Here is a 42,430-nt window from a genome sequence, read left to right as displayed (position 1 = left end):
TGCGTCGGCCTCGACCAGCATCTCAAACCCTTCGCTGGATCTGCTGGTCAACAAGACCGATACGCCCGATCCGACCGCAGTCGGCGAGAACACGGTCTATACACTGACCGTGACGAACACCGGGCCCTCGGCCGCGGAGAACGTCAGGATCGTCGACAAACTGCCGGGTGTTCCGAATACGCCAACCAATCTTCTTGCCTTCTCGTCGGTTGAGTGGCCGGCCGGTGGCAGCTGCGGCACGGTTCCGACTGTTGATTCCACGGGTGGTACGCTTGAGTGTTCCGTGCCTTACCTGCCGGCTGGGCAGAGCCGGACGGTCACGGTCACGATGCAGGGGATCGCCCGTGGTGTCACCGTCAACACGGTGATTGTCTCTTCCGACGAGACCGATGCCGGTTTCGACACCAACATGACCAACAACAGCCGCAACGAGAACACCACGGTGCGGACACGAGTTGATGTCGAGCTCGTCTCCAAGATTCCATCCAAGACGCCGGTGACGCTGCGCGAGGAGTTCAGTTTCGCCGTCAAGGTCAGGAACAACACAGGTGGCAATTTCGCTGAGGCGGACAACGTCAAGGTCACCGACAATTTGCCCGCGAACATGGTGCTTACCGGAACCCCGGTAGCGAGCGTGACGGTCGGGACGACAACGGAGAACAGCTGCGCGGGAGGGGCGGGAGCGACCTCGTTCATTTGCGACTTCGGCACCATGAGCAACGGCGGGGAACTGATCATCACCATGCCGGTGAAGATCATCGCGGTGAGCGCCCTGCCACAGTCCTTCACAAATACCGCCACGGTCAGCACGACCTCTCTTGAGAACAACACGTCCAACAATTCGAACTCTGGCCAGGTGACGGTCGAGCAGGCGGCATCGCTTGCCGGCACGGTGTTCCGCGACTTCAACGACAATGGCCTGCAGGACGCGCCGGGCGATACGCCGATCAGTGGTGTCGTGATGACGCTGCAGGGCAACACAATCGACGGCGCCAGCGTAACACGGCAGGTCACGACGCTGACGGACGGCTCCTATCTGTTCACCTTGCTGCCCGCAGGAGTCTACTCCGTCAACCGTGGCGATGTCAGTGAGCCCGGCCTTCGAAATGGCAAGGTCACCCCGGGAACAGCCGGCGGGATCCCTGCAGCTGTCAGCGTCAGTGATATTCTGCTGACCGCCGTCACGGCGGCAACGGGCTATGATTTCGCCCTGGTCCCGATACCGGGGATCGCCGTCGGCAAGGCTTTGACGGCCGGGCCCACCGTCAACAGCGACGGGACCTTTGATGTCACCTTTCGGGTGACGGTCAGTGTCAGCAGCCTCGAGAACATCGTCAATATCACGGTCAACGATCAGCTGGCCGGGCCAGCGCCATTGTTCGGCAGCTTTGCGCCGGTTCTGTCTGCGCCGGGCACCTACAACATCTCTGCGGCGCCGTCTGGCACCTGCGGGGGGCTCAACGCCGGGTTCGACGGCAGCGGCGTGCCCGCTTTGGCCAGTGGTTTCAGCCTTCCGCCGTCGGGCTCATGCTACATCGACTTTTCCCTCAGGGTGCTTGCGGCCGTTCCTTTGCCGCCATTGCAGAATGGCGGACGCTATTTCAACAAGGCGACTGCCTCCGGCACTGGCGAGCTCTCCGGCCAGACGCCCTCCGGAACATCCCCTCTGGTGCCGGTTGATGTTCTGATCCCTCAGCTTGTCCTCGCAAAGTCTCTGACCGGCAACAGCGATCCCGACGCGACCGGAACGGTGACGCTGGGCGACGTCCTGACCTACACCCTGACCGCAACCAATTCTGGATCCGTCACGCTCAGCAACGTGGTGGTGAGCGACGACAAGATCAGCCCTGGAACGGTCACCTGCCCGTCGGTCGCGCCAGGCGAGACGTGCGTGCTGACCGGTGCGCTGACCATCACCCTTGCGGATGTCCAGGCGGGGAAGGTCGTCAATACCGGCACGGCGGACAGCGATCAGACGACCACTGTCACCGCTACGGTCACCACGCCGGTCATACCGCTCATCGACAAGAACACCATCACCAAGGTGACGCCCGTCACCGTCGCCAAACGTGGCGAACGAATTCCCTATGTGATCACGGTCCGGGACTCTCCGCTCAATCCGGCTCGTATCGTCGACATCATGCCGCCAGGTTTTTCCTACGTGCCGAACAGCGCGGTCGCTAACGGCGTGAAGATGGAGCCCGTGATCGATGGACGGCGTCTCACTTTCGATGGCTTGGTGCCGGATGCCGAGGGCACCATCGTCCTCAAGCTCACGCTGGTGGCCAATGCCTCGGTCAAGCCGGGCGATGCCATCAATCAGGCGCAGCTCGTCAATCCGAATACCGGCGAGGTTGTCGCCACGGCGCGCGCCCGCGTGCGGATCCTCGAAGAAGCCGTTTTTGATTGCAGCGACATCATCGGCAAGGTGTTCGATGACCGCAACCGCGATGGCTACCAGGATGAGGGCGAGCCGGGTCTTCCGGGCGTTCGCATGGCGACGGTCAATGGCCTGCTGGTGACCAGCGACGAATACGGGCGCTTCAATATTGCCTGCGCCGATATTCCAGACCAGGACCGGGGGTCGAACTTTATCCTGAAGCTCGACACCCGCACGCTTCCGTCGGGCTATCACGTCACCTCCGAGAATCCGCGCCGGGTTCGTCTCACGGCGGGCAAGATCGTCAAGCTCAACTTCGCTGCGGCGGGCCTCAGGCTGGTCCGTCTTGATCTCAATGGCAAGGTCTTCGAGGAAGGCTCCGCGGCGCTCAAGCCGAAATGGCGCCAGGGTCTCGAGCGGCTGATCGCGGCTCTCGAGGCGGAGCCATCGGCACTCATGGTCATCTATCAGGGAGAGTCCGGCAAGCTCGCCAAGGCGCGGCTCATGTCAGTGCGGGCTGCAGTCGAGAAGCTCTGGACGGCCGATCCAGGCCGCTACCGCCTCGAGATTGAAACGCGCATCGTGTCATCCGGGGGTGTGCCATGAATGGCCGCTTGCTCCGGGCGGGCTTGTTCGGATGGCTCACCTATCTGGCTCTCGAGGCCGCGCTTCCGGCCCGTGCGCAGGACAAGACCGGCGAGGAGATGTTCTCAATCAGTGTCGACGGAGAGCATGTGGCCGGAACGGCCCCGCAGGGCGCGGAGCCCGGCAATGCGCCTGCGGAGCTCGGCACCGCTGACATCCAGGTGAAATATGACGGTCTCGGTGGCAAGCCGATCCTGAATGCCGCGACCAGCGCCTCGCGACGCACTTTCGCGGTTGGTGAAGAGATCGAGTTCCTGGCCAGCAGCAACTATCCCGCCTATATCGCCAGAAGCGAGATCCGCATCTTCGCCAAGGGCCGGCATGCACCTGACGCGCCGATCGCGGTGGTCCCTGTTGGCAGGGCGGGCCGGGCGTCATGGACCATGCCGGACGTTGCCGCCACACAGGGTTATGGCGATTTCTTCTATGTGCTGCGCGTCTACGACCGTGACGGGCGGTTTGACGAAACCAGGCCACTGACGCTTGCCCGGCGCGCCGCAACCAATGTTAAGCCGGAAGAGCCCAGCAGTGCTCCCGGCTACAGTGATGACAACACAGCGTTTCGCAACATACAGGTTGATGGCGGCGCGATCACGGTGTCGGGTCGCGATATTCCGGCCGGCGCCCGCGTCAAGGTGCTGGGCGAGGATATTCCGGTCGATGCCGAAGGCCGCTTTGTTGTGCAGCGCATTCTGCCGGTTGGCGAGAGCAGCGTCGACGTGGCGCTGGTTGGCGAGGAAGGCGGCAGCATCAATTTCGAACGTTCGGTCAACATACCGTCAAGCGAATGGTTCTATGTTGGCATGGCGGACGTGACCTTCGGCAAGGCCGGCGGCTCGAAGAACATCGAGGAGGTCAAGCCGGGCGAATATGACGACGTGTACAACAATGGCCGGATCTCGTTCTACCTGAAGGGCAAGATCAAGGGCTCCTATCTGCTCACCGCTGCAGCCGATACCGGAAACGAGGAGCTGAAGAACCTGTTCAGCAATCTCGATGCCAAGGACCCGCGCAGCTTCCTGCAGCGCATAGATCCTGAGGACTATTACCCGGTCTATGGCGATGACTCGGTGGCGATCGAGGATGCTCCGACCCAGGGCAAGTTCTATGTGAGGCTGGAGCGTGGCGACAATCGGGTGGTGTGGGGCAACTTCAAGACCGACGTGCGCGGCACTGAGTTCCTGCGCAACGACCGGGCGCTCTATGGCGCCAATCTGGTTCTGAAGTCCGACAAGATGGTGGCTTCGGGCGAACGCGCCGGAGAGCTGAATGCCTATGCGGCCCAGCCTGGAACTCTTCCATTCCGTGACGTTCTGCGCGGCACGGGCGGTTCGGCCTATTTTCTGAGCCATCAGGATCTCACCGTCGGCTCCGAGACCGCCTTCATCACGGTGAGAAACCCGGTTACCGGGCAGGTCACCGCGCGCACCCAGCTGGTCTATGGCCGGGACTACTCGATCGACTATTTCCAGGGCATCGTGCTGCTCAACCGGCCTCTTGCCTCGACAGTCGACATTGGCAACATCGTGCGCGACGGTGCAATCGGGGGCTATGATCAATATCTCGAAGTAGCCTACGAGTATACGCCATCGGCCGGCGATGTGGATGGCTATGTCTATGGCGGAAGGGCACAGCAATGGATCGGCAACAACGTAAGGCTGGGCGTCACCGGTGCCATGGAAAACACCGGGCCCGCGGACCAGAAGCTGATCGGCGGCGACATACAGTTCTACAAGAGCGAGCGCACCTTCCTTGAAGGCGAGGTTGCGATGTCCGAGGGGCCGGGATTTGGCTTTTCGGAATCCCTTAATGGTGGGCTGACGGGTGTCGAGTCCGGCCTGCTGGGCAGCGACGAGCGGGCCATGGCCTACCGTGTTTTGGGCCGCCTGGACGTGTCTGAGATCGTGCCAGGCGCCAAGGGTGACCTGCAGGCAAGCTATGCCTATAAGGAAAAGGGCTTCTCTTCGCTCGAGGAAATCGTCTCGGGTGACCGGCATGAGGTTGGCTTCAAGGGCGACATCGCGCTCAACGACCGCCTCAGCCTCAATCTTTATGGTGATTACCTCTCCATGGGTGGAGATGTCTCCCAGTATCAGGCGGGCGGCGATCTCACCTACATGATCACCGAAGATATCTCGATTGCAGCAGGCGCCCAGCAACTCGACGCCGACAATCCCGAGGAAGACACAGACGGCCAGCGCACTGACGCGGCACTGCGCATCACACGGGTGCTTAGCGAGACCTCCTCGATCTACGCCTTTGGCCAGGCCACGCTCGACCGCAGTGGGGACATCGACCTCAGCAACCGCGGCGGAATCGGCGGCACTTATACCTTCACCGACACGCTCGACGGCACGGCGGAGGTCTCCTACGGTAGCAATGGCGCTGGAGGGCGCGCCCTGTTGAACTACCGGCCGGTCGCGGCTGACCGATATTACATCGGCTACGCCCTCGATTCGGATAACCGGGCGTTGAATGATCTTCTTGCGCCGGTTGCGGATGACGGGACGGGCGGCATTGTTGCAGGCGTCAGCCGTGGCTTCAGCGAGCGTCTGTCGGCCTATTCCGAGAACGTGTTCGATTTCCTGGCCGATCAGCCGAGCCTAACCCAGGTCTATGGCGTTCGCTATACGCCGGTGCCCGAGTGGAAGCTGGGCGGGGCCATCGAATCCGGCATGATCTGGGGCGATACCGCCGTTCTCGGTTATGACACCAGCGAGCTTCGCCGCACCGCACTCTCGGCCACGGCGGTCTACTCGCCTAATGAGGATTTTGTCGCTTCACTCAAGGGTGAGATCCGGTTCGACGAGGACCAGACTGATGGAGGCGAGGATATTACAGCTTACTATATTGCTGGCCGCTATTCCGATGCCCTGAATGCCAATTGGCGGTTCCTCGCATCCGCCGACGTGGTTCTGTCCGACGCGAACGAGACGCTGCGTGAGGGCGACTACGTTGACGCTGCAGTGGGATACGCCTACAGGCCGATCGACAATGACCGGCTTAATGCGCTCGCCCGTTACAACTTCGTCTACAATACACCCACCGAAGGTGATGAGGGCTATGGCGACATCATCGACGGCCCAGCCCAGCGCAGCCATATCTTCAGTGTCGATGCCACCTACGATCTCACCAAGATGCTGTCCGTCGGTGGCAAATATGGCCTGAGGATCGGCGAGTGGAACCCGGATGAGGAAGATGGTGGCGATGGCGGCTGGCAGAGTTCGAATGCCCAGCTCGCCGTGCTGCGGGCGGACTTCCACGTCGTCAAGGAATGGGACCTGATGCTGGAAGGCCGCGCACTGTGGGAAAGCGAAAGCCAGAGCGCCGACCTTGGCGCCGTCGCCACCATCTATCGCCAGATCGGCGAGAATCTCGACCTCGGCATCGGCTATAATTTTGGTCGATTTTCAGACGATCTCCGCGACCTGACGGCCGACGATTATGGCTTCTTCGTCAATGTGGTAGGGAAGATCTGAGGATCTTGAAACCCGCGCCCTGACCTTCCAGGACGGATATGGGTCCAAGCCGGTTGCACCCCGGCGCGGGCTGTTCTATAGGAATTGTATGTCCAATGCGCGGAACATCCTGTTCGTCCCGGCGGCGTCCTTGCCGCTGGCTGCGCTTGGCCGCCTGCTTCTTAGCTGCCCCTGAGGGCCGGCCGGGCTTCTGCCCTGGCGCTCGGGGGTTCGAACTGATCCAAGCAGCTAAGCCAGGCAATTCCGGAAGTTCACAACCATGATGATGTCTCCCCGCGAAAAATACCGCCCGTTTCCGCCCGTCAACCTCCCCGATCGGCAGTGGCCCAACCGCACCATCACCCGGCCACCGGTGTGGTGCTCGGTCGATCTGCGCGACGGCAACCAGTCTCTCATCGAACCCATGGGTCTTGACCGCAAGCTGCGCATGTTCGACGCGCTGGTCAGAATGGGTTTCAAGGAAATCGAGGTTGGATTTCCTTCGGCCTCGCAGACGGACTTTGATTTCGTCCGCTACCTGATCGACAATCGCAAGATTCCGGACGGGGTTGCCATCCAGGTCCTCACCCAGTCCCGCGAGGAGCTGATCCGCCGCACCTTCGAAAGCCTCAAGGGCGTCAAGAGCGCCATCGTGCATCTTTACAACTCCACGTCGGAGTTGCAGCGCCGCGTGGTGTTCAAGCTCGACAAGCCGGGCATCGTCGACATTGCCGTGAAAGGCGCAACCCTCATCAAGAGGCTGGAGCGCGAACTCGGGATGGAGGCGGTCGTCCGGCATGAATATTCTCCGGAGAGTTTCACCGGCACCGAGCTCGACTTTGCCAAGCAGATCTGCGAGGCGGTGATGGACTGCTATGGCCCAACTCCGCACAACAAGCTGATCCTGAATCTTCCTGCCACTGTCGAGATGTCGACGCCAAACGTCCATGCCGATCAGATCGAATGGTTCTGCCGCAACATCAAGGACCGCGACTGTGTCTCGATTTCGCTTCATCCCCACAATGACCGCGGCTGTGCTGTGGCGGCGACGGAGCTTGGGCTGCTCGCGGGGGCGGACCGGGTCGAGGGTACGCTGTTCGGCAATGGTGAGCGCACCGGAAATGTCGATCTCGTGACGCTGGCCCTCAACCTCTACAGCCAGGGTGTTGATCCCGGCCTCGACTGCTCCAACATCAACGATCTCGTGCGCATGGCGGAATACTGCAACCAGCTGCCGGTTCATCCGCGTCATCCCTATGCGGGCGAGTTGGTGTTCACCGCGTTCTCGGGCTCTCATCAGGACGCGATCAACAAGGGGTTCAAGGCCATGTCGGCTTCGAACTCGCCGCTCTGGGAGGTGCCGTACCTTCCCATCGACCCCATCGATGTGGGGCGCAGCTACGAGGCGGTGATCCGGATCAATTCGCAATCGGGCAAGGGTGGCATCGCCTATATTCTCGAGAAGGAGCACGGCATCGAACTGCCGCGGCGGCTGCAGATCGAGTTCTCGAAGGTGGTTCAGGCCATCGCCGATGGCGAGGGTGTCGAGGTTCCGGCTGACCGGCTGTGGACCGCCTTCGAGAGTGAGTATCTCGAGGGCAATGGCCGTTATGGTTTTGTGTCGCACAGCGCGAGCAGCGACCAGGGCCACCAGGACGTTGTTGCCAAGATCACCGTGGATGGCAAGGCAAAGACGATCCTGGGCCATGGCACTGGCCCCGTTGATGGTTTCGTGGACGCGATCCGTAAGGAGTCCGGCCTCGCCTTTGATGTGGCTGACTACCGCGAGCACGCCATGGGCATGGGAGCAAATGCAACGGCGGTGGCCTATGTCGAACTGAAAATGCCAGACGGCAGCAGCCTGTTTGGCGTCGGCATCGACAAGAACATCGTTGTTGCCTCGCTCAAGGCTGTGCTTTCGGGTGTCAACAGGGCGCTGAAAAAACAGTAGACGGGGGCGGGCGGGCGATGTAGGAACCCCGCTATCGGCCCCGGTTCTGCGGGGCCGATCGTCCTTCGGGGGCGGGCGATTAGCTCAGGTGGTAGAGCAGCTGACTCTTAATCAGCGGGTCGAAGGTTCGAGTCCTTCATCGCCCACCATACCCGGAACGGCAGGGTGTGTTGATTGCCCTCAGTCGTATTTCTTCACGCAGTCCTTGTATTTTTTCCAGTAATAGTCCTTCCAGCGCTGCGAACTGCGCACTGCGCCGCCAACGCCACCCACGCCTGCGCCGATGGCTGCCCCGGTCCCGATGTCGCTGCCGCTGCCGCCACCGATCACACCGCCCAGAATGCCGCCGATCACCGCGCCTCCAATGGCGCCACCCACCGTATTGCCCACCGATCGCTCATCGGCATAGCGCTCGGCCTTGCGCTGGCAGTGGCGCTGCTCGTCCTTGGTAAGCACGGCGTACCCCGGAACCGCCATGAATGCCGGCGCTGCCAGCAGCATGAGGCAGAACAGTATCGATTTCTTCATGTGTTTCACTCCCAGCCTCGGTGCAGGACCCTCCTGGAGACGGCCCGGCGCTCCGAAGCTTCGAACTATCCTCTGGCCGGTACACCCGTGTAAAGGCCTTTCCTCAGCCCTTGGGCGACAGGAACTTGAACGGCTCGGCTGGCTTGAAGCTTGCCGAGACTTCGCCGGACAGCAGCGGCCGGCCCTGCAGGTCCAGCTTGAGAGCGGGCGCGCCCGGCTTGAGGTTCAGCTTCGGCAGGTCCACCCAGAAGACCGTCGGAAAATGTACGCTATCGAAGAAATAGCGCCCGGCATTGATGTCCACCGCGGTGCGCCAGCGTGTGGCGGCAATGTTGGGCAAGGTCGGATCCTGAACGCCCAGGGGCACCGAGATCGACCTCATCAGCGACATCACCGTGGCCGATGCAAGTGCAGCATCCTTGACCTGAGGGACGGCATTCAGCATCCAGTCCATGCGTGCGAAACGGTCCGAGGCGCGGCTCGTCCCTGGCAGGAAGTTGATGCCGCCAACCGTATTCCAGTAGGTGCTGATGGCAAGCTGCTGGTCGAAGGTCGGAGAATTGGTCATCACCGTATAGGACTTGTTGTGGTGGATGACGAGCCGGCCACCGATGTATTCGAAAATCGCCGAGTCGCCGGCCTTGTCCGCGATCGATAGATGGCCCGCGCCCGCCTTGCCATTCGGCAGCACCGGCGCGACGATAGCGAAGGGCTCCTGGGAAAGGGCATCGACCGCCTCGGCCACTGTTGCGTAGTTGTCGAGCACATATTGCAGCCAACCGCCCACCGAGAGCAGCGGCCTGCCGCTTGCCTTCGCATCGCCGTAGTCGCTTTCGACCAGATAGAGCACATTGCCGACAAGACCGGCCTCGTTCACGCCGTCAACGGTTCCGACGTTGTAGAAGCCGGCGATCACCGATCCGTATTTCGAGGTCCATGTGATCGAGCCCTCGCCGACACCGCCATCGCGCCTCAAGCCAGATGGAAACGCCCACAGGTCGGTACCGGTTTCCTCCGCCCAGTCCATTGAGCGGCCGACGAAGAAGCTGTCACCGCTGTTGTAGACGATGCGGGTGCAGGCATCTGCCAGTGGAGCGGCGATGGCGAAGCTGCCCAGCGCAGCAAGAGCGAAGAGTGTGGTTCGCATGTGAAACTCCGTGTTGGACAGTTCAGTTCAGCATGCTGGTGCCTTTGCGTAAAGCGCCAGAACATCCTTCTTTCGGCACAGCGTCACGCCTGGGTTTGAGGTTGCTGCCGCCCCGGCCGCCAGGCCAAGCCTGAAGGCCTCCCGGAGTGGCCAGGACTGGCTCAGGGCCCACACCATCGCGCCGAGAAAACTGTCGCCTGCTCCAACTGCCGAGCGCACCTCCACCGGAATGGCCGGAAGCCTGATCACCCCCTCCGGCGAGGCAAGAAGGGCACCCTCCTCGCCAAGCGTGACGGCAACGAGGCGTGACTTGCCGGCGGATACCAGGTCAGCTGCCATGCGGCTCACTCCGGTGTCATCGAGTTTGCGGCCCGCATAGGCCTCAAGTTCGCTCCGGCTGGGCTTGACGAGGAACAGCCCGCCATGATCAAGCGCTGCCTTCAGCCCCGGACCGGAGGAGTCGAGCACGAAGCAGAGGCCATTGCGCTGGGCGGCCCGTGCCAGATCCAGATAACTCTCCGGTGGTGCGCCGACAGGCAAGCTGCCGCTGGCTACAACGTAACCTTCAAGCCGCATATCGATGGCGGCGATGCAGCGCTCGATGTCGGCGGCAGTCACCTGGGGTCCTTCTGGCACGAAGCGGTATTCGAGCCCGCTGGAGCGGTCCCGCACCATGAAGGCCACACGGGTCTGCCCCTGTATCGGCACAGGTTGGAAGGCAATGCCTTCCTCCGCCAGCAACCGGGCGAGGAACGCACCCATTTCGCCGCCGCTCAAGGCGAGCGCCGTCGTTGTGCCGCCCAGTTCCCGGATCATGCGTGATACGTTGATGCCGCCGCCGCCTGGCTCATAGGTGGTCCCATCCAGCCTGACCTTGTGGGTGGGGCGAACCGTGGCAGCCTGGCCGAAGACATCGATCGTGGGGTTGAGCGTGACCGTGAGAACACTTGCCATGTGGGCCGGGTCTCCCTGCGCTGCCTCTGGATTTGCGCACCAGTTTGTCCGATCATAATACTTGGAGCAAAGGGTGAAACCAATGGCCGACCTCAGCATTCGAATCGACTTTGGACCAGGCCGTCGTGTCGGCCCCGGCAAGATCGAACTTCTAGAGCAAATTGCCGAACTCGGTTCGATTTCGGCAGGCGGCCGGGCCATGAAGATGTCTTACCGGCGGGCCTGGGAACTGATCGAGGAACTCAACAAGATGTTTGGCAAGCCGGTGGTTCAGTCGCGCAGCGGTGGCAGGCAAGGCGGTGGCGCCACGCTGACGCCTTTCGGCCGCAGCCTGATCCAGCGCTACCGTGCCATGCAACGAGCGGCTCTGCGCGCCAGCGCGCCGCATCTGGCCGCTCTCGTCAGGGACATGCCGGCGCGTTCTGCGAAAGCCGGTGCCTGATCAACCTTCAGTGGGGTGGCTGGCTGGCCCGCTCACCGACACCGCCTTGATGATCCCGTAGGCCAACCTTCCGGGCACAAGGCCAAGCTGGGTTGCGGAATGGCGGGTGATGCGGGCGATGATCGCGTTGCCGGCACAATCGAGGGTCACGATCACTGCGTGGGCCCCCGCCGGTCTGATGTCACGCACGCGGCCGGACACGATGTTCAGTGCACTGATGTTGCGCGGTTCTTCCGTGGCCAGCATCACATCGCGGGCACGGATGCGGATCCGTGCATTGCCGCCAGCAGGTGAGACCGGCCCTGGTACAAACAACCGGCCGGCGCTGCAGGTCAGTTCCGTCAGTCCAGTCGAGGGATCAAAGCCAGTGACCTGCATCTCGAGGATGACGCCGGCTTCATCACGCTCTTCCGGCGGCGCGAGGTCGAGCCGCTGTGCGATGACGCCCGCCGGTCCGAAGGCGGTGAGCCGCCCGCGGTCCAGAACCGCAATGGTGCTGGCCAGCCGCATCACCTCATCTACTGAGTGACTGACATAGACGATGGGAATGCGGATTTCGTCACGCAACCGTTCGAGATATGGCATGATCTCGGCCTTGCGCGGCGCGTCAAGAGAGGCCAGCGGCTCATCCATCAGCAGAAGCCGCGGCGAGGCGAGCAATGCACGGCCGATGGCGACGCGTTGTTTCTCGCCGCCTGACAGATCATGCGGGCGGCGGTCGAGCAGATGATGGAGGCCCAGCAGTTCCAGGATCTGGCCGCGTGAGGCATAGCGCTCCTTGTGAGGCGTGAACCACGCACCATAGGACAGGTTGGCATTCACCGAGAGGTGCGGAAACAGGCGTGCGTCCTGGAATACATAGCCGATCCGCCGCCTGTGCGGGGGAACGTTGATCCGGCGCGATGTGTCCAGCAGTGGCACTGCGTTCAGTGTGACCTTGCCATCGCGTGGCGACAGCAGCCCCGCAATCACATTGACAAGGCTGCTCTTGCCGGAACCAGAAGCTCCGAAAACTGCGGTGACCGGCCCGGCACTGTCAAAGGCTGCCGTGAGGAGGAAGTCTCCAAGTTCCAGCCGGACGTCAACAGCGAGACTCATGCTGAAATCCGCTGACCCGCGCGGCGGGCGAGAAACTCGGAGATCATCAGTGCTCCCAGCGAAATGGCCACCGAGATGGCTGTGAGCCTCAGGGCGCCGGCATCACCGCCTGGAACCTGGGTCAGGGCGTAGATGGCCGAGGGCAGCGTCTGGGTCTCTCCCGGAATGTTTGCGACGAAGGTGATCGTGGCGCCGAATTCGCCCATGGCCTTCGCGAAGCACAGGATCATGCCCGCGATGATGCCGGGCAGGGTGAGCGGAAGCGTCACGGTCACGAATACCCAGGCCCTGTTGGCGCCCAGCGTAGCCGAGGCCTGCTCAAGACGTGGATCAACCGCCTCTATCGACAGGCGAATGGCCCGCACCATGAGCGGAAAGCCCATCACCGCGCAGGCCAGCGCCGCTCCCGTCCAGCGGAACGCGAAGACGATGCCGATATCGGCCAGCAAGGCGCCAACGGGGCCGCGGGTTCCAAAGCTCAGGAGCAGGAGATAGCCCGTCACCACTGGCGGCAGAACCAGCGGCAGGTGCACGAGGCCGTTGACCAGCGACTTGCCCCAGAACTCCCGGCGCGCCAGCAGCCAGGCAACCGCGATCGCCAAAGGCAGACTTGCCAGCATGGCGACTGAGGCGACCTTGAGGCTGAGGCGGACAGCCTCCCACTCATCGGGCGATAGGCTGAGCCATGTCATGTCCTGTTCACGGGTATCCTGTCATCGTTATAGCCAGATGACTATTACACTTGCCCGGCGGCGGCAAGCAGCCTGCAAGCCTCGTCATGGGCGGCGGCGATCCGCGAGGCGTAGGCGGCTGCATTGCCGGGCCCATTGTAGATGGTTGCGAATGAGGCCCAGTCACAGCGCTGCAGCGGGTCGAGCAGGGCCTTTGAGGCGCAGAAATCGAAAAAGGCAAGCACCTGCCAGCGCTCGGTGCGCGAGAACGCCCTGAACATGGCGGTGGCGGTTTCATATCCGCAGGACTGGTGATTGAAGCCCATGATCTGCGGACCCCCGAGGCTGGCGCACTGGCGGGCTGTCTCGGCGTCCGAGAGGCGGGTGGCGAGGGCCAGCGCCCTGTATTCGGCCTCCTGATTTCCATGGAAGCGTTGCCAGTCCTCGCTAGGGCGCGCGCGCATCATGTGGCCCTGCCATCTGGCGCCCTCGACGCCGAAGCGGCCGCCAAACTGGAAATGGGCATCGAACCTGCCTGCATGGCGCTCGCCCCAGCGCGCAAAGAACACGTGTGGCTCGAAGCGCAGCACGGGGCGGCCGCGGCGAAAGGGCAGGTCGCCACACTCAACGCACCAGACGGCCAGCATTGCAGCAGGCGGCAATTGACTCACGCGGCCGGCTGCCGACAGCAATCCGCCCATGCGGTTCCAGAGTCCGGCAACGGGCGTCGCGGCTGACAGCTGCTTCTGTGCTTCAAGTGGGTGGCGCGCGAGGCGTCTGTCATCCCGGAACAGGCTCAAGGCATGTCCTGGATCGATGCGATGTAGCGGACCAGCCCCGCGATGCGGCCTGAGGCTTCATCGGAGGCCCGCGTGGCATCGGCCACCGTGGTGCCCTTGCCAACGCCCTCGGTCACGAACACGTCTCCCCAGATTGGCATGGCGCGGGTGCCGTGGCCCTCCGGCATATCCAGCCCGGCAATGGCGCCGAAGATCTTTTCTTCTGGAAACAGGCCGTATCTTGCCGTGATCCGGGTTAGGTCGGAAGGGTGGCTGGAGAGGCCCGCGGCCTTGGGCCCGTCGCCCTTGCCGTTGGCGCCGTGGCAGGGCGCACACAGCGCAATGAAATCGACCCGGCCCTGTTCGAGCGCCAAATCGGCCTCTGCCTGCGGGCTTGCGGCAAGCATCAGGGCCACGACGATTGGTACGGCGCGAATGGTCATGGGCTCTGGCCAATGTCGTTAAGCATGTCAGTGAACCACGGCGTGCGGGGGTCGAAGTGCTTGCCGCCCCTAATGCGTGGGAATTCGATCGCGCGGAGCGCCTCGCCGCGTTCCTCATCATGTCCGACAACACCCGAAATCCCGGACAGGGCCGAGTCGACCGCGACATGCACCATGGCACGGATCAGGTCGAGGTCGGCCCTGTTGGCGGCCGCAGAGCGGCCGAAATACCCAGACTTCTGAACCAGTGTCTTGTCGGCGCCGATCTTCTTGGCAAACTGCTTGCCGAACCAGTCGCCAACCTTGATCTGATCTAACCTGACGTGGCCGAAGGCATCGCGATCGACCTTGCCGCCCTCCGCTTCGATCTCCGCCACGATCTCGGTGACGCATGCACCCTCGCTGACGAAGATCGAGACCGAGTCCTTTGCATCCATCACCCTGCGCAGCCGGTCCGCCTCGCGGTCAATGTCGATGGGGGCCTCCGGAATATAAACGGCGTCAATGTCCTTGTGGCGCCTCGAGAGGTTGAACTCGGGGAGGAACTCATGGGAATCTAGTCGCTCGCGCCAGGCGCGTGCGGTAGCAGCGGTGAGCCAGCCGCAGTTCCTGCCCATCACTTCATGGATGACGAGCTGCCGAGACGAGGTGGACTGTTCGTTGACGACATTCTCGAAAAACACGGCACCCTGTTCTGCAGCTGTCCAGGCTCCCATGGTCTGACGGATGGGAAAGACGTCATTGTCGATGGTCTTGGGCAGGCCGACCACTGTCAGTTGATAGCCGTTGGAGCTCAGGTACTGCGCCAGGTCTGCTGCCGTGGTATTGGTGTCGTCCCCGCCGATGGTGTGAAGAATGCTCACACCATCCCTGACGAGCTGGCTTGCTGCCACCTTCAGGGGGTCTTCTCCCGCGCGCACCAGCCCGCGTTTTGCGCAATCAGCCACATTGGTGAGTTTCACGCGGCTGTTTCCGAGCGGTGTGCCGCCATGAGAATGCAGGACATGAGCGCGCCGCCGCACCTCTGGAGTGACTGAAATCGATTTTCCCTGCAGCAGCCCCTTGTAACCGGCGAGATAACCGATGATCGGCGACTCCGGTACCAGCTCGGAGTATCGCTCGATCAGGCCGCCCACCGCCGAGGACAGGCATGGCGCCAGACCACCTGCAGTCAGCATTGCAATCTTTCGGCGCGAGGTCATGGGCGGCACACTCCGGTGAAGTTCGGTGTGACCTGATTAACGTAAAACGGCTGGCGATGGAACCGACCGGTCGATGGTGCGGCCGACGATTTTGGTTGAAGTGGTGGGCAGCACTTCCCATGTCTGCGTCACCGTTGGAAACGGAAAACATGGAGGATGACCAAAATGGCTTCTGCCGAGTTCGGAGACACAGCGCAGGGTTCTGTACATGGTTGCAAGTCGGGTGGTCTTGGCCGCTGGTCCGGATGGGAGATCGGAGCCATGGTCGCCGGCTTCGTGGTCTTCTGGCCTCTGGGTCTGCTGGCCATTTTTGCCAAATGGAAATTTGGCCAGCTGTGGAAGGGCTCGGCGCAAGGCGCTGCCCCGTGGGGTGGTTTGACGCTGCCCGATATCTCGTCATGGGGCTGGCAGGGCGTGGGCTCTGCCGCGATGGGATCCGGAAATGCGGCTTTTGACGCCTACAAGCGCGAGCAGCTGCGGCGGCTCGAGGAAGAGAAGCGCCGGCTCGATGTCGAACAGCGTGAGTTCCGTGCCTTTGTCGAGCGTCTGCGTCGCGCCAAGGACCAGGACGAGTTCGATCGCTTCATGGCCGAACGCGCGGCAAGGCCGGCAGGCAAGAGCGATCTTTAGAACCTCGACCTCGGCCCGCGATACGCAAGTTCATGCCAGCCCGGCCGGGAGGCCGGGCCTTTTCAGATGTGGGGTTCCTCGCGCACGGATGGCAGCGGCGCCGGTTTGCGCTCCAGGGGTGCTGGCTGGCGGGGCGCAAGTGGGCTCGCGCCGGCCGGGGAGAAGGAGTGCTGGGCATGAGTGGGCTGAAAGGACGGAGTGGGCTGGCCCGCAGCACCTGCGTAACTACCCGCGATGGCGGCCGGGGTGATCGCCGTTTCAACAACCAGGTCCTGCTGCGCGCCGATCAGCAGCAGGTGCTCGACATTGTCGCGCCGGACCAGCACCAGCCGGCGGGTCCTGTCGATCTCGCAATATTCACTGACTCCCAGCCGCTGGCCCCGCCGGGACAGCAGCCGCGGGCTGAAGATGCGCCAGAGGCCAAGCGTCAACAGGAGGCCGGCCAACACGATGGTTGATGCGATGATGACTTGCAGGTTCTGGGTGAAGAAATCCATGTGATCCGTCCTTGCTTGGCAAAACTGTGACGGCCCGAGACGTCTTTGTAAAGCCAAGATCGGGTTTGTGCGGATGATTCCGCCCAGTGGCATTTGCCCTATACTGCCAATGATTCGAGGTGAGCAGGCATGGACGACAGCAACCCGCCGGCAGGGGGCGAGGCCGCGGAGACGGGGGTGTCCGGTTGGGGCGCTGTGCGGGCTGCGTTCGCGCTGGTGCTCGCCGGCCTGGTGGCCGCCACCGTTGTCTTCGGCCTGCGCGATATCGCCCAGGTTTACCCGCGCTGGATCATGTGGTCCGGCGGGGCTCTTGCCGGATTTGGGCTGCTGGCCCTTTACGGGTTGCTTGCGGGCGTGCTGCGGCTTGGCAATGGCAGGTCCGAGAGGCTGTTCGTCGATGCGCTCTGCCGGGCGATCGGACATCCGCTGGTCGTCACCGACGACCGGGGGCGGGCCATCTATGCCAATGCAGCCTATCACGACCTGTTGCAGAACGCGGGAAGCGGGCGGCTGGTGCCGCTTGATGTACTGCTCACCCCTTACCTGGATTTCGCAACGCCGCTCTACCAGCTCTCGCAGGCCGTGGTTGCGGGAAGGGCCGATCTTCGCGAGTTGCGTGTCTCCAGCCTGCCGGGCATGCCCTTCGGGCCGCCGGGTGAGCCGGTCTGGATCAGACTTTCGGTTTCGCCGATGCTGGCCGGACGGCGATTGCTCAGGCTGTGGCAGTTCGAGGACATCAGCAGCGAGAGGGCGCGCCAGGAGCAGGCCTTTGCCCGGCTTCAGTTCATCATCACCTATCTCGACAATGCTCCGGTTGGTTTCTTCTCGACCAGGGCAGATGGCCAGGTCGACTATGTCAACGTGACGCTCGCCCAGTGGCTGGGCATGGATCTGGCCCAGATCCAGGGTTCCGGCGTCAGCCTGACCGATCTCCTGGGAGACAATGCCGCGCGGCTCATGTCCGGCATAGCCGCGCGCCCGGGTGGGGCCGTTACCGAAAGCTTCAGCCTCGATCTCCGGCATGGCGGCAGTGGGCGGCTGTTTCCGGTCCAGGTCATCCACCAGGCCGGTTTCGATGCAGAGGGCGAGCCAGCACCGGCCCGGACGGTGGTGGTGCCGCGGCAGTTTGCCGGGGGCGCTGCAGCCGGCGCCATCTCGGCGCCGCGCCTGTCACGTTTCATCAACAACGCCCCCATCGGCATTGCCGAGATCGGGCACGACGGGCTGATCCGGATGGCCAATGCGGCCTTCATCGATCTCTCACCCAGGGTTCGGCGCGGCGCCGAGCTGGCCCTTGCAACCTCAGCCGCGGATCGCAACCGGCTGCAGCAGGCACTGGCCGCCGCCCTTCAGCACGAGGGCAGCCAGCACCAGATCGAGGCCACCGTCGAGGGCGAGAGTCCGCGCAATGTGCTGTTCACCTTCACGCGACTTTCGGCCGATGATGACACGGCGGTGGTGTTCGCCGTCGACAAGACCGAGAGCAAGTCGCTTGAAGTGCAGCTGGCACAGAGCCAGAAGCTCATGGCGGTAGGGCAGCTCGCCTCAGGCATTGCGCATGACTTCAACAACGTGCTGACCCCGATCATCGGTTTCGCCGACCTGCTGCTGGCCAAGATGCGCCCCACCGATCCCGCCTTTGCCGATGTGATGAATATCAAGCAGAACGCCAACCGGGCGGCGAATCTCGTGCGTCAGCTGCTGGCCTTCTCGCGCAAGCAGACCCTGCAGCCCAAGGTGCATGCGCTCACCGAGGCGCTTTCGGATCTCGGCAATCTGCTGGGCCGCGTGCTGGGCGAGAAGGTCGAGTTGCGCATTGCCCACGAGCGTGACCTGGGCCTGGTGCTGGTCGACATTCACCAGTTCGAGCAGGTGATCATCAATCTCGCCGTCAATGCGCGCGATGCCATGCCCAATGGCGGGACGCTCACCGTCCGGACCTACAACGTTCCGCTCGAGGCATCGCGCAGCATCATGCCCACCCTGATGCCGCCAGGCGATTACGTTGCCTGCGAGGTGGCCGATACCGGAACGGGCATTGCCAAGGAAATCCGCGACAAGATCTGGGAGCCGTTCTTCTCCACCAAGGACGTGGGCAAGGGTACCGGCCTCGGCCTGTCCACGGTTTACGGAATCGTCAAACAGACTGGCGGTTTCATTTTCTGTGACAGCGAAGTCGGAAAGGGCACGACCTTCCGCATCTATCTGCCGCGCTACTATCCCCAGCGGGCAGGCGAAACCGTCGTGGAGGAGAAGCCAGCCGAATCTGCGAAGCGCGACTACACCGGCAAGGAACGTATTCTGCTGGTCGAGGACGAGGATGCTGTGCGCGCCTTCGCGCTGCGCGCGCTCGCATCGCGTGGCTATACGGTGGTCGAAGCCAATTCCGGAGAGGTGGCCATCGAAAAGATCGAAGCTGACGAGAAAGGCTTCGATCTGATCATTTCCGACGTGGTGATGCCGGAGATGGATGGGCCAACCTTGCTCCGTGAACTGAGAAAGCGGGGCATCAAGACCAAATTCGTCTTCGTGTCCGGCTATCCTGGCGAGCAGTTTGAGCATGATCTCGAAGGTCACTCGGGCTTCAGCTTCATGCCCAAGCCGTTTTCACTGAAGCAGCTGGTCGAGAAGGTGAAGGAAGCGATCGAGGGCTAGGGTCGGCGCAAACCACAATCCGCCTCGCAACAAAGCTGTGCCCGTCCCTGTTTGTTCCTGTTTCATTTCGAACATATCGAATAATAACTGATGCTTAGCGAGTAAAAATTTTGTGCTTGCAAAACGAACAGAAATAGAACATAGTTCGAACACAGGCGGCGGTTCCACAGTGACCAAGCCTCTGATGGACCCATTGATAATGAAGGAGTAAACCGATGGCGCAGGCGAATCTTCGGGTCGTTGATACATCCATGGACAAGAGCAAGGCACTGGACGCGGCCCTCAGTCAGATCGAGCGGGCTTTCGGCAAGGGCTCCATCATGAAGCTCGGGGCTTCGACCGCCCTCGAGATCGAAGCAATCTCAACGGGCTCTCTGGGCCTCGACATTGCCCTCGGCATCGGCGGGCTTCCAAAGGGACGCGTCGTGGAAATCTACGGCCCCGAATCCTCCGGCAAGACCACGCTGGCCTTGCAGACCATCGCCGAGGCCCAGAAGCGCGGAGGGATCTGTGCCTTCGTCGACGCCGAACATGCGCTTGATCCTGTCTATGCGCGCAAGCTGGGCGTCAAGGTCGACGATCTCTTGATATCGCAGCCCGACACCGGCGAGCAGGCACTGGAGATTGCCGACACGCTCGTGCGCTCCGGCGCTGTTGAGGTGCTGGTGATCGATTCCGTTGCTGCCCTGACGCCACGTGCCGAGCTGGAAGGTGAGATGGGCGACCAGCTGCCCGGCCTGCAAGCCCGGCTGATGAGCCAGGCCCTGCGCAAGCTCACGGCGTCGATTTCCAAGACCAACTGCATGGTGATCTTCATAAACCAGATCCGCATGAAGATCGGTGTCATGTTCGGATCGCCGGAAACGACGACGGGCGGTAACGCACTCAAGTTTTACGCCTCGGTGCGCCTCGATATCCGCCGCATCGGCGCCATCAAGGAGCGGGATGAGGTGGTCGGCAACCAGACCCGTGTCAAGGTTGTGAAGAACAAGGTGGCCCCTCCCTTCAAGCAGGTGGAGTTCGACATCATGTATGGCGAGGGCATCTCCAAGGTCGGTGAACTGGTTGATCTCGGAGCAGCGGCGGGTGTTGTCGAGAAGTCAGGCTCGTGGTTTTCCTATGATGGCGAACGCATCGGTCAGGGACGTGAGAACGCCAAGACGTTCCTGCGCCAGAACCCCGAGGTTGCCAATGCCATCGAGGCGAAGATCCGCTCCAATGCGGGAATCCTCGCGGCAGCCCTCGGCAATGGCTCCGAAAAGGATACTGATGACGGGGAGGATTGATCCTTCCGTTCCCTATGCCTTCACGATTCCGCTTGCCCTTGCCCCAGGGTGACGGACGCTCACGGTGTCGCCCCACACCGCTCGGCAGATAGCGCCCTCCGCCAACCCGGAGGGCGCTGTTGCTTGCTGAAGAGGGCGGGAGAGTTGTCTCCGGTTGATCTGGACAGGCCGTGCTTCGCGTCCTAAACGTGCCCTCGCTTTCCATTCAATTGCCGGGCGTCACATGACAGGGCTTGCACAGATCCGTTCCACCTTCCTCGACTTCTTCAAGCGTCAGGGTCACGAGGTGGTGGCCTCCTCGCCGCTGGTTCCGCGCAACGACCCCACATTGATGTTTGCCAACTCCGGCATGGTGCAGTTCAAGAACGTCTTCACCGGCATGGAGAAGAGGCCCTACAGCCGCGCAACCACGGCGCAGAAATGCGTGCGCGCAGGCGGCAAGCACAATGATCTCGACAATGTGGGATACACTGCGCGGCATCACACCTTCTTCGAGATGCTGGGCAATTTTTCATTCGGCGACTATTTCAAGGCTGAGGCCATCGAATGGGCCTGGACGCTGGTAACGCGCGAACTGGGCCTGCCCAAGGACAAGCTCACGGTCACTGTCTACTCCGAGGATGACGAGGCGCATGCCCTGTGGCGCAAGATCGCCGGCTTGCCCGACAGCCGCATCATCCGAATCCCGACGTCGGATAATTTCTGGTCGATGGGCGATACCGGACCATGCGGACCCTGTTCCGAGATCTTTTATGATCATGGCGAGAAGATCTGGGGCGGACCTCCCGGCTCGGCAGACGCGGATGGTGACCGCTTCATCGAGATCTGGAATCTCGTGTTCATGCAGTTCGAGCAGATGTCGAAGTCGGAGCGTGTCAGCCTGCCCAAGCCGTCGATTGACACGGGCATGGGGCTGGAGCGTATCGCGGCCGTACTGCAGGGTACGCATGACAACTACGAGACCGACTTGTTCCGGGCGCTGATCGCGGCGATCGTCGAGAAGACGGGCGTGCCTGCAGTGGGGGAGGCCAAGGCGTCCAACCGGGTTATTGCTGACCATCTGCGCGCCTCGTCCTTTCTGATTGCCGATGGTGTCCTGCCCTCCAATGAGGGCCGGGGCTATGTACTCCGGCGCATCATGCGCCGCGCCATGCGTCATGCAGAGCTTCTCGGTGCCAAGGAACCACTGATGTACAGGCTGGTGCCGACACTGGTGCGCGAGATGGGGGCGGCCTACACGGAACTCGTCCGCGCTGAACCCCTGATCAGCGAGACTCTCTATCTTGAAGAGACGCGCTTCAAGAAGACGCTTGAGCGCGGACTGCGGCTGCTCGACGACGGCTCGTCCGGCCTGAAGGCGGGCGATGTGTTTTCTGGCGAGACGGCATTCAAGCTCTATGACACCTACGGCTTTCCGCTCGATCTGACACAGGATGCCTTGAAGCCACGCGGCATCACCGTTGACACGGCGGCATTCGAGGCATCGATGGAGGCCCAGCGCGAGGAAGCCCGCAAGGCGTGGAAGGGCTCTGGCGAGGCCAAGACGGAGACGGTCTGGTTCGAAATCCGGGAGAAGTGGGGCGCCACCGAGTTTCTGGGTTACGACACGGAAGCCGCCGAGGGCATTGTTCGCGCGATCGTGATCGATGGCCGCCAGGTGGAAAGCCTGACCGCGGGCCAGCACGGCGCCATCGTGGTGAACCAGACGCCATTTTACGGTGAATCGGGTGGCCAGACCGGTGATCACGGCATCATCCGCACGGCGGAGGGAGCGGTCTTCCGGGTGAGCGACACGCAGAAACGCGTCGGAGACCTTTACATTCATCTGGGGCAGGTTGAGCAAGGCCATATTGGTTCCGGCAACGCCGTCGAGCTGTCGGTTGATCATGTGCGGCGCTCCGGAAACCGCATCCATCACTCGGCCACTCACCTGCTGCACGAGGCGTTGCGCATCACGCTCGGCAGCCATGTTGCCCAGAAGGGCTCGCTGGTGGAGCCCAACCGGCTGCGCTTCGACGTGTCGCACAATAAGGCGATGACGCCCGACGAGTTGCAGCAGGTCGAGTCGATCGCCAATGAGATCGTTCTTCAGAATGATCCAGTCACCACCCGGTTGATGAGTGTCGATGCCGCAATCGCCGAAGGCGCCATGGCCCTGTTCGGCGAGAAATATGGCGAAGAGGTGCGGGTCGTGTCGATGGGCCGAAACCACCACGGGGCAGGAAAGCCGATCTACTCGCTCGAACTGTGCGGCGGAACGCATGTGTCGCGAACCGGCGACATCGGCCTCATCAAGGTGGTGAGCGAGAGCGCGTCGGCTGCCGGGGTGCGCCGCATTGAGGCTCTCGCGGGACCTGCGGCACGAGCCTATCTGGTGGAGCAGGACCGCCGTGTCCTGGCCACGGCTGCCGCTCTCAAGGCGCCGGCGGGTGAAGTGGTCAGCCGGGTCGAGACGCTCCTCGAGGAACGACGCCGGCTTGAGAAGGAACTGGCCGAAGCGCGCAAGCAGCTCGCGATGGGTGGCGGCGGTCGGGGAGGCGATGACGGCTTCACGCAGGTAAATGGCGTCAACCTCATCGCCCGTGTGCTGAAGGGGGTTTCGCCAAACGACATGAAGGGGCTCGTGGACGAGGGCAAGCAGCGGCTCGGATCGGGCGTGGTGGCCCTGATTGCGGTCAATGACGAGGGCCGCGCCGGCTTGATCGTCGGGGTGACGGATGACCTGACCTCGCGGTTCAATGCCGTGGAGCTGGTGCGTGCGGGTGCCACGGCCCTGGGCGGCAAGGGCGGCGGCGGCAGACCCGACATGGCACAGGCAGGCGGCCCGGATGGGTCGAAGGCCGAGGACGCACTCCTGGCGGTCAAGGCCATGCTGGGGTGATGCAGGTCAGTCGCGGTTCTCCGGTGGCCAACTGGTGGTATCGTGGTCAGGGTGCTGGAGCGAGCGGAGCTTCATGATGTCCTGGGCGTTGCGGTCCTGATCCGTCCGCCGGCCCGGCAGATCTGCGAGACCGTCGGCCCAGCTGAGTTTGCTCTCAACGCCAACCACATGGTCCGGCGGACTTGCTGAGGGATCATCCAGCGTGCCGACGGCGATCTCTATGATCGGCCAGCCGTCCTCCAGCATGAAGAGCGGCGTGCCGCAGTCACGGCAGAAGCCCCGCGCAACGACGGGCGAGGACCGGAAGATGGCAGGCTGTCCGCGGGTCCAGTGCAGCGCGTCTAGCCCGACGCCGGTCAGAGCCGCACCGAAATTGCCAAATGCCTTCTGGCACATTCGGCAGTGGCAGAAGCCAGCTGGCCGGAGCGGCCCGTCGATCCGGTAGCGTATTGCGCCGCACTGGCAGCCCCCACTATGGGTTTCGGTCGTGCTCATTCCTGGTCGGACTGCATGGTTCGCATGATTGCATCGGCGAGCACCTCCGGCGTCTGGGCGCCTTGCAGGGCGAAGCGCCGGGCAAGAATGAAGGTCGGTACACCCGTGACACCCATGTCGGCTGCATGACGGATCTCGGCCCTCGTCTCGGCGACGTCCTGGTCACTGGCCAGCAGTTCGGAGATCTGCGCCGCGTTGAGGCCGGCCTCGCCGGCACAGCGGGCGAGCACGGATATCTCGCCGATATCCTGTCCCTCGCTCCAATAGGCCATGAACAGCCGCTCCACGACCTCTTGCTGTCGCGCGGCTGTATGCGACCAGCGGATGAGTCGGTGGGCATCCAGCGTATTGGGTGTTCGGCTGATGGCGGCGAAGTCATAGGGAACCGCCAGGTCCCGTGCGGCCGCGATGATCGGGTCGTGGAGAGTTGCAAGCCGGTCAGGCCCGAACTTGGCGAGGAGATAGGCCTGGCGGTCAAGCCCCTCCGGCGGGATCGTGGGATCCAGCATGTAAGGCCGCCAGCGCACCAGCACGTCGAGCCCCGCAAGCTGTGTCAGGGCAGCATCGAGCTGCCGCTTTCCAAGGAAGCACCAAGGGCAGATGACGTCAGAGATGACATCGACAGTGAAGGGGCCTTGCATGGGTCAGGGTTTCTCCAGTGCCTTCCGGATCAGCTTGCCGTTTGCGGTTCGCGGAAGGGCCGGCACGAACCAGATTTGCCGCGGACACTTATAGGCAGCAAGCCGTTCGCGCACAAATGCGAGGATGGAAGCCTCATCCGTACCGGCGCCTGGCTGCGGCACGATGAAGGCGGCGACGATGCTGGAGGAGTCCGACACCTTCCACTCGCGCACGCCAGCATCGGCGACGGCCGGGTGCTGCACGAGCACGGTCTCGACCTCGAGGGGCGATACGCGGAAGCCCCCTGCATTCATCAGGTCATCCGCCCGGCCGTGATACCAGACGTAGCCATCGGCATCGATATCGGCGATGTCGCCGGTGGCAAACCACTCTGCACCTGTGGCCTCCTCATCACCCCAGTACTGAAGAAACAGGCCGGGGTCGCTGTGGTGAATGGCGATCTCGCCATCCGGCAGAAGCCGCACCTTCCGGCCTGCTTGCGGCTTTCCCGGTGACCCGGGCCGAACCGGAACCGAAGGACCCGACGAGATGTAGGTCGAGATTTCGCTCATGCCCAGCGCCTCGTAGAGCTCGCAGCCTGTTGCGCTGCGCCAGGACTCGAGGATGCTGGGCGCCAGGGACTCGCCGGCCGTGAGGCCGTGGCGAAGGCTGGGAGACCGGCCAAGGCCGGCCCGCAGGCTCTGGCGATAAATGCCCGGCACGGATGCGATGATGGTAACGTTGTGATCGGCAACAAGGCGCGGCCAGACGGCCGGATCAGCCGGGCCCGTGTAGACGACGGCGGTTGCGGCCTGCACGAAAGGGTCGCACAGCCCTACACCAAGAGTATAGGTCCAGTTGAGCGCGCCGGTGTGAAGCAGGATATCGTCGGCCGCAAGCCCGGACCATCCCTGATACATCGGCTGGCGCCCGAGGATCGCGCGCTGGGCATGCAGAACGCCTTTCGGCCTGCCCGAGGTGCCTGATGTATAAACGAGATAGGCCGGTGTATCGGCATGGGTCGCTGCGTAGTCGCCGCGCGGCGTCCGCTTCAGGCGGGAAAGGTCATCTGGTGTCAAGAGCCTGATGCCCGCCAGTTCCGGCAGCGCGAGCTTGCCATCCCAGGCCATGAAGCTGGCGCCACTGTCGGCCAGCAGCACCGATACTTCGCGCGGCGTGAGCAGGGGCGAGGCCGGAATGGGAATAGCGCCCGCCGCATTGGCGGCAAAGAAAGTGAGAGCATAGTCGAGCGAGTTACCCATGCGGATCATCAGCCGCGCGCCAGTCTCAACGCCCTGTCTTCGCAGCCCCCCGGCGAGGCGAAGCACCTCATCCTCAAGCGCGCCGTAGCTCCAACGGTGTGGTCGGGCAGCATCGACCACGATCAGAGCTGTCTTGTCGGCGGGCTTGCCCGCCAGGCAGTGTTGGGCGAGATTGAGGTGCAGCGGGGCCTGCACCCGCTTTACCGTCACGGATTGCGCCAGAGCGTCGTCGTCTCGAAACCGGCCAGCGGCTGGACGTCCGGCCGACCGATGTGCTTCCAGCGCCCGACCCACTGGCCGCCCGCGTCATAGAAGGGAATGATGTAGAAGCCGGAGACGAGCAGGCGGTCTTCGGCGCGCACCGCTGCTACGAAATCTTCTCTGGTCTTGGCGTTGAGCATCGCCTTGATGGCCGCGTCGACGCCGGGATCGGCGATGCCGGGATAGTTGCGGGTTCCTTCCGTGGTGCGGCCGTCGGACCCGAAGTAAAGCACCTGCTCGTTGCCGGGCGACAGGGAGTTGAACCAGCTCACCGGGATCATGTCGTAATCATAGCTTGTCTGGAGGGCGGAGAACTGGGCGGAGTCGACAACCCGCACTGCCGCCTTGATACCGATTGCGTTCAATGTGCGCTGATAGTGCAGTGCGATCTTCTCCTGGTCCTTGTTCTGCACGGTGATGGTGAAGGCAAAGGGCTCACCCTTGGCGTTGACGAGCCCGGCGTCGGTCACTGTCCAGCCTGCTTGACCCAGCAGGGTGACGGCCTCGCGCAGGATCTTCCTGTCTCTTCCCGAGCCATCGCTGACCGGCAGCTTGTAGGTACCCGCAACGAAGTCCGGCCGCAATTTGGCCAGCGCCTCGCCCAGCACCAGCTTCTCGCGCTCATCCACGGGCCGGTCTTGCGAGGAGAGTTCCGATCCGCTGAAGTAACCATAGGTGCGCCGATAGGCATTGGCGAAGAGATTGGCGTTGGCCCACTCGAAATCGAAGGCCATGACCAGCGCCTCGCGGACGCGCGGGTCGGCGAAGATCGGGCGCCGCGTGTTGAAGGCAAACCCAGTCGTCGGGGCCGGGGTCTTCTGTTCGATTTTTTCGAGCGTGATCTGACCAGACTGGACTGCCGGGACGTTATAGCCGGTGTTCCAGCGTACCGGATCTGTCTCAACGCGGATGTCGGCCAGTCCTGATGTGAAGGCCTCGAAGGCGGCATTGGAATCGCGATAGTAGTCGAAGCGCACCTCGTTGAAGTTCCACAACCCCCTGTTCAAGGGAAGATCCTTGCCCCAGTAATCGGGGTTGCGGCGATAAACGATCGTTTCGCCAGCCTTCACGTTTGCAATCACATAGGGCCCCGATCCGGTGATGGGGTCAAGGGTCGTCGTGGCGAAATCCCTGCCTTGCCAGTAGGCTTTGGAGATGATCGGCATCAGGCCCAGGATGAGCGGCAACTCACGATCTCCGGCCTCCTGTGTGAAGCTGATGGTGCGCGCGTCGGGCGTTTCGACCTTGGTGATCTTCGAGTAGGAATTCTTGAAATTCGGGCGGCCCTTGTCGCGTAGTGTCTCCATCGAGAAGACGATATCTGCCGCCGTGACCGGGGTGCCGTCGGAGAACCTGGCCTCCGGCCTCAGCCTGAAGGTGAAGGTCTGGCGGTCGTCCGAGACCTCGATGCTCTCTGCGAGCAGACCATAGAGCGAAAAGGCCTCCGACCAGTTGCGGCCGAGCATGCTCTCGAACACAAGACCGCGCAGACCGGCGGCAGCCTGGCCCTTCACGATGAAGGGATTGACGCTGTCGAAGGAACCGGTCACGGCTTGGCGGAGCTCGCCACCTTTCGGGGCGTCGGGGTTGGCATAGGGAAGATGAGTGAAGCCCTCCGACAGTGCCGGCTCGCCCATCATGGCGATACCGTGCCGCGGGGCGGCGGTGATGGGTGTTGCGAGTGTCAGTAAAAGGCTGGTGGCGATGAGGGCCGAACGGAGCACGGTGATCTTCCTGGATTGCATGGTTGACTGAGGGTGGTTCACGTTGCGTCTACTTCACCAGGATGTTCTGGAACTGCCACGGGTCCTTGCGGTCAAGGTCGGGAGCAAAGAGTTCGACGACGGACTCGAGTGGCGTCCAGTCCGTATAGACGCCGCGGACTGGCCCGAGATACGGGGTCTGAAGGTCGAGGCAGCGGCGATAGTCCATCTCGTCGGTCTCCACGATGCCCGCATCGGGGTTCTCTATGGCCCAGATCATTCCCGTGAGCACCGCCGAGGTGACCTGCAGGCCCGTGGCACTCTGATAGGGGGCCAGCTTGCGTGCCTCCTCGATCGACAGCTGGGAGCCAAACCAATAGGCGTTCTTCTTGTGGCCATAGAGAAGCACGCCGAGTTCATCGCGGCCGTCAGCGATGTCCTTCTCGTCGATGACCACCGACTCCTTCTGACGGCGTCCGCCAGCCCCGAGCAGCTCATGCCAGGAAAGCACGGCATCGTTGCTGGGGTGGTAGGCATAGTGGCAGGTGGGTCGGTAGACGACCTTGCGGCCCTCCCGCAGGGTGAAATAGTCGGCAATCGAGATCGCCTCGTTATGCGTGACCAGGAACCCGAAATGCGCGCCTTCGGTCGGTGTCCAAGTGCGAACCCGTGTATCGGCTCCCGGCCGTTCGAGATAGATCGCAGCGCCGCAGCCCGCCCTGTGCCGGCGTCCCGCGGGCGGGAGTTTCTTCTCATGGGTTCCCCAGCCAAGTTCGGCTGGCTGCAGGCCCTCGGAAATGAAGCCCTCCACCGACCAGGTGTTGACGAAGGTTCCAAACGGCTTTGGCTTCTTGCCGCGCTGGGTGTCGCGTTCGGCGATATGTATACCCTTGATGCCGAGCCTTTTCATCAGTTTCGCCCAGCCCTCCCGCGTCTGCGGTTGCGCCACCTTGACGTTGGTGTCGCGGGCAATATCCATCAGGGCTTGCTTGACGAACCATGACACCATGCCAGGGTTGGCGCCGCAGCAGGACACTGCGGTAGGGCCAGGTCCAAGCTCGCGTTTCAGTTCCAGCATGCGTTCGCGCATTGCGTAGTTGGTGCGGTCTGCCTGGGGAAGCTTGGTGTTGTAGTAGACACCGGGCCACGGTTCGATCACCGTATCGATGTAAAGTGACCTGGTCTCGCGGGCGAGCCGCATGATGGCGAGGCTGTCGACATCGACCGACAGGTTTACGATGAAGGCCGGGCCGGGGCCGGCCGTGAGCAGTGGCTTCAGAAGCTGGCGGTAGTTGGTCTTGGTGATCGCGGCGTTGATGAACGACACGCCCTGCCTTTCGGCCAGCAGGCTCTGAGACTGGTCGGGATCGATGACGGTGATGCGCTTCGGGTCGCATTTAATGTGACGGAGGATGAGTGGAAGCGTGCCGCGACCGATCGAGCCGAAACCAACCATGACGATTGGGCCGTTCCAAGTTGCGTGGAGGGGCCAGGTGCTCATGTCTCCGAAACTCCTGTCAGCGGTTTTCTGATATCGTCTGCGGCAGATGCCATTGCCGCTTATAGAGATGAAAGGGTGAGCCGCTCAATCCTGTTTGTTCCCGTCGAGAGCTTTCTGCCTTTCGGCGTAGTTCCAGGTTTCCCAGTTGATGCGGGCGATCTTGTAGGAATCGATCACCGACAATCCATAAAGGAAAATGCCGCCCACGTGGCGCGAAAAGAAACTGGCTGTTTCGGGCATCAACCGCACGCTGACCCAGCCGAGGACGACGGTGAAAAAAAGGAACATGAGGCCGCGCTGGGTCTTGCGCTGCAGCACATGGCCGCCGCCCGGTATGAGCAGCGAGGCGAGGAGCGCAAGGCGCGGGTTGACGGGTTGGTCACTCATGAAGTCCGAGTGTGCCAGTTGTCGATGCCAACGCGCAAGGCAATGAGTTCGGAGAGGCAGCTGGCGAGAAGTTCTGGGTCGACCACGGCATCGCCAAAATCTGCCTGACGCAACACGCCATAGCGGGCCCGGTCCGCCTCGGCGAGCAGCACGACGATGCGGAGGCCCTTTGGCGTGATCAGCAGTTCCTTGCCGCGGGGCCCGCGGAACGCTGAGAGGTGCGGTTGAATGAGCTCGAGCGGTGGCATGAGGGCGGGGTCGTCGGTGCGGATGACGGCGTGTTCGGGGAAATCGGGTGGTGTGGCCACCGTCGTCGGAAGGTGGTCAAAATTGGAAAAGCTGGTAGGTCCGGTTGGCCGCATCATCAGGTCGAGCGTGCCAGAGACCGGAACGGCGCCTGGCAGCGTCACCATGAGCCAGAGGCTTGGCAGCTTGCGCAGGGCCAGCGTATCGGTCACGGCTTTCACCTGCACGTCATGGCCAGCGAAGCGTCCGGTGAGCAGATAGGTTCCGGCAGTGGCGCCTGCCGCGACGGATGGGTGATCCAGGATGGTGCGTGCCCTCTCGAACAGCCGGTCCGGCTCGCTCTTGCGCTGACGCGCCCGCCTGATGGCCTGCCGAACCAGGAGCCCTGCAAGAAGCCCGGCAAGCACGATGCCCAGAATTGTCTGCCACATGGAAGGTCGCCCGGAAATGAAACGGCCCGCCTCGGAAGGCGGGCCGCAGTTGGAGTTGGAAAGATCAGTAACCCTGTGGCTTCGGCCAGGGCATGGTGAACTGATCGCCGCGCTTCACATAACGGTACCGGTAGAAGTGGAACCACAGTGACATGACGATATAGAAAACCACCATGGCCGTGAGCTGTGCGCCATAGCCAAGGAAGATGGCGAAGTAGGTCACGATGCACAGTGCCAGCAGCACAATCGCGGGCAGCGGGTGGAACGGATGGGTATATCCGCGCCGGATGCTTCCCAGCGGCCACTTGTTGCGGAACATCATGATGTTCACGCTCATGAAGGTGTAGTGCAGCACGCCCGACAGGATCGAGAAGGTGATCGCCTGGCCAAGGTTCGCGATGAAGGCGAAGGCCAGGGCGATGGGCACCAGAAACAGGATCGAGCGGTAAGGCGTGCGATAGGTGGGATGCACCGCCGAGAACCAGGTCGGCAGGTAACGGTCCCGGCCCAGCGAGAACCAGGCGCGAGCGGCATCGTTGATGCAGCCGTTGGCCGAGGCCAGGGCCGCCAGGATCGTTGCCGCGAACATCATGTTTTCAAGCAAGGCGCTGCCCGTGAGCTTGCCGGCGTCGAGCAGCGGGTAGTAGGTGAAGCCGAGATACTGCCAGGGCATCAGCGAGGCGCAGACGTACCACGTGATCGAGGCGCCGATCAGCAGCGTGATCATGCCGGCCATGGTGCCATAGGGCAGCGAGCGCGCCGGCGAGCGCACTTCCTCGGCCGCCTGCGTGGTGCCTTCGATGCCGAGATAATACCAGATGCCCCAGTGGAAGGCGGCAATGACGCCGATCCAGCCATAGGGCAGGGCATTCTCCGGGGTCACCATCTCGTTGAGCTTCAGGATGGTGCCCTGGCTCCATGGCTGCACCGAGAAGAACAGCACGATGATGGCGGCATAGGCGACGGCGGTGATCACGAAGTTGACGTTGAGCGTCATCAGCACACCGCGGTAGTTGAGGGCCGCGAGCACAACGATCACCGTGGCGATGACGCCGCGGTAATGCCAGTCACCGAAACCTTCTCCGGCGTAGGCCTTGATGGTGTCGGCAATGAGGATCGCGTTGGATACCTCAAGCATGGTGTAGGCAAACACCAGGTAGAGCGCTACGTTGAACGCCATGAGGGGTCCAACGATATGTTTGGCCTGGGCGTATTGCCCTCCGGCCGCGGCCACCGTGGAGGTCACCTCTGAGTCGATCATGGCGACCGAGGTGTAGAGCAGGCCGATCACCCAGCAGATGATCAGTGCGGCGAGTGTTCCGCCCTTATCGGCGGCGAAGTTCCAGCCGGTATACTCGCCGACCAGCACGATGCCCACCCCCAGCGCCCAGACATGGGCGGGACCGAGAATGCGCAGAAGCGAGACTTTCTTGACCGGCGCGGAGGCCGAAGCAGTGTTGGCTGACATGTGTTCCTCCTCAGACCCTGTGCTGTTCCTGGACGGCCTCGATCTCGCCCTCACGGGACGAGGTCAGGGTCTCCTCGGAGAAGCTTGTGTCGGTGCGGAACCAGTCATAGACCATCCACAGAACGAGTGCGGCGGAGACGATCCAGCCGATATTGGCAATTGTGATCCACATGGCTGATCTCCTCACTTGCCCTTGCCGTTGAACTTCTCATCGATCACGTCGCGGTACTCCTTGTCGGAGGCCCTGAAGAGAAAGATGAAATAGCCGGCAATGACCACCGTCATGATGATCAACTGCAGCCAGTCGATGGTATAGTCGAACTTGTTCTGGATGATGTCATGGGCGGCGGCGGCATCTGCAAAGCCGAGCTTGACCCACTGCTCGACCTGGGCCGGTGTCTGGCCAAGAGCCTCCCATGTGGGATTCTCGATGGTCTGGATCGAGCGCGAGACGCCCGCCCAGCCGGCCTGCAGCGGCAGCCAGAGCGCCAGGAAGATCGCCAGCACCACGAAGATGATGTCGACCCATTGCATGAACCTGCTCTGTTCAGGAGGTGTGTAGCGCGCCATGGTCAGCGGTCCTTCTTCATCGCGTCGAGATTCTTGATGTCGAGTCCGTAGATGAACTCCTTGTCCTCGGCATAGTGCCGAAGCATGGCGCCCACCGAGGCGGTGTTGAAGATCAGAACGGCAGCCGCCGCGATCAACACCACGATCCGCACGGTCTGGTCAGGTATGTGCGGCCATGACATCACCAGAACGAAGAGGACGACGACCCAGAGGGCCGCCACGAACAGCCAAGCACCTCGGCGATCGCCTTGGTACATGGCCTCAATACGCGAATTGAGGTCTGACATGCGTTTTCTCCCATTGGCCAGCCCTTATCCTCGCAGCAGGCTTGGCCAATCCCCCAGTTGAATCATATGCTGCGAAGCAATATTGTTTCGTGACAGGAAACGCTGCTTCGTTGCCGTTGTCAAGCAAACCGCGCGGGTTCTGCCCCGGTGTCTCAGACCGCAGCTGGCTTGAAGCCCGCCAGCATGTCGCCAAGTCCATGAGCGGAATGCCCGGTGCCGAGCGCCACGAGGGTGAAGCGGGGCTGCCCCAGTAGGCTGTTGAACAGCCCCAGCGCACGCTGTGGCCAGTAGATGCTTAGTGTTGTCCGACTTGCAGGTTCGACGTCGAACTGGACAGAATAGCCGCGGCCGTTGAACACGATCTTCCAGGTAAGCGCCTCCCATGGGATCAGGCCGGGGGAGAAGCGGTGGTCGAGAAGGCCGGTCGCCGTGAGTTCGATGGCGGGGCCGCGCAGGCGGGCAATCCGCCAGCACAGGCCGGACATGATGATCCCTGCCAGGCTCAGCGTCATGCCGAGCAGCAGGAGAACGGCCGCACCGCCCTTTTCGCCAGGTCCGAGGAGCCGAAGGCCGGCCAGAGCGAACAACGCGCCCATCACGACCGCCGCCGCCCAGAACAGCAGCAGCAGCCTTGCAAGCAGGGGGCGATTCCCGATGATCACAGGTTGCAGCGTCATGCTGGCGAGTTTGGCCTTGCCCGGAGGCGGGAAGTCAAGTGTTGCCAGGGGTGGGCTGCGGCGGATACTCAGTCTCCTCAACGATTCGGATCGATGAATGGCCAAGCCGTCCAAGCCTGCGAACTCAGCCAGCCTGTTTGATCACCTGCCGGATGCGCCCAAGGCGCGGTCTGGGAGGGGACCGGCGAAATCGCGTGGCGAGGAAAGCTACACCGCCGCCGACATCGAAGTGCTCGAGGGGCTTGAGCCGGTTCGCCGCCGCCCCGGCATGTATATCGGTGGAACCGATGAAAAGGCGCTTCACCATCTCTTTGCCGAGGTTCTGGACAACGCCATGGACGAGGCGGTGGCCGGCCATGCCAACTGGATTGAGGTCTCCTACACCACGGATGGCTATCTGACGGTCACCGACAACGGCCGCGGCATTCCGGTCGATCCGCATCCAAAGTTCAGGGACAAGTCGGCTCTTGAAGTGATCATGACAACGCTGCATGCCGGCGGCAAGTTCGACTCCGGCGCCTACGAGACATCTGGAGGCCTGCATGGCGTCGGCGTGTCGGTGGTCAATGCACTGTCCGACCATGTCGTGGTGGAGGTGGCGCGCGGCCAGCAGCTGTACCGTCAGGAGTTTCGCCGCGGCAAGCCGACCGGCAAGCTGCAGGAACTGGGCAAGGTCTCCGGCCGCCGCGGGACGCGAGTGTCGTTTCATCCGGACGAGCAGATCTTCGGCAAGGGCAACACGGCGTTTTCGGCCGCGCGGCTCTACCGCATGGCGCGGTCCAAGTCTTACCTGTTCGGCGGCGTCGAGATCCGCTGGTCCTGTGAACCGGCACTCATCAAGGACAGCGAGACGCCGTCCGAGGCAGTGCTGCATTTCCCCGGCGGGCTCAAGGACTTCCTGGCCGAGCGCCTGGAAGGCAAGACGCGCGTGGTCGACGACATTTTTTCGGGGCGGGTCGAGAAGGACGGCGGGCACGGAACCGTCGAATGGGCGGTCGCCTGGTTTGGCGGCGATGACGGATTCTCATCCTCCTACTGCAACACCATTCCCACGCCCGAGGGCGGAACCCATGAGCAGGGCCTGCGCAGCGCTCTCACCCGCTCGATCCGGAGCTATGCCGACCTCACCCAGAACAAGCGGGCCGCGGTGATCACAGCCGAGGATGTTATGACCTCGTCGGGCGCGCTGCTCTCGGTGTTCATCCGTGAGCCGGAATTTCAGGGCCAGACCAAGGACAAGCTCGCCACCGTTGAGGCCCAGCGCATCGTCGAGAATGCTGTGCGCGATCATTTCGACCACTGGCTGACCGGCCATCCCGCCCAGGCGGACAGGCTGCTGGGCTTCATCATCGACCGCGCCGACGAGCGCATCCGCCGCCGCCAGGAGAAGGACGTCTCGCGCAAGTCGGCGGTGCGCAAGCTGAGGCTGCCCGGCAAGCTGGCAGATTGCTCGGCAAGCCAGAAGGAAGGCTCGGAACTGTTCATCGTCGAGGGTGACTCCGCGGGTGGTTCCGCCAAGCAGGCGCGCAACCGCGAGACCCAGGCCGTTCTTCCCTTACGCGGCAAGATCCTGAACGTGGCCTCCGCCACGCGCGACAAGCTCTCGCAGAACCAGCAGCTGGCCGATCTCATTCAGGCGCTGGGCTGCGGCACAGGCTCATCCTATCGCCCGGAGGACCTGCGCTACGACAAGGTCATCATCATGACCGATGCCGACGTAGACGGGGCCCACATCGCCTCGTTGCTGATGACCTTCTTCTACCGCGAGATGCCGAGGCTGATCGACGACGGTCATCTCTATCTCGCGGTGCCGCCGCTCTACAAACTGGCCCAGGGGCCTAAGGTGGCCTATGCACGCGATGACCGCCACCGCGAGGAGATCATGGCGAAGGAACTCTCCGGCCGCGGCAAGGTGGAGGTGAGCCGCTTCAAGGGCCTGGGCGAGATGCTTCCCAGCCAGCTGAAGGAAACCACGATGGACCCGAGGAAGCGCCACCTCCTGCAGGTGAGCCTCGAAGATGCCGCCCGCGCCGCCACCGCCCGCACGGTGGAACAGCTGATGGGCAACAAACCCGAAGACCGCTTCGCCTTCATCTCTGAACGCGCCCAGTTCGTGAGCGAGGAGGGGCTGGATATTTGAGTTGGCGGCAGTTGGGCATTTCGATTTCGTCCCCGACGATCAAATCCGGCTCTGCGTCCCCCCCCCCCCCCAGCGGAAGCCGAGATTCTAGTCGCGATGGAGTAAGCATAAGAAAACGCTGAAGTTCGATATTGCTGGTAACGAACTCTGGCCCTCTTTCGCGCTGCGAGAACCGTATCACTCATCACCTGATTGATACCACACATGTCTCTATTCGTCTGAATTAATAAGCTTTTTGACGCCCCGCCTTCCGAATTCGACTTGCGTGCCCTGAGGGCCGATCTGTAATTTGCCGGCGGCTCCGAGGATGGTTGAAGCTAAAGATTCTGATGCGTTCTCTTCCACACGACCATCCCAGTCAAAAAGCCTCCGAGTGAAGCTCTGCAATAGCTCTTCTGGAATGTCTTTCTCTGGACTTGCGCGGTTCCACTCCAAAAGCGTTTCCGCGATCCAGCTAGCTCTATCGATATCAATCTTGGTCGAAGCGAGAATGGACTCAAAATTTGCTTGCTGTCTCAGCCACTGGGTTTCCCATTTCAAGAACAATAACAAGAAACCCACGAATGACACAGTTGCCACTGCGGCTTTAGCACCCAGCCACCATTGAGCACCGATCAAAACATTCTGGGTAGTCGAACCTTCATAGAACGCCAGCCAAATAAAATAGTAATTCAACAATGCGAAAAGTGCAATAATGGATAGTCCCCCAAAGTAATAGTATCGAACGGAGCGTCGATTTTTGTCGAAGCCAGCAGTCAAGCTTGTATCGTTGAGAGATTCGGAAATGGCGTTCTTCAACTCCTTTCTTATCTCCCGGCGGACATGGGTATTAGATCTATCGTCTAGCTGCCTTTGCTGCTCGGCTAGCTTCTGTCTTTCAACAAGCAATTCTTGGTCTTTCTGGCTTTCTCGATTTTGGTAGTTCTTCCGTTCCGCTTCTAGTTCCTCAAGGTGCATGCGGCGCATTTCATCGCTTGCGATTTGATAATCGCGCTGTAACTTAGCAAACTGACTGACGGCTCCTCCTAACGCCGTCTCAATTTGCTTGAAACTTGCCAGCGTCATCCGTGAGTCGTTCTCAATTACTAGTGGAGGGGGAACAACGAGTAGTCGCATACATTCGAAATAAAAATTGGATTGGCCAGGAGTGCCACTGTTCGTTCCAAGTGACACTTCAATCAGAGCTAGAGGGCTGCTATTCTGGTTGTGATTCAGATTGTAACTTAAGTTGTACTGTCCGTATTGAATGTGAAAACTACTTATGGCAAAACCGTTAACTTGTTTCAACTTTTCTGCCGTCTCATTATCTGTCAGAGGAATTGAAAGATTTCCGCCGGGATAGGAGATCGAACCGCTTATACCTTCAAACTCATCGCAAAGTGTATCGATGCACGCGATGATTTCTGAGTCGCGTAACGGAGACAGCCAGCGCTTCATGGCCTGCACCCTGCAATTAGAATAAAACAATAGATAGTCTATATACAGTAAAATTCACCTAGGCAATGCCAATGGTTGCCCAGCGGTCGATCAAACGTTCGGCAATTCGAAACTGTTCCATCGCTTTTGACGAAGGCTGGCCTGAGGATGCCTGGCGGAGGTCTCTCTGGTCGGCTCATGGTCGGCTGTCGTCTGCTTGCACCGGCCTGCGGGCGAGGGGCCTAAGAGAGTCGAATGCCGCTATATCGCCAGCCCCGCCCTGGCGGCGGTGATCAGCGCAAGCACCGCCACGACAATCAGCACGATCTTGCGGAAGCGGGCGGGGTCGGCGGATTTGAAGCTGCGGGCGCCCAGCCACACGCCCGCCAAAAGAAAGGGAAGGAAGACAAGCGCCAGCAGGCCCGCCTCGCGCGTCACCAGCCCCTCGCGGGCGAGAAAGCCCAGCGCCACGGCATCGGTGAACAGGAAGTAGGCGATGAGCGAGGCGCGGCCGGCCGCATGGCCCGCCGGACTTGCGAAATAGAACAGGATGACAGGCGGCCCGGCGAGACCGAAGGCGCCATTGGCCATGCCTGTCGCCGTGCCCACCGCGAAGGTTGCCGGGGCCGAGGGCATTTTGCGCAGGGCGAAGCCCTTCCACAGGAGCGCTGCCGCCAGCAGCACGAAGCCGGCCAGCGCGATGGTCATCGGTGTGGAGGCGAAGTTGGCCAGCGCATAAACGCCTACGGGGGTGCCGAGCAGGGCTCCCGCCATCAGCCAGCCGAGCGAGCGCCAGTGGATCTCCCTCCAGATGGACGGCAGCAGATGCAGGCTGGCCGCCAGCTCCAGCATGAAGATCGCCGGGATTGCCTTGGCCGGTGGATAGAACAGTGACAGGCCGGTGATTGCCAGCAGCGAAAAGCCGAAACCGGAATAGCCGCGCACGATGGCCGCGCAAATGATCAGCGCGGCGGCAGGCACAAGCAGGATCGGGTCGGGCGTCATGACGGGGACAAACAGAAAAGCCCGTGGCCCGTCCGGGCCGTAGCGCCAGTTTCCGGAGATCGTGCGGACCGGTGGTCTGCCCTCCGAGATCCGCCTCAGGTTCTCCGGAACGCCCGCCCGGACACCGCGATCGGGTTGCCTGACGGGTCCCTGGCATTGGCGAAGACGTAGCCATCGCTCTTGTGAAGAGTGCTGAAGGTGAGGCCCTTTTTCTTCGCCGCCTGGCAGAAGGCCGGGACATCCTCGACATCAAACACCAGCTTGACCAGAGACTGGCCTTGTTTCCGTCCCTTGCCAGCCTGATGCAACTGGATGATCAGGCCTGGGCCGGGCGGACGCAGTTCGATCAGTCGGTCTCCAGGTATTTCAAGCGTTGCATAGCCGAAATGCCGGCCGTAGAACGCCACCATCTCGGGAATGCGATTTGTGTAGATGGTCACCCGGTTCAGAGGTGCTGACATGAAAAAATACTATCTTAACTCTGCGTCAATCGCAATTGATGGGTATGCCGTTTCTGCAGGATTTATAAGCTTGCTTGGCATAGTGGGTGTCTGGGCGGGCATCCTCGGAACCGGTGATGGCCGTATATGCAATAGAAAGTTGCAGTGATCCTGTGTGGCCACGGTCGATTCGATGGTTCGCTGGACCGAGGCCCCGCCGATCGAATACGGGTTTCGGGGCCTGAAAAAGCCGCGCAGGGCCGAGAAACCGGCCTCTTTTGGGGTTGACAGCGCGCGCTCCGGATCGTAGAAGGCCCACGCTTTCCAATGGCAGGCAGTCGGTGTTTCGCGCATCGAGACGCTTCCGGGGACGGCGAAGACGGAACATTCAAGGTCACGACCCTGAGGCCCGATCGGCCCCGTGGGTCCTCTGGTTTTGGAGCACTGCGCGGTCCAAGAGCCCGGATCGTGTCGGTGTTTTTGTTATGTGCAATCGGGTTCGAAGGTAGAGACAAGGCCACAATGCCGACGATCAACCAGCTTATTCGCAAGCCGCGCCAGGCGCCGACCTATCGCAACAAGGTCCCGGCGATGCAGGCCTGCCCGCAGAAGCGCGGCGTGTGCACGCGCGTTTACACCACCACGCCGAAGAAGCCGAACTCGGCCTTGCGCAAGGTGGCGAAGGTTCGCCTGACCAATGGCTTCGAGGTGGTGAGCTACATCCCCGGTGAGGGCCATAACCTGCAGGAACACTCGGTTGTCATGATCCGTGGTGGCCGCGTCAAGGACCTGCCGGGCGTTCGTTACCACATCATCCGCGGCGTGCTCGACACGCAGGGCATCGTCAAGCGCCGTCAGCGCCGTTCGAAATACGGCGCGAAGCGTCCGAAGTAAGATCCGGGAGATTTGATCCATGTCGCGTCGTCATCGCGCCGAGAAGCGTGAAATCAACCCGGACCCGAAGTTCGGCGATCTCGTCGTTTCCAAGTTCATGAACAACCTTATGTACGAGGGCAAGAAGTCGGTCGCCGAGGGCATCGTCTACGGCGCCTTCGACAAGATCCAGACCAAGGCCAAGCAGGACCCCCTGCAGGTATTCCACGAGGCGCTGAACAATGTGGCGCCGGCCATCGAGGTGCGCTCCCGTCGTGTGGGCGGTGCCACCTATCAGGTTCCGGTCGAGGTTCGCGCAGAGCGTCGCCAGGCTCTGGCAATCCGGTGGATCATCACCGCAGCGCGCGGCCGCAACGAGACAACCATGGTTGACCGTCTGTCGGGCGAACTGCTCGATGCGGCCTCCAACCGTGGCACGGCCGTGAAGAAGCGCGAAGACACCCACAAGATGGCGGAGGCGAACCGCGCCTTCTCGCACTACCGCTGGTAAGAGCCACAGGACAGAGAGATCATGCCCCGCGCCCACCAACTCGAGGACTATCGTAACTTCGGCATCATGGCCCACATCGATGCCGGCAAGACGACGACCACCGAGCGTATCCTTTACTACACCGGCAAGAGCCACAAGATCGGCGAAGTGCATGACGGCGCCGCGACCATGGACTTCATGGAGCAGGAGCAGGAGCGCGGCATCACCATCACCTCGGCCGCCACGACCGCTTTCTGGAACGGCAAGCGGATGAACATCATCGACACGCCTGGCCACGTTGATTTCACCATCGAGGTTGAGCGTTCGCTGCGCGTGCTCGACGGCGCGGTCTGCGTGCTGGACTCCAACCAGGGTGTTGAGCCCCAGACCGAGACGGTGTGGCGCCAGGGCGACAAGTACAGCGTTCCGCGCATTGTGTTCTGCAACAAGATGGACAAGACCGGCGCCAGCTTCGAGCAGTGCATCAAGGACATCAAGGAGCGGCTTGGCGCCAAGCCGGTGCCGATCCAGCTGCCGATCGGGGCCGAAGCCAATTTCAAGGGCATCATCGACCTTGTCCGCATGAAGGCCGTGGTCTGGGAAGACGAGGCCCTCGGCGCGAAGTTCCACGACGAAGACATTCCGTCGGATCTGCTCGAGGCGGCGCAGCAGGCCCGCGCCGACATGATCGAGGCGTGCTCCGAGCTCGACGACCAGGCCATGGAGGATTATCTCAATGGCAAGGAGATCGACAACCCGACCATCAAGAAGCTTCTTCGCAAGGCAGTGATCGAGGGCCACTTCTTTCCGGTTCTCTGCGGGTCGGCTTTCAAGAACAAGGGTGTTCAGCCGCTTCTTGACGCGGTGGTCGATTATCTTCCCTCGCCGCTCGATCGTCCCGCGATCAAGGGCATCGATCCCAAGACGGGCGAGGAGACGGTGCGCAAGTCGTCCGACACCGAACCGCTGTCGCTGCTGGCCTTCAAGCTGATGGATGACCAGTATGGCGTTCTCACCTTCTGCCGCATCTATTCCGGCGTGCTCAGCAAGGGCGTCGGGCTGCTGAACTCGACCCGCGAGAAGACCGAGCGGGTGGGCCGCATGGTGCTGATGCACGCCAACAACCGCGAGGAAATCTCGGAAGCCTATGCTGGCGACATCGTGGCCCTCGTTGGCCTCAAGGATACCCGCACCGGCGATACGCTGTGCGATCCCGCCAAGCCCGTGATCCTGGAAAAGATGGAGTTCCCCGACCCGGTCATCGAGATGAAGGTCGAGCCCAAGACCAAGGGTGACCAGGAAAAGATGGCCACCGCGCTTTACAAGCTTGCGGCGGAGGATCCGTCGTTCCGCGTTTCGACCGACTCGGAGTCGGGTGAAACCATCATCAAGGGCATGGGCGAGCTTCACCTTGATATCAAGGTCGATATTCTGAAACGCACGCACAAGGTGGAAGTGCAGGTGGGCGCTCCTCAGGTGGCATATCGCGAGACCATCACCAAGCCGACCCGCATCGACTACACCCACAAGAAGCAGACCGGCGGCACGGGTCAGTTTGCCCGCGTGATCTTCGAGGTGGAGCCCAATGAAAAGGGCGCCGGCTACGAGTTCGAGTCCAAGATCGTCGGCGGCTCGGTGCCGAAGGAGTTCATCCCCGGCGTCGAAAAGGGTCTGAATTCCGTCATGTCGTCGGGTTCACTGATCGGCTTCCCCGTGGTGGACGTGAAGGTTGCGCTGATCGACGGCGCGTTCCATGAGGTGGACTCCTCGGCGATCGCGTTCGAAATTGCGTCTCGCGCGGCACTGCGTGAGGCCCTGCAGAAGGCCAACCCCGTGTTGCTTGAGCCCGTGATGAAAGTCGAGGTCACGAGCCCTGAGGAGTATCTTGGTGGCGTCATCGGTGACCTCAATTCCCGGCGTGGCCAGATCATGGGTACCACCACGCGCGGCAACGCCCAGATCGTGAATGCCATGGTGCCGCTGGCCAACATGTTTGGCTATATCAACACGCTCCGCTCGATGAGCCAGGGTCGTGCGAGCTACACCATGCAGTTCGACCATTATGAACAGGTTCCGAGCAACGTCGCTCAGGAAATCCAGAAGAAATACGCCTAAGTCAAAGCTGAGAACGGAGACATCCGATGGCCAAAGAGAAATTCAACCGCGACAAGCCGCACTGCAACATTGGCACGATTGGTCACGTTGACCACGGCAAGACGTCGCTGACGGCGGCGATCACGAAGGTGCTGGCCGAGACGGGTGGTGCGACGTTCATGGCCTATGACCAGATTGACAAGGCGCCTGAAGAGCGCGCGCGCGGCATCACGATCAACACGGCGCACGTTGAGTATCAGACGCAGAAGCGTCACTATGCGCATGTCGACTGCCCTGGGCACGCGGACTACGTGAAGAACATGATCACGGGTGCGGCGCAGATGGACGGCGCCATTCTTGTGGTTTCTGCTGCGGACGGTCCGATGCCGCAGACGCGGGAGCACATCCTGCTTGCG

General features: G+C 62.0%; 37 protein-coding genes and 1 tRNA gene. 14 read left to right on the top strand and 24 right to left on the bottom strand.

The window, feature by feature from the left end:
* From ACILRN_RS01865 to ACILRN_RS01850, 4 genes are all read left to right on the top strand, one after another.
* Positions 1–2,986, top strand: a 2,986-nt coding sequence (locus ACILRN_RS01865; protein WP_395684996.1) for an SdrD B-like domain-containing protein, incomplete at its 5' end; no start/stop codon positions are given.
* Positions 2,983–6,504 (top strand): TonB-dependent receptor, encoded by a 3,522-nt coding sequence (locus ACILRN_RS01860; RefSeq protein ID WP_395684994.1) that lies wholly within the window; start codon positions 2,983–2,985, stop codon positions 6,502–6,504. The genes ACILRN_RS01865 and ACILRN_RS01860, both read left to right, overlap by 4 nt.
* Before the next feature lie 259 nt (positions 6,505–6,763).
* Positions 6,764–8,434 carry a 2-isopropylmalate synthase gene (gene leuA, locus ACILRN_RS01855; protein WP_395684992.1) on the top strand — a complete coding sequence of 557 codons (1,671 nt, stop codon included), beginning with the start codon at positions 6,764–6,766 and terminating at the stop codon, positions 8,432–8,434.
* Positions 8,435–8,507: 73 nt separating this feature from the next.
* Positions 8,508–8,583: transfer RNA gene (locus tag ACILRN_RS01850), tRNA-Lys, on the top strand.
* A gap of 31 nt (positions 8,584–8,614) precedes the next feature.
* Here the strand turns inward: ACILRN_RS01850 and ACILRN_RS01845 are convergent.
* The 3 genes from ACILRN_RS01845 to ACILRN_RS01835 all read right to left on the bottom strand — a co-directional run bounded on the left by ACILRN_RS01845 (position 8,615) and on the right by ACILRN_RS01835 (position 11,063).
* The gene (locus tag ACILRN_RS01845; protein WP_395684990.1) at positions 8,615–8,962 is read right to left on the bottom strand and encodes a hypothetical protein; all 348 of its coding nucleotides are present in this window, start codon (positions 8,960–8,962) and stop codon (positions 8,615–8,617) included.
* A gap of 103 nt (positions 8,963–9,065) precedes the next feature.
* The gene (locus ACILRN_RS01840) at positions 9,066–10,109 is read right to left on the bottom strand and encodes a linear amide C-N hydrolase (protein WP_395684988.1); all 1,044 of its coding nucleotides are present in this window, start codon (positions 10,107–10,109) and stop codon (positions 9,066–9,068) included.
* A 27-nt stretch (positions 10,110–10,136) separates the two neighbouring features.
* Positions 10,137–11,063, bottom strand: a complete 927-nt coding sequence (locus tag ACILRN_RS01835) for a 1-phosphofructokinase family hexose kinase (protein WP_395684986.1) — start codon at positions 11,061–11,063, stop codon at positions 10,137–10,139.
* An 82-nt stretch (positions 11,064–11,145) separates the two neighbouring features.
* On the opposite strand from ACILRN_RS01835, the gene ACILRN_RS01830 reads away from it, so the two are divergent.
* Positions 11,146–11,505, top strand: coding sequence for a winged helix-turn-helix domain-containing protein (locus ACILRN_RS01830; RefSeq protein WP_395684985.1), 360 nt, complete (start codon positions 11,146–11,148; stop codon positions 11,503–11,505).
* Here the strand turns inward: ACILRN_RS01830 and modC are convergent, their stop codons facing one another.
* From modC to ACILRN_RS01805, 5 genes are read right to left on the bottom strand one after another with little or no spacing between them, the layout of a single operon-like run.
* Positions 11,506–12,603 carry a molybdenum ABC transporter ATP-binding protein gene (modC, locus tag ACILRN_RS01825; RefSeq protein WP_395684983.1) on the bottom strand — a complete coding sequence of 366 codons (1,098 nt, stop codon included), beginning with the start codon at positions 12,601–12,603 and terminating at the stop codon, positions 11,506–11,508.
* Positions 12,600–13,295 carry a molybdate ABC transporter permease subunit gene (gene modB, locus ACILRN_RS01820; RefSeq protein ID WP_395684982.1) on the bottom strand — a complete coding sequence of 232 codons (696 nt, stop codon included), beginning with the start codon at positions 13,293–13,295 and terminating at the stop codon, positions 12,600–12,602. Before modB ends, modC begins: the two co-directional genes overlap by 4 nt.
* 44 nt (positions 13,296–13,339) lie before the next feature.
* Positions 13,340–14,074, bottom strand: a complete 735-nt coding sequence (locus tag ACILRN_RS01815; RefSeq protein ID WP_395684980.1) for an N-acetylmuramidase domain-containing protein — start codon at positions 14,072–14,074, stop codon at positions 13,340–13,342.
* Entirely contained in the window at positions 14,071–14,496 is a 426-nt protein-coding gene (locus ACILRN_RS01810) for a c-type cytochrome (protein WP_395684978.1), read from the bottom strand. The genes ACILRN_RS01815 and ACILRN_RS01810 overlap by 4 nt, the downstream gene beginning before the upstream one ends.
* On the bottom strand, positions 14,493–15,698 hold the full coding sequence (locus ACILRN_RS01805) for a pyrophosphate--fructose-6-phosphate 1-phosphotransferase (protein WP_395684976.1): 1,206 nt from the start codon (positions 15,696–15,698) through the stop codon (positions 14,493–14,495). Before ACILRN_RS01805 ends, ACILRN_RS01810 begins: the two co-directional genes overlap by 4 nt.
* A 165-nt stretch (positions 15,699–15,863) precedes the next feature.
* On the opposite strand from ACILRN_RS01805, the gene ACILRN_RS01800 reads away from it, so the two are divergent.
* On the top strand, positions 15,864–16,328 hold the full coding sequence (locus ACILRN_RS01800) for a DUF2852 domain-containing protein (RefSeq protein WP_395684975.1): 465 nt from the start codon (positions 15,864–15,866) through the stop codon (positions 16,326–16,328).
* Between the two features lie 62 nt (positions 16,329–16,390).
* On the opposite strand, the gene ACILRN_RS01795 is transcribed toward ACILRN_RS01800, so the two are convergent.
* Positions 16,391–16,825, bottom strand: coding sequence for a hypothetical protein (locus tag ACILRN_RS01795; RefSeq protein WP_395684973.1), 435 nt, complete (start codon positions 16,823–16,825; stop codon positions 16,391–16,393).
* Positions 16,826–16,954: 129 nt separating this feature from the next.
* Between ACILRN_RS01795 and ACILRN_RS01790 the strand changes: the two genes are divergently transcribed.
* From ACILRN_RS01790 to alaS, 3 genes are all read left to right on the top strand, one after another.
* Positions 16,955–19,480, top strand: coding sequence for an ATP-binding protein (locus tag ACILRN_RS01790; RefSeq protein WP_395684971.1), 2,526 nt, complete (start codon positions 16,955–16,957; stop codon positions 19,478–19,480).
* Positions 19,481–19,695: 215 nt separating this feature from the next.
* Complete coding sequence (recA, locus tag ACILRN_RS01785; protein ID WP_395684969.1) at positions 19,696–20,766, top strand: recombinase RecA; 1,071 nt, start codon at positions 19,696–19,698, stop codon at positions 20,764–20,766.
* Positions 20,767–20,989: 223 nt separating this feature from the next.
* Positions 20,990–23,647 carry an alanine--tRNA ligase gene (gene alaS, locus ACILRN_RS01780; RefSeq protein ID WP_395684967.1) on the top strand — a complete coding sequence of 886 codons (2,658 nt, stop codon included), beginning with the start codon at positions 20,990–20,992 and terminating at the stop codon, positions 23,645–23,647.
* Between the two features lie 6 nt (positions 23,648–23,653).
* Here alaS and ACILRN_RS01775 read toward each other — a convergent pair whose 3' ends face one another.
* The 12 genes from ACILRN_RS01775 to ACILRN_RS01720 form a co-directional block, all read right to left on the bottom strand.
* Positions 23,654–24,142: a GFA family protein gene (locus ACILRN_RS01775; protein WP_395684965.1), complete on the bottom strand. Its 489-nt coding sequence runs from the start codon at positions 24,140–24,142 to the stop codon at positions 23,654–23,656.
* Positions 24,139–24,783, bottom strand: coding sequence for a DsbA family oxidoreductase (locus ACILRN_RS01770; protein WP_395684963.1), 645 nt, complete (start codon positions 24,781–24,783; stop codon positions 24,139–24,141). The genes ACILRN_RS01775 and ACILRN_RS01770 overlap by 4 nt, the downstream gene beginning before the upstream one ends.
* A gap of 3 nt (positions 24,784–24,786) precedes the next feature.
* A complete protein-coding gene (locus ACILRN_RS01765; RefSeq protein ID WP_395684961.1) occupies positions 24,787–26,235 on the bottom strand; it encodes an acyl-CoA synthetase in 1,449 nt (482 codons plus the stop codon).
* Positions 26,232–28,010 (bottom strand): extracellular solute-binding protein, encoded by a 1,779-nt coding sequence (locus ACILRN_RS01760; RefSeq protein ID WP_395684959.1) that lies wholly within the window; start codon positions 28,008–28,010, stop codon positions 26,232–26,234. Before ACILRN_RS01760 ends, ACILRN_RS01765 begins: the two co-directional genes overlap by 4 nt.
* A 49-nt stretch (positions 28,011–28,059) precedes the next feature.
* Positions 28,060–29,490 carry a homospermidine synthase gene (locus ACILRN_RS01755; RefSeq protein ID WP_395684957.1) on the bottom strand — a complete coding sequence of 477 codons (1,431 nt, stop codon included), beginning with the start codon at positions 29,488–29,490 and terminating at the stop codon, positions 28,060–28,062.
* Positions 29,491–29,574: 84 nt separating this feature from the next.
* The gene (locus tag ACILRN_RS01750; RefSeq protein ID WP_395684955.1) at positions 29,575–29,877 is read right to left on the bottom strand and encodes a DUF6677 family protein; all 303 of its coding nucleotides are present in this window, start codon (positions 29,875–29,877) and stop codon (positions 29,575–29,577) included.
* Positions 29,874–30,554: a hypothetical protein gene (locus ACILRN_RS01745; RefSeq protein WP_395684953.1), complete on the bottom strand. Its 681-nt coding sequence runs from the start codon at positions 30,552–30,554 to the stop codon at positions 29,874–29,876. The genes ACILRN_RS01750 and ACILRN_RS01745 overlap by 4 nt, the downstream gene beginning before the upstream one ends.
* Positions 30,555–30,618: 64 nt before the next feature.
* The gene (locus ACILRN_RS01740; RefSeq protein WP_395684951.1) at positions 30,619–32,022 is read right to left on the bottom strand and encodes an APC family permease; all 1,404 of its coding nucleotides are present in this window, start codon (positions 32,020–32,022) and stop codon (positions 30,619–30,621) included.
* 10 nt (positions 32,023–32,032) lie between these two features.
* A complete protein-coding gene (locus tag ACILRN_RS01735) occupies positions 32,033–32,194 on the bottom strand; it encodes a hypothetical protein (RefSeq protein ID WP_395684950.1) in 162 nt (53 codons plus the stop codon).
* Between the two features lie 11 nt (positions 32,195–32,205).
* The gene (locus ACILRN_RS01730) at positions 32,206–32,592 is read right to left on the bottom strand and encodes a hypothetical protein (RefSeq protein ID WP_395684948.1); all 387 of its coding nucleotides are present in this window, start codon (positions 32,590–32,592) and stop codon (positions 32,206–32,208) included.
* Positions 32,593–32,594: 2 nt separating this feature from the next.
* Entirely contained in the window at positions 32,595–32,879 is a 285-nt protein-coding gene (locus tag ACILRN_RS01725) for a hypothetical protein (protein ID WP_395684946.1), read from the bottom strand.
* 152 nt (positions 32,880–33,031) lie between these two features.
* A complete protein-coding gene (locus ACILRN_RS01720; RefSeq protein WP_395684945.1) occupies positions 33,032–33,556 on the bottom strand; it encodes a hypothetical protein in 525 nt (174 codons plus the stop codon).
* Positions 33,557–33,653: 97 nt separating this feature from the next.
* Between ACILRN_RS01720 and parE the strand changes: the two genes are divergently transcribed.
* The gene (gene parE / locus ACILRN_RS01715; protein ID WP_395684943.1) at positions 33,654–35,696 is read left to right on the top strand and encodes a DNA topoisomerase IV subunit B; all 2,043 of its coding nucleotides are present in this window, start codon (positions 33,654–33,656) and stop codon (positions 35,694–35,696) included.
* A 210-nt stretch (positions 35,697–35,906) separates the two neighbouring features.
* Here the strand turns inward: parE and ACILRN_RS01710 are convergent, their stop codons facing one another.
* From ACILRN_RS01710 to ACILRN_RS01700, 3 genes are all read right to left on the bottom strand, one after another.
* The gene (locus ACILRN_RS01710; RefSeq protein ID WP_395684942.1) at positions 35,907–37,133 is read right to left on the bottom strand and encodes a hypothetical protein; all 1,227 of its coding nucleotides are present in this window, start codon (positions 37,131–37,133) and stop codon (positions 35,907–35,909) included.
* A 240-nt stretch (positions 37,134–37,373) separates the two neighbouring features.
* Positions 37,374–38,117 carry a sulfite exporter TauE/SafE family protein gene (locus ACILRN_RS01705; protein WP_395684940.1) on the bottom strand — a complete coding sequence of 248 codons (744 nt, stop codon included), beginning with the start codon at positions 38,115–38,117 and terminating at the stop codon, positions 37,374–37,376.
* A 95-nt stretch (positions 38,118–38,212) separates the two neighbouring features.
* Positions 38,213–38,578: a VOC family protein gene (locus tag ACILRN_RS01700; RefSeq protein ID WP_395684938.1), complete on the bottom strand. Its 366-nt coding sequence runs from the start codon at positions 38,576–38,578 to the stop codon at positions 38,213–38,215.
* Between the two features lie 501 nt (positions 38,579–39,079).
* Here ACILRN_RS01700 and rpsL point away from each other — a divergent pair.
* From rpsL to ACILRN_RS01680, 4 genes are all read left to right on the top strand, one after another.
* Positions 39,080–39,451: a 30S ribosomal protein S12 gene (gene rpsL, locus ACILRN_RS01695; RefSeq protein ID WP_111200369.1), complete on the top strand. Its 372-nt coding sequence runs from the start codon at positions 39,080–39,082 to the stop codon at positions 39,449–39,451.
* 19 nt (positions 39,452–39,470) lie between these two features.
* Positions 39,471–39,941, top strand: coding sequence for a 30S ribosomal protein S7 (gene rpsG / locus ACILRN_RS01690; RefSeq protein WP_395684937.1), 471 nt, complete (start codon positions 39,471–39,473; stop codon positions 39,939–39,941).
* A gap of 21 nt (positions 39,942–39,962) precedes the next feature.
* The gene (gene fusA, locus ACILRN_RS01685; RefSeq protein ID WP_395684935.1) at positions 39,963–42,035 is read left to right on the top strand and encodes an elongation factor G; all 2,073 of its coding nucleotides are present in this window, start codon (positions 39,963–39,965) and stop codon (positions 42,033–42,035) included.
* Positions 42,036–42,061: 26 nt separating this feature from the next.
* The coding region (locus tag ACILRN_RS01680; RefSeq protein WP_395684933.1) for a GTP-binding protein at positions 42,062–42,430 on the top strand (369 nt) is incomplete at its 3' end.

The organism is Aestuariivirga sp., assembly GCF_044238155.1.
GTDB lineage: Bacteria > Pseudomonadota > Alphaproteobacteria > Rhizobiales > Aestuariivirgaceae > Aestuariivirga.
The sequence above is the reverse complement of the archived record's forward strand: the minus strand, read 5'-3'. Positions and strand labels throughout refer to the sequence as shown.

What these genes read in the sequence shown, in the direction of transcription:
- ACILRN_RS01860 (WP_395684994.1), top strand. Translation starts at nt 2,983, where the DNA reads ATGAATGGCCGCTTGCTCCGGGCGGGCTTGTTCGGATGGCTCACCTAT.
- leuA (WP_395684992.1), top strand. Translation starts at nt 6,764, where the DNA reads ATGATGATGTCTCCCCGCGAAAAATACCGCCCGTTTCCGCCCGTCAAC.
- ACILRN_RS01845 (WP_395684990.1), bottom strand. Translation starts at nt 8,962, where the DNA reads ATGAAGAAATCGATACTGTTCTGCCTCATGCTGCTGGCAGCGCCGGCA.
- ACILRN_RS01840 (WP_395684988.1), bottom strand. Translation starts at nt 10,109, where the DNA reads ATGCGAACCACACTCTTCGCTCTTGCTGCGCTGGGCAGCTTCGCCATC.
- ACILRN_RS01835 (WP_395684986.1), bottom strand. Translation starts at nt 11,063, where the DNA reads ATGGCAAGTGTTCTCACGGTCACGCTCAACCCCACGATCGATGTCTTC.
- ACILRN_RS01830 (WP_395684985.1), top strand. Translation starts at nt 11,146, where the DNA reads ATGGCCGACCTCAGCATTCGAATCGACTTTGGACCAGGCCGTCGTGTC.
- modC (WP_395684983.1), bottom strand. Translation starts at nt 12,603, where the DNA reads ATGAGTCTCGCTGTTGACGTCCGGCTGGAACTTGGAGACTTCCTCCTC.
- modB (WP_395684982.1), bottom strand. Translation starts at nt 13,295, where the DNA reads ATGACATGGCTCAGCCTATCGCCCGATGAGTGGGAGGCTGTCCGCCTC.
- ACILRN_RS01810 (WP_395684978.1), bottom strand. Translation starts at nt 14,496, where the DNA reads ATGACCATTCGCGCCGTACCAATCGTCGTGGCCCTGATGCTTGCCGCA.
- ACILRN_RS01805 (WP_395684976.1), bottom strand. Translation starts at nt 15,698, where the DNA reads ATGACCTCGCGCCGAAAGATTGCAATGCTGACTGCAGGTGGTCTGGCG.
- ACILRN_RS01800 (WP_395684975.1), top strand. Translation starts at nt 15,864, where the DNA reads ATGGCTTCTGCCGAGTTCGGAGACACAGCGCAGGGTTCTGTACATGGT.
- ACILRN_RS01795 (WP_395684973.1), bottom strand. Translation starts at nt 16,825, where the DNA reads ATGGATTTCTTCACCCAGAACCTGCAAGTCATCATCGCATCAACCATC.
- ACILRN_RS01790 (WP_395684971.1), top strand. Translation starts at nt 16,955, where the DNA reads ATGGACGACAGCAACCCGCCGGCAGGGGGCGAGGCCGCGGAGACGGGG.
- recA (WP_395684969.1), top strand. Translation starts at nt 19,696, where the DNA reads ATGGCGCAGGCGAATCTTCGGGTCGTTGATACATCCATGGACAAGAGC.
- alaS (WP_395684967.1), top strand. Translation starts at nt 20,990, where the DNA reads ATGACAGGGCTTGCACAGATCCGTTCCACCTTCCTCGACTTCTTCAAG.
- ACILRN_RS01775 (WP_395684965.1), bottom strand. Translation starts at nt 24,142, where the DNA reads ATGAGCACGACCGAAACCCATAGTGGGGGCTGCCAGTGCGGCGCAATA.
- ACILRN_RS01770 (WP_395684963.1), bottom strand. Translation starts at nt 24,783, where the DNA reads ATGCAAGGCCCCTTCACTGTCGATGTCATCTCTGACGTCATCTGCCCT.
- ACILRN_RS01755 (WP_395684957.1), bottom strand. Translation starts at nt 29,490, where the DNA reads ATGAGCACCTGGCCCCTCCACGCAACTTGGAACGGCCCAATCGTCATG.
- ACILRN_RS01750 (WP_395684955.1), bottom strand. Translation starts at nt 29,877, where the DNA reads ATGAGTGACCAACCCGTCAACCCGCGCCTTGCGCTCCTCGCCTCGCTG.
- ACILRN_RS01745 (WP_395684953.1), bottom strand. Translation starts at nt 30,554, where the DNA reads ATGTGGCAGACAATTCTGGGCATCGTGCTTGCCGGGCTTCTTGCAGGG.
- ACILRN_RS01740 (WP_395684951.1), bottom strand. Translation starts at nt 32,022, where the DNA reads ATGTCAGCCAACACTGCTTCGGCCTCCGCGCCGGTCAAGAAAGTCTCG.
- ACILRN_RS01735 (WP_395684950.1), bottom strand. Translation starts at nt 32,194, where the DNA reads ATGTGGATCACAATTGCCAATATCGGCTGGATCGTCTCCGCCGCACTC.
- ACILRN_RS01730 (WP_395684948.1), bottom strand. Translation starts at nt 32,592, where the DNA reads ATGGCGCGCTACACACCTCCTGAACAGAGCAGGTTCATGCAATGGGTC.
- ACILRN_RS01725 (WP_395684946.1), bottom strand. Translation starts at nt 32,879, where the DNA reads ATGTCAGACCTCAATTCGCGTATTGAGGCCATGTACCAAGGCGATCGC.
- ACILRN_RS01720 (WP_395684945.1), bottom strand. Translation starts at nt 33,556, where the DNA reads ATGACGCTGCAACCTGTGATCATCGGGAATCGCCCCCTGCTTGCAAGG.
- parE (WP_395684943.1), top strand. Translation starts at nt 33,654, where the DNA reads ATGGCCAAGCCGTCCAAGCCTGCGAACTCAGCCAGCCTGTTTGATCAC.
- ACILRN_RS01710 (WP_395684942.1), bottom strand. Translation starts at nt 37,133, where the DNA reads ATGAAGCGCTGGCTGTCTCCGTTACGCGACTCAGAAATCATCGCGTGC.
- ACILRN_RS01705 (WP_395684940.1), bottom strand. Translation starts at nt 38,117, where the DNA reads ATGACGCCCGACCCGATCCTGCTTGTGCCTGCCGCCGCGCTGATCATT.
- ACILRN_RS01700 (WP_395684938.1), bottom strand. Translation starts at nt 38,578, where the DNA reads ATGTCAGCACCTCTGAACCGGGTGACCATCTACACAAATCGCATTCCC.
- rpsL (WP_111200369.1), top strand. Translation starts at nt 39,080, where the DNA reads ATGCCGACGATCAACCAGCTTATTCGCAAGCCGCGCCAGGCGCCGACC.
- rpsG (WP_395684937.1), top strand. Translation starts at nt 39,471, where the DNA reads ATGTCGCGTCGTCATCGCGCCGAGAAGCGTGAAATCAACCCGGACCCG.
- fusA (WP_395684935.1), top strand. Translation starts at nt 39,963, where the DNA reads ATGCCCCGCGCCCACCAACTCGAGGACTATCGTAACTTCGGCATCATG.